The sequence below is a fragment of the Bradyrhizobium sp. LMG 9283 genome (assembly GCF_045571415.1).
Classification (GTDB): domain Bacteria; phylum Pseudomonadota; class Alphaproteobacteria; order Rhizobiales; family Xanthobacteraceae; genus Bradyrhizobium.
The window spans coordinates 5,148,530-5,204,348 of the sequence record NZ_CP120691.1 but is presented as its reverse complement, the minus strand read 5'-3'; the positions used below and the strand labels follow the sequence as shown (position 1 = coordinate 5,204,348).

General features: G+C 64.2%; 52 protein-coding genes and 2 pseudogenes (2 of these 54 cut by a window edge). 31 read left to right on the top strand and 23 right to left on the bottom strand.

Annotated features, from left to right (window positions below):
- The 9 genes from P6U29_RS24680 to P6U29_RS24640 all read left to right on the top strand — a co-directional run.
- Window positions 1-723: the 3' portion of a CoA-acylating methylmalonate-semialdehyde dehydrogenase gene (locus P6U29_RS24680; protein ID WP_407112707.1), read on the top strand. The gene continues 774 nt to the left of window position 1, outside the view; only the last 723 of its 1,497 coding nucleotides appear in the window; its start codon lies off the left edge, out of view; it ends in the stop codon at window positions 721-723.
- A 126-nt stretch (window positions 724-849) separates the two neighbouring features.
- Complete coding sequence (locus P6U29_RS24675) at window positions 850-1,995, top strand: isobutyryl-CoA dehydrogenase (RefSeq protein ID WP_407112706.1); 1,146 nt, start codon at window positions 850-852, stop codon at window positions 1,993-1,995.
- On the top strand, window positions 1,992-3,059 hold the full coding sequence (locus P6U29_RS24670) for an enoyl-CoA hydratase/isomerase family protein (RefSeq protein WP_407112705.1): 1,068 nt from the start codon (window positions 1,992-1,994) through the stop codon (window positions 3,057-3,059). Before P6U29_RS24675 ends, P6U29_RS24670 begins: the two co-directional genes overlap by 4 nt.
- A 25-nt stretch (window positions 3,060-3,084) precedes the next feature.
- A complete protein-coding gene (gene mmsB / locus P6U29_RS24665; protein WP_407112704.1) occupies window positions 3,085-3,972 on the top strand; it encodes a 3-hydroxyisobutyrate dehydrogenase in 888 nt (295 codons plus the stop codon).
- A gap of 128 nt (window positions 3,973-4,100) precedes the next feature.
- Complete coding sequence (locus tag P6U29_RS24660; RefSeq protein ID WP_407112703.1) at window positions 4,101-5,819, top strand: AMP-binding protein; 1,719 nt, start codon at window positions 4,101-4,103, stop codon at window positions 5,817-5,819.
- Window positions 5,820-6,299: a MaoC family dehydratase gene (locus tag P6U29_RS24655; RefSeq protein WP_407112702.1), complete on the top strand. Its 480-nt coding sequence runs from the start codon at window positions 5,820-5,822 to the stop codon at window positions 6,297-6,299.
- Window positions 6,300-6,465: 166 nt separating this feature from the next.
- On the top strand, window positions 6,466-7,653 hold the full coding sequence (locus tag P6U29_RS24650; RefSeq protein WP_407112701.1) for an IS481 family transposase: 1,188 nt from the start codon (window positions 6,466-6,468) through the stop codon (window positions 7,651-7,653).
- 148 nt (window positions 7,654-7,801) lie between these two features.
- Complete coding sequence (locus tag P6U29_RS24645) at window positions 7,802-8,719, top strand: SDR family NAD(P)-dependent oxidoreductase (protein ID WP_407112700.1); 918 nt, start codon at window positions 7,802-7,804, stop codon at window positions 8,717-8,719.
- A 38-nt stretch (window positions 8,720-8,757) separates the two neighbouring features.
- Window positions 8,758-9,933 carry an NAD(P)/FAD-dependent oxidoreductase gene (locus P6U29_RS24640; RefSeq protein WP_407112699.1) on the top strand — a complete coding sequence of 392 codons (1,176 nt, stop codon included), beginning with the start codon at window positions 8,758-8,760 and terminating at the stop codon, window positions 9,931-9,933.
- 108 nt (window positions 9,934-10,041) lie between these two features.
- Here P6U29_RS24640 and P6U29_RS24635 read toward each other — a convergent pair whose 3' ends face one another.
- From P6U29_RS24635 to P6U29_RS24625, 3 genes are read right to left on the bottom strand one after another with little or no spacing between them, the layout of a single operon-like run.
- Entirely contained in the window at window positions 10,042-11,121 is a 1,080-nt protein-coding gene (locus P6U29_RS24635) for a D-TA family PLP-dependent enzyme (protein WP_407112698.1), read from the bottom strand.
- Window positions 11,122-11,124: 3 nt separating this feature from the next.
- The gene (locus P6U29_RS24630; RefSeq protein WP_407112697.1) at window positions 11,125-12,936 is read right to left on the bottom strand and encodes an ABC-F family ATP-binding cassette domain-containing protein; all 1,812 of its coding nucleotides are present in this window, start codon (window positions 12,934-12,936) and stop codon (window positions 11,125-11,127) included.
- 2 nt (window positions 12,937-12,938) lie between these two features.
- Window positions 12,939-13,430, bottom strand: a complete 492-nt coding sequence (locus P6U29_RS24625; RefSeq protein ID WP_407112696.1) for a YaiI/YqxD family protein — start codon at window positions 13,428-13,430, stop codon at window positions 12,939-12,941.
- A 106-nt stretch (window positions 13,431-13,536) separates the two neighbouring features.
- Here P6U29_RS24625 and P6U29_RS24620 point away from each other — a divergent pair, with 106 nt between their 5' ends.
- Window positions 13,537-14,337: a hypothetical protein gene (locus P6U29_RS24620; protein WP_407112695.1), complete on the top strand. Its 801-nt coding sequence runs from the start codon at window positions 13,537-13,539 to the stop codon at window positions 14,335-14,337.
- Window positions 14,338-14,516: 179 nt separating this feature from the next.
- Here P6U29_RS24620 and P6U29_RS24615 read toward each other — a convergent pair whose 3' ends face one another.
- Window positions 14,517-16,889: a xanthine dehydrogenase family protein molybdopterin-binding subunit gene (locus P6U29_RS24615; protein ID WP_407112694.1), complete on the bottom strand. Its 2,373-nt coding sequence runs from the start codon at window positions 16,887-16,889 to the stop codon at window positions 14,517-14,519.
- Window positions 16,890-17,102: 213 nt separating this feature from the next.
- Between P6U29_RS24615 and P6U29_RS24610 the strand changes: the two genes are divergently transcribed.
- Together P6U29_RS24610 and P6U29_RS24605 are read left to right on the top strand one after the other, a co-directional pair.
- Window positions 17,103-18,176 (top strand): Ppx/GppA phosphatase family protein, encoded by a 1,074-nt coding sequence (locus P6U29_RS24610; protein WP_407112693.1) that lies wholly within the window; start codon window positions 17,103-17,105, stop codon window positions 18,174-18,176.
- Between the two features lie 2 nt (window positions 18,177-18,178).
- Window positions 18,179-18,865, top strand: coding sequence for an RlmE family RNA methyltransferase (locus tag P6U29_RS24605; RefSeq protein WP_407112692.1), 687 nt, complete (start codon window positions 18,179-18,181; stop codon window positions 18,863-18,865).
- A gap of 98 nt (window positions 18,866-18,963) precedes the next feature.
- On the opposite strand, the gene P6U29_RS24600 is transcribed toward P6U29_RS24605, so the two are convergent.
- The 3 genes from P6U29_RS24600 to P6U29_RS24590 all read right to left on the bottom strand — a co-directional run bounded on the left by P6U29_RS24600 (window position 18,964) and on the right by P6U29_RS24590 (window position 23,141).
- Window positions 18,964-20,658 carry a peptidoglycan-binding protein gene (locus tag P6U29_RS24600; RefSeq protein ID WP_407112691.1) on the bottom strand — a complete coding sequence of 565 codons (1,695 nt, stop codon included), beginning with the start codon at window positions 20,656-20,658 and terminating at the stop codon, window positions 18,964-18,966.
- A gap of 303 nt (window positions 20,659-20,961) precedes the next feature.
- Window positions 20,962-21,369, bottom strand: coding sequence for a hypothetical protein (locus P6U29_RS24595; protein ID WP_407112690.1), 408 nt, complete (start codon window positions 21,367-21,369; stop codon window positions 20,962-20,964).
- 281 nt (window positions 21,370-21,650) lie between these two features.
- Window positions 21,651-23,141 (bottom strand): MFS transporter, encoded by a 1,491-nt coding sequence (locus P6U29_RS24590; RefSeq protein ID WP_407112689.1) that lies wholly within the window; start codon window positions 23,139-23,141, stop codon window positions 21,651-21,653.
- Window positions 23,142-23,539: 398 nt separating this feature from the next.
- On the opposite strand from P6U29_RS24590, the gene guaB reads away from it, so the two are divergent.
- The 3 genes from guaB (at window position 23,540) to P6U29_RS24575 (ending at window position 26,759) form a co-directional block, all read left to right on the top strand.
- Window positions 23,540-25,033 (top strand): IMP dehydrogenase, encoded by a 1,494-nt coding sequence (guaB, locus tag P6U29_RS24585; RefSeq protein ID WP_407112688.1) that lies wholly within the window; start codon window positions 23,540-23,542, stop codon window positions 25,031-25,033.
- 258 nt (window positions 25,034-25,291) lie between these two features.
- On the top strand, window positions 25,292-26,314 hold the full coding sequence (locus P6U29_RS24580; protein WP_407112687.1) for an NADP-dependent oxidoreductase: 1,023 nt from the start codon (window positions 25,292-25,294) through the stop codon (window positions 26,312-26,314).
- A 151-nt stretch (window positions 26,315-26,465) separates the two neighbouring features.
- Window positions 26,466-26,759: a hypothetical protein gene (locus tag P6U29_RS24575; protein WP_407112686.1), complete on the top strand. Its 294-nt coding sequence runs from the start codon at window positions 26,466-26,468 to the stop codon at window positions 26,757-26,759.
- An 85-nt stretch (window positions 26,760-26,844) separates the two neighbouring features.
- Here the strand turns inward: P6U29_RS24575 and P6U29_RS24570 are convergent, their stop codons facing one another.
- Window positions 26,845-27,441, bottom strand: a complete 597-nt coding sequence (locus P6U29_RS24570) for a phasin family protein (RefSeq protein ID WP_407112685.1) — start codon at window positions 27,439-27,441, stop codon at window positions 26,845-26,847.
- A gap of 236 nt (window positions 27,442-27,677) precedes the next feature.
- Here P6U29_RS24570 and P6U29_RS24565 point away from each other — a divergent pair, with 236 nt between their 5' ends.
- Window positions 27,678-28,619 carry an alpha/beta fold hydrolase gene (locus P6U29_RS24565; RefSeq protein WP_407112684.1) on the top strand — a complete coding sequence of 314 codons (942 nt, stop codon included), beginning with the start codon at window positions 27,678-27,680 and terminating at the stop codon, window positions 28,617-28,619.
- Between the two features lie 146 nt (window positions 28,620-28,765).
- Here P6U29_RS24565 and P6U29_RS24560 read toward each other — a convergent pair whose 3' ends face one another.
- The 3 genes from P6U29_RS24560 to P6U29_RS24550 form a co-directional block, all read right to left on the bottom strand.
- On the bottom strand, window positions 28,766-29,218 hold the full coding sequence (locus tag P6U29_RS24560; protein WP_407119417.1) for a DUF992 domain-containing protein: 453 nt from the start codon (window positions 29,216-29,218) through the stop codon (window positions 28,766-28,768).
- Between the two features lie 269 nt (window positions 29,219-29,487).
- Window positions 29,488-30,333, bottom strand: a complete 846-nt coding sequence (locus P6U29_RS24555) for a metallophosphoesterase family protein (RefSeq protein WP_407112683.1) — start codon at window positions 30,331-30,333, stop codon at window positions 29,488-29,490.
- 85 nt (window positions 30,334-30,418) lie between these two features.
- A complete protein-coding gene (locus P6U29_RS24550; protein ID WP_407112682.1) occupies window positions 30,419-31,033 on the bottom strand; it encodes an acriflavin resistance protein in 615 nt (204 codons plus the stop codon).
- A 154-nt stretch (window positions 31,034-31,187) separates the two neighbouring features.
- Between P6U29_RS24550 and P6U29_RS24545 the strand changes: the two genes are divergently transcribed.
- Together P6U29_RS24545 and P6U29_RS24540 are read left to right on the top strand one after the other, a co-directional pair.
- Window positions 31,188-31,610: an MAPEG family protein gene (locus P6U29_RS24545; protein ID WP_407112681.1), complete on the top strand. Its 423-nt coding sequence runs from the start codon at window positions 31,188-31,190 to the stop codon at window positions 31,608-31,610.
- A 29-nt stretch (window positions 31,611-31,639) separates the two neighbouring features.
- Window positions 31,640-32,938, top strand: a complete 1,299-nt coding sequence (locus P6U29_RS24540; protein ID WP_407112680.1) for an RsmB/NOP family class I SAM-dependent RNA methyltransferase — start codon at window positions 31,640-31,642, stop codon at window positions 32,936-32,938.
- Window positions 32,939-33,247: 309 nt separating this feature from the next.
- Here P6U29_RS24540 and P6U29_RS24535 read toward each other — a convergent pair whose 3' ends face one another.
- The 4 genes and pseudogenes from P6U29_RS24535 to P6U29_RS24520 form a co-directional block, all read right to left on the bottom strand.
- A complete protein-coding gene (locus P6U29_RS24535) occupies window positions 33,248-33,457 on the bottom strand; it encodes a cold-shock protein (protein WP_407112679.1) in 210 nt (69 codons plus the stop codon).
- A gap of 261 nt (window positions 33,458-33,718) precedes the next feature.
- Window positions 33,719-34,051, bottom strand: a complete 333-nt coding sequence (locus P6U29_RS24530; RefSeq protein WP_407112678.1) for a DHCW motif cupin fold protein — start codon at window positions 34,049-34,051, stop codon at window positions 33,719-33,721.
- Between the two features lie 575 nt (window positions 34,052-34,626).
- Window positions 34,627-35,792 (bottom strand): annotated as a pseudogene (locus P6U29_RS24525) (IS110 family transposase).
- 294 nt (window positions 35,793-36,086) lie between these two features.
- The gene (locus tag P6U29_RS24520) at window positions 36,087-36,458 is read right to left on the bottom strand and encodes a nuclear transport factor 2 family protein (protein WP_407112677.1); all 372 of its coding nucleotides are present in this window, start codon (window positions 36,456-36,458) and stop codon (window positions 36,087-36,089) included.
- 147 nt (window positions 36,459-36,605) lie between these two features.
- On the opposite strand from P6U29_RS24520, the gene guaA reads away from it, so the two are divergent.
- From guaA to P6U29_RS24475, 9 genes are all read left to right on the top strand, one after another.
- A complete protein-coding gene (gene guaA, locus P6U29_RS24515) occupies window positions 36,606-38,204 on the top strand; it encodes a glutamine-hydrolyzing GMP synthase (RefSeq protein ID WP_407119416.1) in 1,599 nt (532 codons plus the stop codon).
- Between the two features lie 157 nt (window positions 38,205-38,361).
- The gene (locus P6U29_RS24510) at window positions 38,362-38,685 is read left to right on the top strand and encodes an adenylate/guanylate cyclase domain-containing protein (RefSeq protein ID WP_407112676.1); all 324 of its coding nucleotides are present in this window, start codon (window positions 38,362-38,364) and stop codon (window positions 38,683-38,685) included.
- Complete coding sequence (locus P6U29_RS24505) at window positions 38,676-40,133, top strand: adenylate/guanylate cyclase domain-containing protein (RefSeq protein WP_407112675.1); 1,458 nt, start codon at window positions 38,676-38,678, stop codon at window positions 40,131-40,133. Before P6U29_RS24510 ends, P6U29_RS24505 begins: the two co-directional genes overlap by 10 nt.
- An 88-nt stretch (window positions 40,134-40,221) precedes the next feature.
- Complete coding sequence (locus P6U29_RS24500) at window positions 40,222-41,055, top strand: phosphatase PAP2 family protein (protein WP_407112674.1); 834 nt, start codon at window positions 40,222-40,224, stop codon at window positions 41,053-41,055.
- 11 nt (window positions 41,056-41,066) lie between these two features.
- Window positions 41,067-42,164 (top strand): G1 family glutamic endopeptidase, encoded by a 1,098-nt coding sequence (locus tag P6U29_RS24495; protein ID WP_407112673.1) that lies wholly within the window; start codon window positions 41,067-41,069, stop codon window positions 42,162-42,164.
- A gap of 178 nt (window positions 42,165-42,342) precedes the next feature.
- On the top strand, window positions 42,343-43,602 hold the full coding sequence (locus tag P6U29_RS24490; protein WP_407112672.1) for a serine hydrolase domain-containing protein: 1,260 nt from the start codon (window positions 42,343-42,345) through the stop codon (window positions 43,600-43,602).
- A 200-nt stretch (window positions 43,603-43,802) separates the two neighbouring features.
- A complete protein-coding gene (locus tag P6U29_RS24485) occupies window positions 43,803-44,684 on the top strand; it encodes a GyrI-like domain-containing protein (RefSeq protein WP_407112671.1) in 882 nt (293 codons plus the stop codon).
- A 125-nt stretch (window positions 44,685-44,809) separates the two neighbouring features.
- Complete coding sequence (locus P6U29_RS24480; protein ID WP_407112670.1) at window positions 44,810-45,472, top strand: SRPBCC family protein; 663 nt, start codon at window positions 44,810-44,812, stop codon at window positions 45,470-45,472.
- Window positions 45,472-45,834 carry an ArsR/SmtB family transcription factor gene (locus tag P6U29_RS24475; protein ID WP_407112669.1) on the top strand — a complete coding sequence of 121 codons (363 nt, stop codon included), beginning with the start codon at window positions 45,472-45,474 and terminating at the stop codon, window positions 45,832-45,834. Before P6U29_RS24480 ends, P6U29_RS24475 begins: the two co-directional genes overlap by 1 nt.
- Window positions 45,835-45,892: 58 nt before the next feature.
- Here the strand turns inward: P6U29_RS24475 and P6U29_RS24470 are convergent, their stop codons facing one another.
- Window positions 45,893-46,393, bottom strand: coding sequence for a peptide deformylase (locus tag P6U29_RS24470; RefSeq protein ID WP_407112668.1), 501 nt, complete (start codon window positions 46,391-46,393; stop codon window positions 45,893-45,895).
- Window positions 46,394-46,472: 79 nt separating this feature from the next.
- Here P6U29_RS24470 and P6U29_RS24465 point away from each other — a divergent pair, with 79 nt between their 5' ends.
- Window positions 46,473-47,057 carry a TetR/AcrR family transcriptional regulator gene (locus P6U29_RS24465; protein WP_407112667.1) on the top strand — a complete coding sequence of 195 codons (585 nt, stop codon included), beginning with the start codon at window positions 46,473-46,475 and terminating at the stop codon, window positions 47,055-47,057.
- Window positions 47,058-47,138: 81 nt separating this feature from the next.
- Window positions 47,139-47,717, top strand: a complete 579-nt coding sequence (locus P6U29_RS24460) for a DUF308 domain-containing protein (RefSeq protein ID WP_407112666.1) — start codon at window positions 47,139-47,141, stop codon at window positions 47,715-47,717.
- 9 nt (window positions 47,718-47,726) lie between these two features.
- Here the strand turns inward: P6U29_RS24460 and P6U29_RS24455 are convergent, their stop codons facing one another.
- Together P6U29_RS24455 and P6U29_RS24450 are read right to left on the bottom strand one after the other, a co-directional pair.
- Window positions 47,727-48,185: a cupin domain-containing protein gene (locus P6U29_RS24455; RefSeq protein WP_407119415.1), complete on the bottom strand. Its 459-nt coding sequence runs from the start codon at window positions 48,183-48,185 to the stop codon at window positions 47,727-47,729.
- Window positions 48,186-48,521: 336 nt separating this feature from the next.
- Window positions 48,522-49,955 (bottom strand): annotated as a pseudogene (locus tag P6U29_RS24450) (IS1182 family transposase); the annotation flags it as partial.
- A gap of 287 nt (window positions 49,956-50,242) precedes the next feature.
- Here P6U29_RS24450 and P6U29_RS24445 point away from each other — a divergent pair.
- The gene (locus tag P6U29_RS24445; RefSeq protein WP_407112665.1) at window positions 50,243-51,454 is read left to right on the top strand and encodes an MFS transporter; all 1,212 of its coding nucleotides are present in this window, start codon (window positions 50,243-50,245) and stop codon (window positions 51,452-51,454) included.
- A gap of 65 nt (window positions 51,455-51,519) precedes the next feature.
- On the opposite strand, the gene P6U29_RS24440 is transcribed toward P6U29_RS24445, so the two are convergent.
- Both P6U29_RS24440 and P6U29_RS24435 read right to left on the bottom strand, forming a co-directional pair.
- The gene (locus P6U29_RS24440) at window positions 51,520-51,924 is read right to left on the bottom strand and encodes an ester cyclase (protein WP_407112664.1); all 405 of its coding nucleotides are present in this window, start codon (window positions 51,922-51,924) and stop codon (window positions 51,520-51,522) included.
- A gap of 16 nt (window positions 51,925-51,940) precedes the next feature.
- Window positions 51,941-52,831, bottom strand: a complete 891-nt coding sequence (locus P6U29_RS24435; RefSeq protein ID WP_407112663.1) for a LysR family transcriptional regulator — start codon at window positions 52,829-52,831, stop codon at window positions 51,941-51,943.
- 103 nt (window positions 52,832-52,934) lie between these two features.
- Here P6U29_RS24435 and P6U29_RS24430 point away from each other — a divergent pair, with 103 nt between their 5' ends.
- Entirely contained in the window at window positions 52,935-53,660 is a 726-nt protein-coding gene (locus P6U29_RS24430) for an SDR family oxidoreductase (RefSeq protein WP_407112662.1), read from the top strand.
- 15 nt (window positions 53,661-53,675) lie between these two features.
- Here P6U29_RS24430 and P6U29_RS24425 read toward each other — a convergent pair whose 3' ends face one another.
- The 3 genes in view from P6U29_RS24425 to P6U29_RS24415 are tightly spaced (at most 54 nt apart) and all read right to left on the bottom strand, a layout consistent with a single transcriptional unit that may run on beyond the window.
- Window positions 53,676-54,548, bottom strand: coding sequence for a GNAT family N-acetyltransferase (locus P6U29_RS24425; RefSeq protein WP_407112661.1), 873 nt, complete (start codon window positions 54,546-54,548; stop codon window positions 53,676-53,678).
- A gap of 54 nt (window positions 54,549-54,602) precedes the next feature.
- A complete protein-coding gene (locus P6U29_RS24420) occupies window positions 54,603-55,550 on the bottom strand; it encodes a hypothetical protein (protein ID WP_407112660.1) in 948 nt (315 codons plus the stop codon).
- Between the two features lie 15 nt (window positions 55,551-55,565).
- Window positions 55,566-55,819, bottom strand: partial view of an HlyD family type I secretion periplasmic adaptor subunit gene (locus P6U29_RS24415; RefSeq protein WP_407112659.1) — the 3' end only. Its footprint extends 1,066 nt past the window's final position; only the last 254 of its 1,320 coding nucleotides appear in the window; the start codon falls outside the window, past its right edge — the gene reads right to left on this strand; its stop codon occupies window positions 55,566-55,568.

Sequence of the window (55,819 nt, the reverse complement as noted above, 5' to 3'; positions counted from 1 at the left end):
GACGCCGACATGGACCAGGCCGTCGACGCGCTGATCGGTGCGGGCTACGGCTCCGCCGGCGAGCGCTGCATGGCCGTCTCCGTCGCGGTCCCGGTCGGCAAGTCCACCGCCGACCGTCTCATGGAAAAGCTGATCCCGCGCGTCGAGAGCCTCAAGATCGGCACCTCGATCGACCCGTCGGCCGATTACGGTCCGCTGGTGACGCGCGAGGCGGTCGAGAAGGTCAAGAGCTACATCGACATCGGCATCAAGGAAGGCGCGACGCTCGCCGTCGACGGCCGCGGATTCAAGATGCAGGGCTATGAGAACGGCTTCTATCTCGGCGGTTCGCTGTTCGACAATGTCACCAAGGACATGCGGATCTACAAGGAAGAGATCTTTGGCCCGGTGCTCTCGGTCGTGCGCGCACATGACTACAAGGAAGCGCTGGCGCTGCCGTCGGACCATGATTACGGCAACGGCGTTGCCATCTTCACCCGCGACGGCGATGCCGCGCGCGACTTCGCGGCCAAGGTGAACGTCGGCATGGTCGGCATCAACGTGCCGATCCCGGTGCCGATCGCCTATTACACCTTCGGCGGCTGGAAGAAGTCGGGCTTCGGCGATCTCAACCAGCACGGCCCGGACTCGGTCCGCTTCTACACCAAGACCAAGACGGTGACCTCGCGCTGGCCGTCCGGCGTCAAGGAAGGTGCGGAGTTCTCGATCCCGCTGATGAAGTAAGGCTGTAGCCCAGCCCGTCATTGCGAGGAGCGTAGCGACGAAGCAATCCAGAGTCTTTCCGCGGAGGCAGCCTGGATTGCTTCGCTGCGCTCGCGATGACGATGGAAAAGAGGGTAAGCGGCAACGATGCAGTTCGCTCTGAACGAGGATCAGATCGCGGTTCGCGACATGGCGCTGGCGTTTGCGGCAGAAAAGATCGCGCCGCACGCGCTGCGCTGGGACGAGGAGAAGCATTTTCCCGTCGACGTCATGCGCGAGGCGGCGACCCTCGGCATGGGCGGCATCTACATCCGCGACGATGTCGGCGGCTCCGCCATGACGCGGTTCGACGCGGCGCTGATCTTCGAGGCGCTGGCGACGGGCTGCCCGACCACCTCGGCCTTCATCTCCATTCACAACATGGCGAGCTGGATGATCGATGCCTTCGGCAGCGAGACCCAGCGCCACACCTGGCTGCCAAAACTCTGCACCATGGAGCTGATCGCGAGCTACTGCCTGACCGAGCCGGGCGCAGGCTCGGATGCGGCGGCTTTGCGCACCCGCGCGGTGCGCGACGGCGATCATTACGTCCTCAACGGCCAGAAGCAGTTTACCTCGGGCGCCGGCGGCACAGACCTCTTGGTCGCGATGGTGCGCACCGGCGGCGAGGGTCCCGGCGGCATCTCGACCCTCGTCGTCGACGGCAAGACGCCCGGCGTCTCGTTCGGCGCAAATGAGCGCAAGATGGGCTGGAACGCGCAGCCGACCCGCGCGGTGATGTTCGAGAACGCCCGCGTGCCGGTCGCCAATCGCCTGAGCGAAGAGGGCACAGGGTTCAAGATCGCGATGGCCGGCCTCGACGGCGGCCGCCTCAACATCACCGCATGCTCGCTCGGCGGTGCCCAGGCCGCGCTCGACAAGGCGCGCGCTTACATGAAGGAGCGCAAGGCCTTTGGAAAGCGCCTCGACGAGTTCCAGGCGCTGCAATTTCGTCTCGCCGATATGGCCATCGAGCTGGAGGCCGCCCGCACCTTCCTGTGGCGCGCAGCTGCGGCACTCGATCGGAAAGACCCTGATGCCACCATGCTGTGCGCGATGGCCAAGCGCTTCGGCACCGATATCGGATTCGAGGTCGCCAATCACGCACTGCAGCTCCACGGCGGCTACGGCTATCTCAGCGAATACGGCATCGAGAAGATCGTGCGCGATCTGCGCGTGCACCAGATCCTCGAAGGCACCAATGAAATCATGCGGCTCATCGTGGCGCGCAAACTGATCGAGGACGCGCGATGAGTTCAGCGGAAGAGGGCGATCTGGTCGCCCGCGTCGAGGGGGCAGCCGGCATCATCAGGCTCAACCGTCCGAAGGCGATCAACGCCGTGACGCTGGAGATGTTTCGCGACATCGAGAAGGCGCTCGACCGCTTCGAGGTCGATCCAGCCGTCAGCCTGATCCTGCTCGAAGGCGCCGGCGAGCGCGGCCTGTGCGCCGGCGGCGACATCCGTGCGCTCTGGGAAAGCTCCAAGGTCAATGGCGACCTCGGCAAGATCCTGTGGCGCGAGGAGTACATCCTCAACGCGCGGATCAAGAAGTTTCCAAAGCCCTATGTCGCCTTCATGGACGGCATCGTGATGGGCGGCGGCGTTGGCCTCTCCGCCCATGCCAGCCATCGCGTCGTCACGGACCGCACCAAGCTCGCGATGCCCGAGGTCGGGCTCGGCTTCTTCCCCGATGTCGGCGGTACCTATCTGTTGTCGCGCTCGCCGGGCGAGATCGGCACCTATTTCGGCTTGACCGGCCAGACCATGAACGGGCCGGACGCGATCCACGCGAAGTTTGCCGATTGGGTTGTGCCCGCGGCGAAATTGCCCGAGCTGCGCGACGCGCTGACGAAGGTCCGTTCCGGTGCGACGGCCGCCGAGGTCGGCAGGCTCATCGACGGCTTTGCAACCGGCGAGACGGCAGGGCCGGTCGCGGCGAAGGAGCCTGTTATCGACGCGCTGTTCGGCTTCGACCGTATGGAGGACATCGTCGCGGCGCTCAAGCGCGACGGCTCCGACTTCGCGCAGGCCACGCTGAAGACGCTCAACGAAAAATCGCCGCGCGGCATGGTGGTGACGCTGAAGCTGCTGCGGCTTGCGCGCACCGCGTCGAGTCTGGAAGAGTGTTTGGTGCGCGAATACCGCGCCGCACTGGAGGTCTTCCGCAGCGAGGATTTCCGTGAGGGCGTGCGCGCCGCCGTGATCGACAAGGACCGCAATCCGACCTGGTCGCCGCCGCGGATCGAGGATGTGACGCCGGACATGCTTGCGCCGTATCTCGCCGAGATCGGCGCGGACGAGCTGAAGTTCAACTAACAACGCGACAGCGGAGGAAACGACAATGGCCACGATCGCATTCATCGGTCTCGGCAACATGGGCGGCCCGATGGCGGCCAACCTCGTCAAGGCCGGCCACAAGGTGGTGGCTTTCGACCTCGTCGAAGCCTCGCGTAATCAGGCCAAGGCCGATGGCGCCAGCATTGCCGAGAGCGCAGCCGGCGCGGTGAAGGGCGCCGACGTCGTCGTCACCATGCTCCCCGCAGGCAAGCACGTGCTCGGTGTCTGGAACGAGGTCGTGCCTGCCATGACCAAGGGTGCACTGATCATCGATAGCTCCACCATCGACGTGGAAAGCGCACGGCAGGCCCATGCGCTCGCTGCCAAGCACGGCGTGCTTTCGGTCGACGCGCCGGTCTCAGGCGGCACGGGCGGCGCCAAGGGGGCGACGCTCACCTTCATGTGCGGCGGTGACGACAAGGCATTTGCGGCGGCAAAGCCCGTGCTCGAAAACATGGGCAAGAAGATCGTCCATTGTGGTGGCGCCGGCGCAGGTCAGGCCGCAAAAATCTGCAACAACATGATCCTCGGCATCTCCATGATCGCGGTCAGCGAAGCTTTTGCGCTCGGCGAAAAGCTTGGCCTTTCGCATCAGGCGCTGTTCGACGTTGCCTCGACCTCGTCGGGCCAGTGCTGGTCGCTGACCACCTATTGCCCGGTGCCGGGCCCGGTGCCGACCTCGCCGGCCAACAACGACTACAAGCCGGGCTTTGCCTCGGCGCTGATGGTGAAGGACCTGACCCTGGCGCAGGATGCCGCGAAGGCCGCCGGCGCTGCCACGCCGCTCGGCAAGCATGCGCAGGAGATCTATCAGTCTTTCGACGCAGCCGGCCATGGCGGGGTGGATTTTTCCGGAATTATCAAGCACGTTAGAGGACTGGCTGGAAAATAGCCCTCGCTCTGTAGCCCGGATGGAGCGAAGCGAAATCCGGGACAGCTCTTCCAATTGGCGCGACCGGCCCCGGATTGCGCTCCACTTTATCCGGGCTAGGTTCGCAGGCCAGTCGACGAGCCCGGATCATGACGACATTCCAGGAAGCGCGCGCGTTTTTGCTAAAGCACCGCACGGATTACGAGACAGCGGTCAAAGGTTTCCGCTGGCCCGATCCGGCTCCGTTCAACTGGGCGCTCGACTGGTTCGACGCCGAACTGGCGGCGAACGCGGAAGCTAAGGACCGCCCCGCACTTTGGATCGTCGACGCCGCGCAGGACCGGCACACAAAATTGTCCTTCGCTGCGCTCTCGAAGCGCTCCAACCAGGTCGCCAACTTCCTCCGCGCGCAGGGTCTGAAGCGCGGCGACCACCTCTTGCTGCTGCTCGGAAACGTTGTTCCGCTGTGGGAGACGATGCTTGCCGCGATGAAGCTCGGCGTCGTCGTGATCCCCGCGACCACGCTGCTCACCGCCGACGAGCTGCGCGACCGGCTTGAGCGCGGCAAGGCGACGGCGGTGGTCGCCGCCGAGGATCAGGTCGCAAAGTTTGCGGGCCTTGGTGCCGAGAATATCGTGCGCATCGTGGTCGGCGCAGCCTCAGGCGGTTGGCTTGCGTATGACGAGGCGGCAAAGGCTTCCGAAAGCTTCACGCCGGACGGTCCAACCAATGCCGACGACCCGATGCTGCTCTATTTCACCTCGGGCACGACGGCAAAACCAAAGCTCGTCCGGCACAGTCAGCGCAGCTATCCGGTCGGCCATCTCTCCACCATGTACTGGATCGGACTGAAGCCCGGCGACATTCACCTCAACATCTCCTCGCCCGGCTGGGCCAAGCACGCCTGGAGCTGCTTCTTCGCGCCGTGGAATGCCGGCGCCACCGTGTTCGTGGTCAACCAGCCGCGCTTCGACGCGAAGGCGCTGCTCGCCACCATCGGCCGTTGCGGCGTCACAACGCTGTGCGCGCCGCCGACGGTGTGGCGGCTGTTCATCCAGGAGAACCTTGCCTCGTTCAAGGTGGCCTTGCGCGAGGTCTGCGGCGCGGGCGAGCCGTTGAACCCTGAAGTGATCGACCAGGTGCAGGCCACCTGGGGTCTCACCATCCGCGACGGCTACGGCCAGACGGAAACGGCCGCGCTAGCCGGCAACTCGCCCGGGCAGAAGATCAAGGTCGGCTCGATGGGTCGGCCATTGCCGGGCTATCGCGTGCAGATCAGCGATGCCGACGGCCATCCGGCGAAGGAGGGCGAGGTGACGCTGGTGCTGGGCGCTGATCGCCCCGCGGGCCTGATGCAGGGTTATCAGGGCGATGACGGCAAATTGTCGGGCGCCGAGGGCGCGCTCTATCGCAGTGGCGACGTGGTGTTCGCGGATGAGGACGGCTATCTCACCTTCGTCGGCCGCTCCGACGACGTTTTCAAATCCTCCGACTATCGCATCAGCCCGTTCGAGCTGGAGAGTGTTCTGCTGGAGCATGAGCTGGTCGCGGAAGCCGCGGTGGTGCCGAGCCCCGATCCGATCCGCCTCGCGATCCCCAAGGCTTTCGTGCTGCTGACCTCGGGCGCGGAACGTTCGCCGGAGACCGCGCTGTCCATCTTCAAGCACCTGCACACGCGCCTAGCGCCGTTCAAACGCATCCGCCGCCTCGAAATCGTCACCGAGCTGCCGAAGACGATCTCTGGAAAAATCCGTCGCGTACAGCTACGACGGCTCGAACGCGACGATGATCGCAGCGATCCGCTGCGCGGCCGGGAATTCCGCGAGGAGGATTTTCCGGAGCTGCCGAAAACACGGAGTGAGACCTAAGTGAACGAAGTCTGGAAGAAGCCGCCGATCACGCTCGAGGCCTATCAGGCTATGGTCGGCAAGGAGATCGGCGTGTCCTCGTGGCACCTGATCGATCAGCCCCGTATCGATACCTACGCCGACGTGATCGAGGATCACCAGTTCATCCACGTCGATCCGGAACGTGCGAAGAAAGAGACCGCCTTCGGCACCACGATCGCGCACGGCTTTCTCACGATGTCGCTGCTGTCGATCATGTCCTACGAGGTGATGCCTGTGATTGCGGGCACCACGATGGGCGTGAATTACGGTTTTGACAGGCTGCGCTTCATCTCGCCGGTCCGTTCGGGCAAGCGCGTCCGCGGCCGTTTCGTGCTGGCCGAAGCCAAGCTGCGCAAGCCGAATGAATTGCAGTCCCGCACCAACGTCACCGTGGAGATCGAAGGCGAGGACAAGCCGGCGCTCGTCGCCGACTGGCTTGGGTTGATCTATTTCGCGTAGGCTCGAGGCGTCGTTGCCGGGCTTGACCCGGCAACCCATCGCTGGTCAAAAGCTGACCAAAGCGAGGTGCTACCCTCTCCCCCTGTGTGTTCGGACCGGGGACATAGTGGACGGGTGTTCGGAGACATCGTGGACACTTTCGGCAGCGAATCAAGGAGGCTGTCGGATGCCGTTCCGCGAGGTATCTCGGATGGACGCGAGATTGGAGTTTGTGATGTTGGCCTCGGAGGAAGGAGCCAATGTTCGGCAATTGTGTCGTCGGTTCGGCATCAGCCCGACGACCGGCTACAAGTGGCTGGAGCGATGGCAATCGGCCGGGATCAATGGGCTTCAGGAGCAGTCGCGTCGACCGCAGCGTTCGCCGGCGCGCAGTGTTGCGGCGATCGAGGATGCCGTGCTCTCGGTGCGAGCCGAGCATCCGGCTTGGGGTGGGCGCAAGATCGCCAGGCGACTGAAGGATCTGGGGCGGGACGCCGTTCCGGCGCCTTCGACGGTCACGGCGATCTTGAAGCGACATGGGATGGAACTGGGCAAGTTCGGCGGCGGTTCGCCCGCCTTCACCCGTTTCGAGCGGTCGCGGCCGAACGAGTTGTGGCAGATGGACTTCAAGGGCCACGTGGCCTTGCATGTCGGCCGGCTTCATCCGCTGACCGTGCTCGACGATCACTCGCGCTTTTCGGTGGCACTGGCGGCGTGCGCCGACGAGCAGACCGAGACGGTCAGGCAGCATCTCATCGCGGCTTTCCGCCGTTACGGCCTGCCCGAGAGACTGATCACCGACAACGGCTCGCCCTGGGGCGACGGTCCGGGCAGCCCATTCACCCCGCTCGGGGTTTGGCTGATCGAGCATGGCATCAAGATCAGCCATTCGCGGCCCTATCATCCGCAGACCATGGGCAAGGACGAACGCTTCCACCGTAGCCTCAAGGCCGAAGTGTTGTCGGCTCCTTCCTTCACCGATATTGCCGCCGCCCAGCGTGCTTTCGAGCGATGGCGCACGGTCTACAACACGCAACGGCCGCACGAAGCGCTCGAGCTCGCCGTGCCGGCCAGCCGCTATCAGCCGAGCCCGCGCGACTATGTCGAGACCGTCGCACCCTTCGAATACGCACCAGGCGACGCCGTGCGCCGCGTCCAACAGGGCGGGCACGTCAGCTTCCTCGGCCGCAACCTCAAAGTCCCCAAGGCCTTCCGCGGCAAAGCAGTCGCGTTCCGGCCAACCACACAAGACGGCGTCTTCGACGTCGTCTTCAGAACCCAGCTCATCGCAACCGTCGACATCCGGCCTCTCGACGGAACGACCGAAAGTGTCCACGATGTCTCCGAACACCCGTCCACTATGTCCCCGGTCTGAACACTGTGGGAGAGGGTGCCTCGCGGAACGCGAGGCGGGTGAGGGGTCTCTCTCCGCGAGCGGATCTGCCGAGAGAGACCCTCATCCGGCGCTTCGCGCCACCTTCTCCCACAAGGGGAGAAGGGAAGAAGAATAGAGACCTTAACTCATGGCAATCAGGTTCGACGGACGCGTCGCCATCGTCACCGGCGCAGGCAATGGTCTCGGACGCGCGCATGCGCTGGGTCTCGCCAGCCGCGGTGCAAAGGTCGTCGTCAACGATTTCGGCGGCGCGCGTGACGGCACCGGCGGATCGCTGTCGCCAGCCGAAGCCGTGGTCGAGGAGATCCGCAAAGCCGGCGGCACCGCGATGGCCGACGGCGCCGACGTCTCCAATTTCGAGCAGGTCACCGCCATGGTCGAGCGCGCCACCAAGGAGTGGGGCAGCGTCGATCTCTTGTGCGCCAATGCCGGCATCCTGCGCGATAAGTCGTTCGGCAAGATGGAGACGTCCGATTTCCAGAAGGTGCTCGACGTGCACCTCGTCGGCACCTTCTATTGCTGCAAGGCGGCCTGGGCCGGCATGCGCGACCGCAATTACGGCCGCATCGTGCTGACGACGTCGTCCTCCGGCCTCTACGGCAATTTCGGCCAGGCCAACTACGGCGCGGCGAAATCAGGCATGGTCGGCTTGATGAACGTGCTCGCCGAGGAGGGCCGCAAGAACAACATCCGCGTCAACATCATCTCGCCGACGGCGGCGACCCGCATGACCGAAGAGCTGCTGCCGCCGCAGGCGTTGCAACTGATGAAGCCCAACGCGATCACGCCCGCGGTCGAATACATGCTGAGCGAGGATGCGCCCACCCGTACCATCATGGGTGCCGGCGCCGGCTCCTTCGCCGTGATCAAGATTTTGGAGAGCGAGGGCATCAACTTGCCGGAGAGCGAGTGGACGCCCGATGCGGTCGCCGCACATTTCGCCGAAATCAGCGACATGTCGAAGGCCAAGGCGCTGCAAGGCGCGTTTGAGCAGACGCAGAAGTACGTGGCGCAGGCCGCGGCGCGGGCGGGGATCAAGCTCTGACCGACATCGCCGTCATTGGCGCCGGTCCCGCCGGGCTGATGGCGGCGGAGGTGCTGGCGCAGGGGGGCGCCCGGGTCACCGTCTATGACGCGATGCCGTCCGCCGGCCGCAAATTCCTGATGGCCGGTCGCGGCGGGCTCAATCTCACCCATAGCGAGCCGTTGCCGCAGTTCATGGCGCGCTATCGCCAGGCGGCACTGAGGCTGCAAGCCGCGATCGAAGCGTTTCCGCCGGACGCATTGCGCGCTTGGAGCGAAGCGCTGGGCGAGCCGACCTTTGTCGGTACCAGCGGGCGGGTGTTTCCTAAGGCCTTTAAGGCCTCGCCCTTGCTGCGCGCCTGGCTGCGGCGGCTCGATGCTGCCGATGTCAGGTTCGCGTTTCGTCATCGCTGGAGCGGTTGGGACGGCGAGGGGCAGCTGCGGTTCCAAACGCGCGATGGGATGCTTGCCGTTGCGGCCGACGCCACCGTGCTGGCGCTCGGTGGCGCCAGCTGGCCACGCCTGGGCTCGGATGGTAGCTGGGCGATGATCCTGGCCGACAAAGGTATCTCGGTCTCCCCGCTGCGGCCTGCCAATTGCGGCTTCACCATCGCATGGTCCGATGTTTTTCGCGCGCGTTTCGAGGGCCACCCGCTCAAGGGCATTGCGCTGAGCTTCGGTCCGCTCAGCCTTCGTGGCGAAGCGATCGTCACGCAGGCCGGCATCGAGGGCGGCGCGATCTATGCGCTGTCGGCCGAACTGCAGGAGGCTATCGCGGTGAACGGCGAAGCGCTGCTGCATATTGCTCTGCGCCCCGATGTCGATCAAGCCGAACTCGTCAAGCGTCTGTCGCCATCGCGCGGCAAGCAATCGTTCTCCAACTTCCTGCGCAAGACTGCGCAACTGTCGCCCGTCGCCGTCGGGCTGCTGCAGGAGGCTGTGATCGGTGCGGGGCAGTCGCTGTCGGCAATGTCGCCCGAGCGATTGGCCGAGCTCATCAACGCCGTGCCGATCAAGCTCACCGGCGTGGCGCCAATCGCGCGCGCGATATCGAGCGCCGGCGGCATCTCGTTCGAAGAAGTCGACGCGGATTACATGATCCGCAAGCTGCCAGGCGTATTCGCCGCCGGCGAGATGCTGGACTGGGAGGCACCGACCGGCGGGTATCTGCTCCAGGCGTCGTTTGCGACCGGTGCCGCCGCGGGCAGGGGCGTGCTGGAGTGGCTCAAGCGCTAACCATCGTCATTGCGAGCGCAGCGAAGCAATCTAGAATCCCTCCACGGAGGTAATCTGGATTGCTCCGTCGCTTTACTCCTCGCAATGACGGTCGAGAGCGGAGCGCTCCTACCTCAACTTCCCCCGTGCCGCCACCGGCAGCGTGCCGATGATCTCCTCGCCACGCACCATCAGCACCTCGTCCATCATGTTGACGACGACGCACACGTGGTTCGGCACGATGCGGACGACGTCGCCGACATTCGGGCGGGTGTTGCTACGGGACAAATCGAGGAAGCCGTGCTCTTCGGCGAACTTAGCGATCTTGGCCTCGGGATGCTCCAGGATCAGGCCGTGGCCGTCGAGCCCGCCGGTGTCCGTGGTCAGCGTCTTCGAGCCGGCGTCGAGAATGCCGCGCTCGGGCGCGGCGCGGCTCACCACGGTCGAATAGATGTGCAGCGCGCAGTCGTCCCAGGTGGCCGAGCCGGCCGCGACCTGCATGCGGTCGTTGTAGATGTAGGTGCCGAAGCGATGCTCGGTGCCGCCCTTGAGCTTGCCGATATTGACGAGGTTCGGCGTGCCGCCGGTCGAGACGATCTTTGCGTCCAGCCCGTGCGCGCGCACGCCGGCCAGCGCCTCGTCGTAAAACTTCTGCGCCTCGGCCCAGCCGGTCTCGGTCGGATATAGCATGAAGCCGGCGAACTGCAGGCCCTTGGACGCGGCGATCTCGCGCGCCAGCGCGATCGCCTCGGCCGGCGTCTCGACACCCGCACGCTTGCGGCCCGTATCGCACTCGACCACGACCGAGAGCGGTCGGCCCGACGCTGCGGCCGCCTTGGGTAATCCCGCCACGACCGTGGAATTGTCGGCAGCGACCGTCATGTTCGCCTTCGCCTGCAACGCGCCGAGGCGTGCCATCTTTTCGTCGCCGAGCAGGTTGTAGCTGATCAGGATGTCGTCGATGCCGGCATTGGCCATGATCTCAGCCTCGCCGAGCTTCTGGCAGGTGATACCCTTGGCGCCGGCCGCGACCTGCATCTTGGCAATCGTCGGGTTCTTATGCGTCTTGATGTGGGGGCGGTTGGCGATGCCGGCATCGTCGCAGGCTTTCTGAATGCGCGCGATGTTGCGCTCAACCCTGTCCATGTCGATGACGGCGCAGGGCGTGCCGTATTCGCGGGCGATTTTTGCGGCGAGGGGAGTGGTCATGATTTAAGCCTGCTCTATTTCTTCGCGAAGCATTTCGAGTTCGAGCCAGCGCTCTTCGGCGGCTGACAATTCTTCATGCGCCTTGGCGATCGCGGCCGAAGTATCGTCGAATGTCTTGCGATCCTTGGCGTAGAGGTTGGGATCGTCCAGGACGCGCTGCAGCTTTGCGATATCCGCCTGCAATGTTTCCATCTTCTTCGGCAACGTTTCCAGCGCGTGCTTCTCGTTGAAGCTCAACTTCCGTTTCGGCGTCGACGCTGGAGCAGCAGTGCGCTCTTCCTTCTTCTCCGCGGCCGGTTGCGCCTTGGCCGTCTCGCGCTTGAGGTCCGCACCGCGCTGGCTCAGCATGTCGCTGTAGCCGCCGGCATACTCGATCCATTTGCCGTTGCCCTCAGGCGCGATCACAGAGGTGACGACGCGGTCGAGGAAGTCTCGGTCATGGCTGATCAGGATGACGGTGCCATCGTAGTCGCCGAGCATCTCCTCGAGCACATCGAGGGTATCGAGATCGAGATCGTTGGTCGGCTCGTCCAGCACCAGGAGGTTCGACGGTTTTGCCAGCGCGCGGGCCAGCATCAGCCGGCCGCGCTCACCGCCGGAGAGCACCTCGAGCGGCGTGCCGCGCTGCTCCTGCGCGAACAGGAAGTCCTTCATATAGCCGACGACGTGCTTCGGCTTGCCGCCAACCATGACGTGGTCGCCACGGCCGCCGGTCAGTGCTTCCGCCAGCGTCGATTTGGGATCGAGGCTTTCCCGGTGCTGGTCGAGCGTCGCCATCTCCAGATTGGCGCCAAGTCGCACGGTGCCGGCGTCGGGCTGTACGCCGCCGGTGAGTAGGTTGACCAGCGTGGTCTTGCCGGCGCCGTTCGGCCCGATGATGCCGAGCCGGTCGCCGCGCTGGATACGGGTCGAAAAGCTCTCGACGATCTTCCGCTCGCCATAGGCCTTGCTGATGCCCTTGGCCTCGATCACGAGCTTGCCGGATTGCTCCGCTTCCGCCGCCGCGAGATTGGCGCTGCCGGCGGTGCCACGATAGTTGCGGCGCTGGGCGCGCAGCGCATGCAGATTGGCGAGTCGCTTGACGTTGCGCTTGCGCCGTCCGGAGACGCCGTGGCGCAGCCAGTGCTCCTCGTTGACGATCTTGCGGTCGAGCTTGTGCTGGTCGCGCTCTTCTTCCGCCAGCACCTCGTCGCGCCAGCTCTCGAACGAGGCGAAGCCGCGGTCGATCTGCTTGATCCTGCCGCGGTCCAGCCAGGCGGTCGAGCGCGAGAGATTGGTGAGGAAGCGACGGTCGTGGCTGATCAAGACCAGCGCGCTGCGCCGACTGTCGAGCTCCTGCTCCAGCCATTCGATAGTGGACAGGTCGAGATGGTTGGTGGGCTCGTCCAGCAGCAATATGTCGGGCGAGGGCGCCAGCACGCAGGCGAGCGCGGCGCGACGCGCCTCGCCGCCGGAGAGATTGTGCGGGTTCTCGTCGCCGGAGAGGCCAAGCTGCTCGAGGAGGTAGCGCGCCTGGTGATGGTCGTCGCCCGGTGCAAGGCCGGACTCGACATAGGCAAGCGTGGTCTTGTGCTCGCCGAAGTCAGGCTCCTGCGGCAGGTAGCGGACGGTCGCGCCGGGCTGCACGAAGCGCGTGCCGGAGTCGGGCTCTACGAGGCCGGCTGCGATTCTGAGCAGCGTCGATTTACCCGAGCCGTTACGGCCGATGAGGCAGACGCGTTCGCCTGGCGCGACATTGAGTTCGACGCCCGACAGCAGCGGCGTGCCACCGAAGGTCAGCCTGATGTCCTTGAGTTGGATCAGCGGGGGCGCCATCGTCAGCCCTGACTCGTCGCGGCCTGGTCGGCGCGGCGGCGCTGGATCCGGCGCAGCGTCTGGTCGAGCGCCGAGAGGAAGGCGGAGCGGTCGCGCGGCGAGAACGAGCGTGGTCCGCCGGTGACTTCGCCCGCGGAGCGCAGATCCGTCATCAGGTTGCGCACCGCCAGCGTCATGCCGATCGATTCTTCCGTGAACGGCTTGCCATTCGGCGCGATCACGTCGGCACCCACCTTCACGCAGCGGCTCGCCAGCGGGATGTCTGATGTCACCACGACGTCGCCGGGTTTGGCGCGTTCCGCGATCCAGTCGTCGGCCGCGTCCATGCCGCTACCTGCGGCAATACGCTCGATCAGCGGGTCCTGCGGCACACGAATGAAATTGCCGGCGACCACGCTCACGGGCACGCCGTGCCGGATCGCGACGCGATAAATCTCGTCCTTCACCGGACAGGCGTCGGCGTCGACATAGATGCGGGTGGGAGTGTCGGTCATTCGCCGCGTGGTACCCCATTCGGGCCGCAAAGGCGAGGGGATTGACCGCTGTTCCCCGGGGCCTACGATTGGCCTCGAAACAACAAGAATACAGGGAAGATGCCCCATGCCGAACCGGCTCGAAACCTACCGCGTCGAGGCCTACAACACCGCCAAACAATCCGAAAACAAGATGCATGACGACAATGTGGCGCGCCGCTTCGGCTTCTCCGGCGGGCTGGTCCCGGGCGTCGATGTCTTCGCCTACATGATGCACGTGCCGATCGCGCGCTGGGGGCGCGATTTCCTCAGCCGCGGGCTGGTCGAGGCGCGCTTCATCAAGCCGGTCTATGACGGCGAGACCGCCGATGTCGACGCCACCGAGCACAACGGCCTGCTCACGATCGAGGTGTTCAGCCGCACCGAACTTTGCGCGACGGGGACAGCGTCGCTGCCGGCGGAGGCGCCGGCGGTGTCATTGGGTGACTATGTCGAGGTCCCCGCCGTCGCCGAGCGCAAGCCGGTCAGCCCGGCAACGTTCGAAACCGGCAAATGGCTCGGCACGGCGCCGCGCCGCTGGGCCGGACAAGCGGCGACAGAATATCTCGCGGACATCAGGGAGACCGACCCGATCTTCGCGCGCGAGGACCTCGGCCATCCCGGCCTGATCCAGCGCATCATGAACCGCGTCCTCGTCGACAACACCATTTTGGGCCCGTGGATCCACGTCGGTAGCCGCATGCAGCTTCTGTCCGCCGCGCGCACCGGTGACGAGATCACGGCACGTGCGAAAGTCACGGCCAATTACGAGAAGAAGGGCCACCGCTTCGTCGAGCTCGACGCGCTGGTCATCGCCAACCGGACGACGCCGATTGCGCATTGTGAGCACACCGCAATCTACCAGCCGCGCGAGCAGGCGGCGGCGTAGTGGAGGCAAGCCTGTCACCACAAACGCGATGTCATGCCCCGGCTCGACCGGGGCATCCAGTACGCCGCGGCCCATCCGTGAATCGCGACTGCCTCGGAGTACTGGATCGCCCGATCAAGACCGGGCGATGACGTTTGTGCGTATGGCCGCGGCGAGTAACCGTCTGCGAAAAGAGCCTCTTACGCTGCCTTTGCCTTCGCGTCCTGAATCGCGCGCCACACGCGTTCCGGGGTCAGCGGCATGTCGATGTGCTTGATGCCGTAGTCGGAGAGCGCATCGAGCACGGCGTTCACCACCGTCGACAGGCTGCCGGCGCAGCCGGCTTCGCCGCAGCCCTTGCTGCCGAGCGGATTTGTGGTGGCGGGCACCGGGTGGTCGCCGATCGTCATGTTGGGAACGTCCTCCGCGCGCGGCAGGGCGTAGTCCATCAGCGAGCCCGTGATTGGCTGGCCGCTCTCGTCGTAGCGGATGTGCTCCATCAGCGCCTGACCGATACCCTGGACCACGCCGCCATGGAGCTGGCCTGCGACCAGCAGCGGGTTGATCACCGTGCCGAAATCGTTGACGGCGCTGTAGCGCACGATCTGCACGACGCCGGTCTCGGGGTCGATCTCGACCTCCGCGACGTGACAGCCGTTCGGGAACGCCGAGGCGACCGGTTCGCTGGTGTGATCGACGTCGAGCGAGTCGGGCACGCCCTCCGGTACCTTGCCGTCATGCAGCTTTTTCGCCAGCTCCATGATGTCGATGCTGCGGTCGGTGCCGGCGATCGTAAAGCTGCCATCGGCGAACTCGATGTCGGCTTCGGACGCTTCGAGCATATGCGCTGCTGCGCGCTTACCTTTCTCGATGACGAGCTTTGCCGCCCCTACGATGGCCTGGCCGCTCGCGGTGATCGAGCGCGAGCCGCCGGTGCCGTTGCCGGTGTGGACGATGTCGCTGTCGCCCTGCACGAGCTTGACGCTCTCGAAGGGGACGCCGAGCTGCTCGCATAAAACCTGTGCGAACGGCGTCGCATGGCCCTGGCCGTAGTCCAGCGTGCCGGTGATGAGCTGCACGGTGCCGTCGGGATCGAACACGATCTTCCCGAGTTCGGGGCTCGGCGGCGCGGTGACCTCGAGATAGGAGCCGACGGCGATGCCGCGCAGCTTGCCGGCCTTCTTGCTCTCCTTCTTGCGCTTGGCGAAATTCTCGTGGTCGGAGATTTCGAGCGCCTTGTTGAACACCGCCTGGAAGTCGCCGCTGTCATAGGTGACGCCGGAGGAGGCCGGGAACGGCATCTGGTTCGGCTTAATGAAGTTGCGCTTGCGCAGGGTCAGCCGGTTGATGCCCATCTCGTCGGCAGCGCGGTCGATCAGCCGCTCCATGTAGTAGTTCGCCTCGGGCCGGCCGGCGCCGCGATAGGCGCCCATCAGCGTGGTGTTGGTCAGCACTACCTTGATATCGACCCCCATCAGCGGCGTGCGGTAGACGCTGGAAAAGTTCTTGCCAGTGTTGAGCGAGAGCGGACCCGGCGCGACGCCGGTGATGTAGGCGCCGACATTGCCGTAGCCGGACAGTCTTGCCGCGAGGAAATGCCCCTCGGCATCGAGCGCGAGCTCGGCGTGGATCTTCTGGGCACGACCGTGGCTGTCGGAGAGGAAGCTGGTGGAGCGCTCGTCGAGCCACTTCACCGGCCGTCCCAGTGCCTTCGCCGCGTACAGGATGCACATGTATTCGGGATAGTTGATGTTCTTCATGCCGAAGGAGCCGCCGACATTGGCGGTCAGGATGCGCACCTTTTCGTTCGGCACCTTCAGGTTCTTGGCGAGATTGGCGCGGTTGCCGGCGACGCCCTGCGTCGGCACCTGAAGCGTGTAGCGCTCGGTCTTCTTGTCGTAGGAGGCAAGCCCAACGCGCGGCTCCATCGAGACCACGGCGACGCGGGTGTTCTCGATATCGATCTTGGTGACGTGGGCGGCGCTGGCAAAGGCCGCGTTGACCTTGTCAATGTCGCCATAGTGGTAGTCGAGCGCGACATTGTGCGGGATGTGGTCGTAAAGCTGCGGCGCGCCTGGCTTGGCCGCTTCCTCGGGATCGGTCACCGCGGGCAGCGGCTCGATGTCGAGCTCGACCGCTTCGGCGGCATCGCGCGCCTGCGCCAGCGTCTCCGCCACCACGAAGGCGACGGGATCACCGACGAAGCGGACCTTGTCAGTCGCCAGCGGCTGGCGGTTGGTCTGGAGCAAAGGCGAGCCGTCACGGCTCTTCAGCGGCAGGCCACAGGTGAAGGGGCCGTAGCCGGCTGCATCGAGGTCCTTGCCGGTCCACGCCCCCAGCACGCCCGGCATCACCTTGGCGGCATCAAGGCCAATGCCGCGGATAATGCCATGGGCATGGGTGGATCGGACGATCACGGCATAGGCCTGCCCGGGCAGATTGAAATCGTCGGTGTAGCGGCCCTTGCCGCGCACCAGCGTGTCGTCCTCCTTGCGGCGGACCGGTTGCCCGACGCCATATTTTTGCAGTGCAATAGCGTTCTCGAGCGTGGACGATTTGGTGTGTTCTTGCATGGAATCGACCTGAAAAGCCGGCATTTGCGCGATTTCGCGGGCGCCTGGAGGGGGCCGGAGCCTACTCAGATAACCCACGACCCCGTTCACGACAACGCACGAATGGACATGGTCCCATGTGATGCGTTGTTGCGCAGGCCTGCCGCGCTGCTAATGTTTCAGGCGAAAAAGCAATTCCAGACCGGCCCGACCGGCCGCGGAAAGACAGTTTGTATGAATGACTACACGCGGCTCCGCGACGGCCATGGGCCGCACGGCGAGCTGGAGGGGTCGATGGCGGCCGTGGCGTTGGCCACCGATCCGCGCGTCGGCGCGCAAGCGCCGGGACCCGGCGTCTATGCGGCGCTGGACCTCGGCACCAACAATTGCAGGCTGCTGATCGCCTGTCCGACCCACGATGGCTTTCGCGTGGTCGATTCCTTCTCGCGCATCATCCGGCTCGGCGAGGGGGTTTCGGCGACCGGCTCGATCAGCGAGGCCGCGATCGAGCGCGCCATCGCGGCGCTCAGCATCTGCCGCGACAAGATCAACCTGCGCAAGGCACGCCGGCTCCGGCTGATCGCGACCGAAGCCTGCCGTGCGGCCTCGAACGCGGAAGGGTTCCGCAGCCGCGTCGCGGCCGAGACCGGGATCGAGCTCGAGGTGATCGATCGCGAGACCGAGGCCTCGCTCGCCGTACTCGGCTGCTCGCCGCTGGTCGACCCGAGGGGGCGCGGCGCCATCCTGTTCGATATCGGCGGCGGCTCGACCGAGCTGGTGCGGATCGAGCGCGACCCGGAGAATCCGGAACCGCGCATCAAGGCCTGGATGTCGATCCCATACGGTGTGGTCACGCTCGCCGAGCAGTTCGGCGGGCGCGACGTGACGGCTGAGATCTATGCCGCGATGGAGCAGGAGGTCGCGAACCACGTCGCACCGTTCGCGGAGGAGCACGGCCGCGATCTCACGGACATGCACCTGCTCGGCACGTCGGGCACGGTGACGACGCTCGCCGGCATCCATCTCAACCTGCCGCGCTACGACCGCCGCCGCATCGACAGTATCTGGATGAACGATGCCGACATCACCGCGACCATCAACAAGCTGCTCGGCATGAGCTACGAGGAGCGCGCCAACAACAGCTGCATCAGCGTCGAGCGCGCCGACCTCGTGCTGGCCGGCTGCGCGATCCTCGATGCTATCAGGCGCGCCTTTCCACTGCCGCGCCTGCGCGTGGCCGACCGGGGCCTACGTGAGGGCATGCTGGTCGAGATGATGCGCGAGGACGGCGCGCTCAGGAGCTGGTGAGAATGGCCAAGGACACCACCGGCCGCTTGCACGTCCAGGTCAAGACCGGCGGCAAGCGCAAATTGTCGTCGAAGCTGTGGCTAGAGCGGCAACTCAACGATCCCTATGTCGCCAAGGCCAAGGCGGCGGGCTATCGCTCGCGCGCCGCGTTCAAGCTGCTGGAGATGGATGACAAGTTCCGGCTCTTGAAGCCCGGCATGGCCGTGGTCGATCTCGGCGCGGCGCCCGGCGGCTGGAGTCAGATCGCCGCCAAGCGCGTCGGCTCCGCGGAAGGCAAGGGCAAGGTCGTCGCGATCGATCTGTTGGAAATGCCGGAGATTCCCGGCGTCGATTTCGCGCAGCTCGACTTCATGGAGAACGACGCGCCCGACAAGCTCACCGCGATGCTCGGCGGCGGCGCCGACGTCGTCATGTCCGACATGGCCGCCAACACTACCGGCCACCGCAAAACCGACCAGCTCCGCATCGTCGGTCTGGTCGAGACCGCGGCCGCGTTTGCCTGCGACGTGCTCAAGCCCGGCGGGACGTTCCTGGCAAAAACCTTCCAGAGCGGCGCCGACGCCGAGTTGCTCGCCCAGCTCAAGCGCGATTTTGCGACGGTGCGCCACGTCAAGCCGGCCGCGAGCCGGCAGGATTCCTCGGAGCGTTATGTGCTCGCGACGGGATTCCGCGGTGAGGCGAAAGCATAACCACAAGCTCTGTCATTCCGGGTTCGCTCCGAATCTCCTTATGGCGCCGTGCAGGCCGCAAAAAAGAGCCCCGCCAGAGGCGGGGCTTTGGGGGCATCTTACCGGCTGGGTTGATTCTGAGCCGGCTGACCCGACGGCGAAGGCGGCGGGGCATTGTTCTGGTTGGTCTGTCCAGACTGCGTGCTCTGTGTGGCGCCAGGCTGGTTGGTGGACTGACCGTTGCTTTGGGCCGGCGCCTGTCCAGTGGTCTGACCGGCAGGCGGTTGTGTGCCGGCCTGACCCGATGTCGCCGGTTGGTTCTGCTGAGCCTGGCCCGTTGTGGATGGCTGGTTCTGTCCAGCCTGGCCGGTGGTCTGGTTCTGCTGTGCCGGCGCATTGGTCTGGTTCTGCTGCGCCGGCGCGTTGGTCTGACCGGTGCTTTGTCCGGTCGTGTTCTGCTGCGTCGACTGGCCAGCTGCTCCCTGACCAATGCTCGTCGATTGGCCCTGCGTGGCGCGGATCTGGTTGGAGACGCCTAGTGCAGCGACCGTCCTGGTATCGATCGAGCCGGTGGTCTGGAAACCTTCCTGCCGCTGGAAGGTGATCAGCGCTTCGCGCGTAGCGGGCCCGAGGATGCCGTCTGCTTCGCCAGACATCAGGCCGCGTTCAATCAGCACCCGTTGAACAATGCGGATCTCGTCGGGGCTGAGATCCAGCGCGGCGATGTTGCCACCGCCACCGCTCACGCTGCCGCGCCGGGCGAAGTGGGTCCTTGGGCCGGCGGGAATGGCGTCGACGATCCTGCGGCTTCGGTCGACGACGATGATCTCGTCATCCACGACGAAGAAGCTGTCGTCCCGATAGGCCGGATAGATGTCGATCAGCGCCGGGAATGTCGAGATGGCGACCACGGAGATGTTCCGTGGCACTACCACGCCGGCATTGATCGCGAAGTTGATGGAATTGACGTTGATCCGCACGCGATCCACATTGCGCGAGCTCAACACCGACTGCTGCAGCGTTGTCTGCTGCTGCGCGCTCACCTGCACGCGGCCGGACAAGCTCTGGGTGGTCCCACCCTGGGCTTGCGTCTGGGTGTTGACCTGTCCCTGAGTGTTGGCGCCGGTCGTCGCGCCCTGGCCCTGCTGGGCACCCGGGGCTTGCGCGTTGTTGGTGTTCGCGCCAGTTGCTGTGCTCTGACCCTGCACGTTCTTACCCTGGGCATTGTCCTTGGTGTTCGCGCCGCTCGTTGTCGTGCTTTGACCCTGCGCTTTCTTGCCTTGGACATTGTCCTTGGTGTTAGCGCCTGTGGTCGCGCTCTTACCCTGTTCTGCGCCTTGCGACTGACGCGTAGCGTCGCGGTCGCTGCGGCTCCGACCGACGGTCTGGTCCTTCATTCCGCTCTTGTCGCGCTCGGACCTGGACTGACGTGCTTGGTCGGGTTCGCCTCGGCTCTGACCGACGGTTTGGTCCTTGCCACGCTTCTCGCCTTCAGATTGGGACTGACGCGCGTTGTCGCGGGCGCCGCGGCCCTGATCGACGGACTGACGCTCGCCCCTGTCGACCTTGCCACTATCACGCATTCCTTCACTTCGCTCAGAACGCGATGGTGCCGCAGCGGGGCTCTCGGCTCGACCACCTGCGCGGCCCTGGGTCATTCCTTCGCCGTGAGAGGCTCCGCCTGCACCTTGCGACAGTCCGCCGCTCGATCGGCCGGATTCCGCCGCGCCGGCGCCCGCGCCTCCGCTCATCCCGCTGCCGGCGCCTTCACGCATGCCTTGGGCCGATGCCAGGCTGACGCCGGCGAGCAGCATTGCTGTGGTCAATAGGAACCTGTTCTTCCTCGTGTTCACCTGAACCTCCTCCATTTGCTTTGCAGCATCCGTTGATGGGGAACCTTCGAAGCTGGGCTCGAGACAAACCAGCCCTCATTCGAGTTTTCCGATGTCTGTGAACGATGCGCCGATGCCATCGTTCCTATCAGGCGGGAGAGTCGCGCAGTTCCGTCTCGGTGTTACCACGCACGGGACTCTCTCGATCGAAGCGATAAAGAATCGACCAAAAATCCACTTTGCAGGCTCAGCGCCTCGCGCCAGCCCTTCTCTTGCCGCGTCGCTTCACCAGTAGGGGTGCCAGCGATGGTGGTAGAAGTGCCGCCGCGGGAACGGTCCGCCGTAATAGGCGAAGGCCGGCCGCACGACACGGTGATAGCGGTAGCCGTAGTAGGCCGGGGCGTAACTGGTGGTGTAGTAGGTCCGGGTGTAGCCACCCCACGGATAGTAACCGCCGTAGTACGCCGGTGCGTAGTAGTCGTCATAATAGCGCGGATACCCGTAGTAGCCGTAGCCCGGGCCGTAGGCGTAAGCGGACGAGGCGAGGCCGCCGATCAGGGCACCTGCGAACAATCCGCCTGCCAGCGCCGGCCCAAAACCACCGCGCCAGCGAGCCTCCGCCGGCGTCGGTGCCGCCACCGCGCTCACGCCGAGCGCGCCGACGGTTGCCAGGACAAGTGCGGTCTTTTTCATGCGCGTCCCTCCTTCGTTGGTGTTTCGACGTCGTGCCAACATTGCCGAAGGGCAAAAGTTGCAAGCGCGTGCCGGCGAGGAACAGGAGTCATGAACATAAGCGAGCATTCATCTCGATGAACGCGCGCCCGCTTTCGGCGACATCGCCTCGGACTCTCCCTTTCGCGCGGTCCACGAGGGTCAGGTCAAAGCTGATTTCGGAAAAGATGCAAATGGTCGACTGCTGTACATGGGCCTGTTTTGGACCCTTGTCCGGAGGAGAGCCGGCATCCTGCTTTCCGCTACCCCAGCCTCTGATCCCGCACGTCCTGCGTATCCTCCGTCGCCGCCTTGACCGCCGCCTTGGCTGCGCCTTTGCCGGCGCCCTTGCGGCTCGCGATCTCCACCGCCTTGCGGCCGGAGATCTCGTGGCCGGCGTCAGCCGGCATTTGCCAGAAGAACCAGCTCGATGCCGCCGACGTCAGCGCCACCACGACGAAAGCGGGCGCGAACACGGTGGCGTTGAGCTCGCTGACATGGCTGAACCACATCGTCGTTTCCACGCACGCCGCGCCGACGGCGACACCCGCTGACACCGCGAGCTGCTGGTTGACACTGACGAGGGTGGTGGCACGGCTCATCTGCGCGGTCTCGACGTCGGCATAGGCGACCGTATTGATCGCGGTGAATTGGAGCGAGCGGAAGAAGCCGCCGACCACCAGGATCACCATGATGATGAGCAGCGGCGTCGTCACCGTGAACAGCGCGCAAACGCCGAGGAAGAACGCGCTCACGATCGCGTTCACCGTCATCAGATTGCGGAAGCCGAAGGCGCGGATGATCCGCGCCGCCAGCGTCTTCATCCCCATGGCCCCGAGCGAGGAGGCGAAGGTGACGAGACCGGAATGGAACGGCGACAGGCCGAAGCCGATCTGCATCAAGAGCGGCAGCAGGAACGGCAGCGCGCCGATGCCGAGGCGGAACATGAAGCCGCCGACCACGGCTGCGCGCAGCGTCGGCAGGTTCAGGAGCGAGAAATCCAGCACCGGCGACCCCGTGCGCCTCGCATGGATGACATAAAGCGTCATCGAGATCGCACCGCCCGCGATCAGTGCTGCAACAGTGCTCCACGGCAGCAGATTGAGCCCGGCAACCGACAGGCCGAAGGCGATGCCGGCGAGACCCAACCCAGCGAGCACCATGCCGTACAGATCGAACGGCTCCTGCACCTCGCTCTTGATCGGATCGATGAAGCGCAATGCCATGAAGATGCCGAGCAGGCCGATCGGGATGTTGATCAGGAAGATCCAGTGCCAGGACGCGTAAGTCGTGATGAAGCCGCCGAGCGGCGGTCCGATCACGGGACCGATCAGGGCAGGGACCGTCACCCAGGCCATGGCGTTGACCAGCGCGCTCTTGTCGACGGAGCGCAGCAGCACGAGGCGTCCGACCGGCGTCATCATCGCGCCGCCCATGCCTTGCAGGATGCGCGCGAATACGAAATCGGTGACCGAGGTCGAGAGCGCGCAGCCGACCGAGCCGACCATGAACACGCCGACCGCGATCGCAAACACCATGCGTGCGCCGAAGCGGTCGGCGGTCCAGCCGCTCGCCGGGATGAACACCGCGAGCGAGAGCAGGTACGACGTGATTGCGAGCTTCAGCGTCAGCGGGCTGGTTCCGATGTCGGCCGCGATCGCCGGCAGCGAGGTGGCGATCACCGTGGAATCCATGTTCTCCATGAAGAGCGCAGTGGCCACGATCAGCGGAATGACGCGTTGCTTGTCGACCATGACGGATTGGCAATGAAATCGGAGGGAAGCGGAGTTGCGGCTTATCACCGCCGTCCGCCGCGGACCATCGCGGATCGACGCATGGCACCTAAATCCTGCGTGACGACGGTGTGGCCGCAAATGCGGTTGCATTGCTGGATCGGCAGCACCCTGAGGTCGTGGAGGCGATCCGCCTAGGCACGGCCCGGCGAGGGGCTGTCCTCGCCTGAATTGACCTAAAAAAGCCTGTGCATGGCTGGCCGACGGCCCGAATTGCTTTGATTCGTCACGCGGCCGTGCTATCGACCCGCGTCAACCCCACCGATGGGCTCCGATTCTTAAGGCGTTGCCGCAAGGTACGCCGAGGGCGGCGCTCATCCATTAGCATTTGCGGCAGGGCCGCAGGAAGGAGTTGGCAGATGGCCACGGTGCAACTTCAAGGCATCCGCGAAGCCTTTACGTTCGACGACGTGCTGTTGAAGCCGGGCCTGTCCGACGTCATGCCGGGCGAGGTCGACATCCGTTCCCGCGTCACCCGCGCCATTCCGCTCAACATTCCGATCATGGCCTCCGCCATGGACACAGTGACCGAGGCCCGCATGGCGATCGCCATGGCGCAGGCCGGCGGCCTCGGCGTCATCCACCGCAATTTCGATCCTGAAGGGCAGGCTGCCCAGGTGCGGCAGGTCAAGCGCTACGAGTCCGGCATGGTGGTGAACCCGCTCACCATCAGCCCCGAGGCCACGCTCGACGACGCGCTGAAGCTGATGAGCGATCACGGCATCTCCGGCATTCCCGTGGTCACCGGCGCCAGCAAGTCGACGCCCGGCAAGCTGGTCGGCATCCTCACCAACCGTGACGTGCGCTTTGCGACCAATCGCCAGCAAAAGATCTCCGAGCTGATGACGCACGAAAACCTCGTCACGGTCCGCGAGAATGTCAGCCAGGACGAGGCGCGGCGAATGCTGCATCAGCATCGCATCGAGAAGCTGCTCGTGGTCGACGAGCAATATCGCTGCGTCGGTCTCATTACCGTCAAGGACATGGAGAAGGCGGTCGCCCATCCGCTCGCCTGCAAGGACGCGCAAGGGCGCCTGCGCGTCGCCGCCGCCACCACTGTCGGCGATAACGGCTTCGAGCGCACCGAGCGGCTGATCGATGCCGGCGTCGACCTCGTCGTCGTCGACACCGCGCACGGCCACTCCCGCCACGTGCTGCACGCGGTGAACCGCATCAAGCGTCTGTCCAACTCGGTGCAGGTCGTCGCCGGCAACGTTGCCACCACGGAAGGCGCGCAGGCGCTGATCGACGCCGGCGCGGATTGCATCAAGGTCGGCATCGGCCCGGGCTCGATCTGCACCACGCGCATCGTCGCCGGCGTTGGCGTTCCCCAGCTCACCGCGATCATGGATGCGGTGGAAGCGGCGAAGAAGTCCGACATCCCCGTCATCGCCGACGGCGGCATCAAGTACTCCGGCGACCTCGCCAAGGCGCTCGCTGCCGGCGCCGACATCGCGATGGTCGGCTCGCTGCTCGCCGGCACCGACGAGACGCCCGGTGAAGTGTTTTTGTGGCAGGGCCGTTCCTACAAGGCCTATCGCGGCATGGGCTCGGTCGGCGCGATGGCGCGGGGATCTGCCGATCGCTACTTCCAGCAGGACATCAAGGACACGCTCAAGCTGGTGCCCGAAGGCATCGAGGGGCAGGTGCCCTACAAGGGCCCGGTCGGCAACGTCATGCACCAGCTCGCCGGCGGCTTGCGCGCCGCGATGGGCTATGTCGGCGCGCGCGACATGAAGGAGCTGCACGACAAGGCCCAGTTCGTCCGCATCACCGGCGCGGGCCTGCGCGAAAGCCACGTCCACGATGTCACGATCACGCGCGAGAGCCCGAACTATCCGGGCGCCGGTTAGGATTCTCGTGTCGCGTGCCCCGGACGCAGCGCAGCACCTCTTCGGTGATGCGCTGCAGAGCCGGGGCCCATCGCTCCATATCTTGCCATGTAGTCTGGGTCCCGGCTCTGCGCAGCAACGCTGCGCGCTGCAGCGCGTCCGGGACACGAGTGTGGTGGCCGCCTCTGCGACCATCTACTCCAATCCTTTTGTATTGTGTATTGACGCGCATCGCTCCCTCCGCTTCCGTTTGCGCCGAAGCACAATCGGAGGAAGCCAATGTCCCAAGGCAAACGCATCGTTCTCGCCGCGCGTCCCGTCGGCGAACCCAAGCCATCTGATTTTCGCCTGGAGGAATTCGCTGTTCCGACACCAGGGCCCGGCGAAGTCCTGCTGCGCACGATCTGGCTGTCGCTCGATCCCTATATGCGCGGCCGCATGAGCGAGGGGCCGTCCTACGCAGCTCCGGTGCCGATCGGCGGGGTGATGGAAGGCGAGGCGGTCAGCGAGGTCGCGGCCTCCAACAATCCTGATTTTGCCAAAGGCGACATCGTGCGCATCCGTTCTGGCTGGCAGACGCACGCGATCTCGAACGGCAAGGGGCTGATCAAGGTCGATCCCAAGCTCGGTCCGATCTCGACCTCGATCGGCGTGCTCGGCATGCCCGGCATGACCGCCTATACGGGCCTGCTCGACATCGGTAAGCCGCAACCCGGCGAGACTGTCGTCGTTGCCGGTGCTTCCGGCGCAGTCGGCTCGGCCGTGGGCCAGATCGCCAAGATCAAGGGCGCCCGCGCGGTCGGCATCGCCGGCGGCAAGGACAAGTGCGACTATGTGGTGAAGGAGCTCGGCTTCGACGCCTGCATCGATCACCGCGATGCCGAACTCGCCACCAAGCTGAAGGACGCCTGCCCGAAGGGCATCGACGTCTATTTCGAGAATGTCGGCGGCGCCGTGTTCGAGGCGGTGTTCCCGCTGCTCAATCCGTTCGCGCGGGTGCCAGTCTGCGGCCTGATCGCCCATTACAACGACACCGAGGCCAAGCCGCCGAAATGGGCCGCCAACCTGATGCGCGCGACGCTGACCAAGCGGCTGACCTTCCGCGGCTTCATCGTCTCTGATTTCGCCGCCCGCCATGGCGACTTCCTGCGCGACATGTCCGCCTGGGTCCGCGATGGCAAGGTCAAGTACAAGGAGTTCGTCACCGAAGGCCTGGAAAGCGCCCCCGGCGCCTTCATGGGCCTGCTGAAGGGTGACAATTTCGGCAAGCAACTGGTTCGGGTTGGTCCCGACAAGGCCTGATCTGCCGCCTCCAGCCCCCATCGGGGCGGTGGATGGTTAAGAAAGAGTCACTAATCGGTCACACCTGGCCGCAAAAGCCGCAGGTGTGCTCGCCCGTTCATTGACGGCCCGACGAAGGCATTGAATCATCGCGCATATTTTAGGTGCTGCGATGTTAGAGATCGGTATTTTCTGCGTAATCCTGCTGGCCGCCGGCTATTGGGTGGCGATGTTCGTCATGGGCCGCCGCGACGACGTCATTCATGGCAACTTCGTTCACACCGAGGACCAGGGCGATTTTGCCCGCCCCTCGATGCCGACGCCTCCGCCGCCATTCCCGAAACGTCCGGTCAAGGCTCCGCAGCCTGCCAGTCAACCGCCTGTCCCTGACTCAAAGCCGGTGAGCAGCGAGGCATTGCAATCGCTGCTAGCCGCGATCCAGCAGGATCTCAAAAGCGTGGCTTAAGTCTCCTGCGAGGCCGCAACTGAAACAGCAGCACATGAGCGGCTGCGGTTCAGCCGCGCATGTGCGCCATGGTTATGGCAGCGCGCTAGGCTGCGTGCCGCATGCGTTCGATACTCTGAGTAATGTGGTTTCCTGCATCGTCAGCCACCTTCAAAGACATGTCCGCCATCCGGCGGCTGGTATCCAGGGCGCTTCTGATCGAATCGCGCATCAGATCAGTCTGCACAGCCGCCAAATCGTGCGGAGTTCGGCAGCGCCAGAGTTCATTCATACGGTCCATGGTCCTCTCGATCTGCTGTCGAACGAAGTCGAAGTACTCCCGTGAGACGCCGTTCATTCCTTTGGCGACCGCGGTTGTAGAGTACATGATTGCTTCTGCGTTGCGGACCGAGCGTTCTGTTGCCTGCTGCGCTTCATTGCCCGTCAAACCGAACGTGCGACCAAGCTGATCAGCAGAGCGGCCCATCATAGCCGTGGCCATGTCGACGCCGAAGCGCCAACTGTTTTGCAACATCTCGGCATTTTGTTGCAGCAGATGGCTGCTGGCTTGGGCCACCTCCTCGCTGGCCTCAGCGGTAGCTAAGCCGATCCGTCTGGTCTGCTCAGCAGTCCTTTCGGCGGCGCGGCGGATTGTGTCCTCAGGGCTTTGGGTAGACTTTTCCTCCTGGCGTGGATTGGCCATTTGTTGCTCCATCGTTGTTGTTGGTGAGGTCGGATCCTTTGCTCTCCGTCACAGGTGCGATCCTACGCGAGCAAACGTGGGCATTTTTCGACCGTTCCGGGGCACGCGATTTTTAATCAACCCTCCGCGATTGCGCGCAGGAACGAGCGCTTCAACTTCCAATTATTTCATGGATTGATTCATCTGCTTGGCACCGCGGGTTTCGTGTTCTTACCCTCGATCATCAAGGCTCAGTAATGACCACCGCTGAAACCGTATTGCTCATTGCTGTCTTGTTATTAGCACTTCTCGTCGTCGGCAACGTCGGCTTCTCCAAACTGGCCGAGTGGAGGAATCCACCAATCGGCAAGTTCCTCGAGTGCGACGGCGTAGTACTCCACTATGTCGATCGGGGTGATCCGGCAGCTCCTTGCGTCGTGCTGCTCCATGGCAACGGATCCATGATCCAGGACTTCACGATCAGCGGCCTGGTCGATCTTCTTGCCCGCAGCAATCGCGTGGTGTGCTTCGACCGCCCAGGCTTTGGCTATAGTCAGCGGCCGCGGCTCCGAATATGGACCGCAGCAGCTCAAGCCGCTTTGTTGATGAAGGCGCTCAATCAACTCGAAATCCGGAATCCCGTTGTCCTGGGCCATTCTTGGGGCGCCTTCGTCGCTATCGCGCTCGCCGTGCGAAAGGATTATCCGACCCAGGGTCTCGTGCTTGCGTCCGGGTACTATTTCCCAACCGGCCGATTGGACGTGTGGCTGATGTCAGGTCCAGCCATACCGGTTCTGGGCGACTTGGTCAGTTACACTGTCGCGCCAATCATTTCGTGGGCCGTCCTGCCAGGAGTTCTCCGTAAGATCTTTGCGCCTCGTTCTGTCCCGCAGACGTTCAAGAATGAATTTCCAACGTCTCTGGTGCTCAGGCCCACACAGTTGAGGGCGGCTGCGGAGGAAAGTGCACTGCTCATTCCAACTGCAGCACAATTCCAAGCTTATTATTCGACCATGGGCGACCACGTGCAAATATTCCACGGAACAGAGGACCAGGTGATCGAATTCAAACAAGCGCGAGATTTACATCAAGCACTGCCTCGGTCCGATCTTCACCTTGTTCCGAATGCCGGGCATATGGTCACGTACGCAGACCCCGCCGCCATCGTGGAGGCAGTCAGTTCAATGGCAAATTCTTAAGGCTGGCAGCTTGTCCGTATCGGCTCGAACTCGCCAGAAGAAGAGCACTCTTGAGCCAGAAGTGACGTCTGGGGCCACTGGTTGGCGCCCCGGCGGAACCCGGAGTCACTCAAAAGCGCTCTTCTTCAATTCGCCGGCGAGGGCCGTCACTGCACCTTGCGGCGTGCAGGCGCAGCGACTGGCCGCAATTCCATTCTCGATATGCCCGCTGCGACGTTCACACCTGTCTGAGCCTGGACGGACACCGGCTGCAAGGCGATCGTTCGATCCGAGCCGCCCACCAGGAGGTTGGCACCAACTCCGGCGCCGACAGTACCGCCGGCGGTCGCGCCCGCATAGGTTCCGGCCAAGGCTGCCTGGCGAAGCGTGGTTGGCGCAAACACGGTCCAAACGAGCTGACCGCCGGACGTGGCTCCTATGTCGAGACCAAGCGTGCTGACGGTGCCTTCGTAAGCCTCGCGCGCCCTGCCTCGCGCCGATGCATAGATGCAGCTCAACTGCCGTTGCCCCGCAACAATCATGCCGACTCCGGGCGATATGTTGCACGTGAGTGTGCCGACTCTTGAGCGCCCAGCCTCCTGCGCCGTTGCCGGAACCATCGCGAGGACGAGTGCCAAGGCCGCGCAAGCTGTTGCCAAATTGGTCAGCCTAGCTTCATTCAGCGTTGTCCTAATCATGGGGCCTCCATCGATTATTCTGATCGTCCTTCAATGCGTGCTGAGCTAGCGATGTTCCTGTTGGTCGGAAGGCGAAGCTCCAGAAGCACAAGACAAACCTCGCTTTACGGGCTCGGGATGTGGAGCACGCGGGTCCGGCTCTGCGCCGGTGTTGAGTGACAGGCGGACATCAAATGCACTCGCAGCCGATTTTATGAGTGCTCGCCGCCCATCTGGGCGAGCAGTTCCTCAATGTCGACATCGCGCTGGCCCGCCGCCCTGATGTGGCGGACCTCAAGGCTGTCTGGCCGGAAGCGATATTCAACCAGCCCGACTTCCTTGATCGCGATCCGGTCCTGGCGCGAATCGTTGATGACGAAGCCGGCCGACGGCGCCCAGACGTGGCGGGTGTGGCGATAGGTGAAGTCGCGACGCTGGTGCACGTGACCGCTGGCGATGAGACGCAGGTCGACGTTACCGAACATCTCGATCAGCCGCGCCCGCGCCGGCTGCGGCACGTAGCGGATCGAGGTCTCCGGCGTCTCAGTGTCATCGGGCAGGTTGAGAAACAGCGGCTTGTGCAGGAACAGGGCGACCGGCCTGCCGTTCGTGCGCGCGATCTCCGAGGCGAGCCAGTCGAATTGCTCGGCCTCGAAGGCGAGCCCTGAATTCATGACCAGCGAGTTGAGACCGATGAAGCACCAACCGGCCGCCTCGAACGACCAATGGTCTTCGCCAATGATGTCGCAGAACCGCCTGCGGTGCGCCTCACTGACCGGCGGCTTCGGCGCCGACCCGATCGCGGTCGGATTGTCGCCGATGTCGTGATTGCCGGGGAGGTAGCGGCAGGTGACGGGCAGGGCGTCGTGCAGGCCTTTCGCGAATTCGACGTCGTCGCGGCTGGTCGGCCCGTCGAACGAAACGTCGCCAGTGTTGACGACGAGATCGGGCCTGCCGGCGTCGATGTGCTCGCTGATGCGGTGAAAGTTGGCGATCAGACCGGGAAAGCGCCGGCCGAGATGGGTGTCGGAAATCTGGGTCAGGCGAAATTCGGGCATGCGATCATCCTACCCGTTGTCGCGCGTCGGAACGATGACGGCGCGGGCATGGATCGCAACGAACAAAGTTTAAAGCACGCCTCGGTCACAGCACACGGTAGCGGATCGTGTAGGCATCCTGCGGGGCGACCGGGCCGGCGAGGGGCGAGGCGATGCGGTCGGCGAGGTGCCACGGGCCGAACTGCTCGGAGCGATGCGGCTCGGCCGGCAAGCGGAGGCGGAACTCGAAGGTGCCCTTGCCGGGCAGGTTCACGGCCAGCACGCGGTCCGCGGTGCGGTGGTTGAGCACCACGGCGCCGCGTAGCACCGCCCGCCCGTCTGAGAGGTCGCGTACCCCATCGACTAGCGCCAGCGTCTGGTTGCGATCGGTATGCAGCTCGATCTGGCTGTCGGTCACCGCCGTCAGCATCTCCCGGGGCATCCGGATCTCGAACGCGACGGCGGGCTTGGACGGATTGAGGCCGAGATAGGCAAGCGCCGCGTGGCGCATGTCGTAGGCGGCAAACGCGAACAGGCCGAGCGCGGCGAACGCAGCCAGGCTCTGCCGGGCGACGTCGCGCCAGGTCCGGTAGCTCAGGCGAAAATAGACCGTCATCGCCAGCGCGACCGCGAGCGCCGCCGCGATACCTGACAGCGCCGACATCAGGATGCCGAGCCGGCCGTCGGCGGATTCGGTGAAGAAGCTGGACAAGGTGTTCATGGCGCTATCTCGCCTCGGGCTCAAGGGCCGAAATTGCTTTAACAATCGATGCTTGGTCGCCGAAGCGGGAACGCCGGTTCAAGTCGTTCATTGTCAGCGCCAAAAGTCGCGGCTAATGACGGTCGGCGGCATTTCGCCTCCCGGGAAAGTTCCGATGTCCGTTCAAATGGTTTTGCTGCCGGTCTTCGCGCAGGTCGCTCTCACCTTCGCGCTTCTGATCGGCATGGTCTTGGCGCGGCGCAAGACCCTGGTCTCGGGCGAGACCAAAATCCGCGACATTGCGCTGGGCGAGCCGAACTGGCCGAAGGGCGTCACACAAATCGCCAATTGCTACCGCAACCAGTTCGAGCTGCCGGTGCTGTTCTACGTCCTGATCGCGCTGGCGTTGCCTTTGCGCCGCGCCGATCTCTTCATCGTGCTGATGTCCTGGGTGTTCGTGGTGACACGCTTTGCCCATGCCGGCGTGTTCGTCTCCTCCAACGATCTCGGCCGCCGCTCCACGATCTGGCTCGCCGGCGTGCTCGTGCTGCTCGCGATGTGGATCTACTTCGCGCTGAAGCTTTTGCTGCTGATCTAGGCGCTTGCGCGCCACTTGAAAGAATTCAAATGACCCCCGCTGCCCGGCTGTCCGCAGCCATCGAACTGATCGACACCATCGAGAAGGACCGCGTGCCCGCGGCCAAGGCGCTGAAGGAGTGGGGCACGGCGCACCGCTTCGCCGGTTCCGGCGACCGCGCCGCCATTGCCGGCTTGGTCTGGGACGTGCTGCGCCGCTACGCCTCGAGCGCCTACCTGATGGATTCCGATACCGCGCGGGCGCGGCTGATCGGCATGCTCCGGCTCGAGCGCAGTATGGACACGGCCACCATGGCCGCGCTGTTCGACGGCAGCCGGTTTGCGCCGGCGCCGCTGACCGCGGCCGAGCAGGCCGCGCTCGCCTCGCGTTCCCTCAATGACGCACCTGCTGCGGTTGCCGGGGACTACCCCGAATGGCTCGATCCGCATCTTGCAAAAGTGTTCGGCGAGACCCGTGCCGCGGAGGCCGCCGCAATGGCCAGCCGGGCCCCGCTCGATCTGCGCGTCAACACGCTAAAATCCAATCGCGACAAGGCGCTGCGCGCGCTTGCTCATCTTCATGCGAAACCGACGCCGTGGTCGGCAACGGGCCTGCGCATCGAGCTTTCGGCCGATGCGCGTAACCCGGGCATCCAGGCGGAAGAGGATTTCATCAAGGGCGCCATTGAAGTGCAGGATGAGGGATCGCAGCTTGCGGCCCAGTTCACGGCGGCAAAACCCGGCGAGCAGGTGATCGATCTTTGCGCCGGCGCGGGCGGCAAGACGCTGGCGCTCGCCGCCCTGATGCAAGGCAAGGGCCGGCTGATCGCGACCGACCGCGACAAGCGCCAGCTTGCCCCCATCCACGAGCGCCTGTCGCGCGCCGGCGTCCACAATGCCGATGTGCGCACGCCGAAAGGCGAAGCCGATCCGCTCCAAGACATCCGCGCCTCGGCCGATCTCGTCGTGATCGACGCGCCCTGTACGGGAACCGGAACCTGGCGCCGCAACCCCGATGCCAAATGGCGCATGCGCCCGGGCGCGCTGGAGATCCGCCTGCGCGACCAGGCCGAGGTGCTCGCGCGTGCGGTTCCGCTGGTCAAGCCCGGTGGCCGCATCGCCTACATCACCTGCTCGGTGCTGGCGGAAGAGAACGGCGAGCAGGTGAGGGCGTTCGTCGCGCGCCATCCCGATTTCGCGGTCATCCCGCCCGAACAGACCGCGAGCGTGCTCTGGGACAAGGCAGAAGCTTTTGGCGAGGCCGCGCTGCAGTCGGCGGAAGGCTGGCTGATGACGCCGCGGCGAACGGGAACGGACGGTTTCTTCGTGTCGGTGCTGCGGAAAGCATAGCACTGGCAGGGTGGGCAAAGCTTCCGTCGTCGCTCGGGGAGCGATGACGGAGGCGTGCCCACCATCGCAGCGCGCCTTTGCCCACCCTACCGCACCGCTGATCTCATCCCGCCGCCATTCCGGGGCTCGCGAACCCGCAATCCATCGGGCCGCAGGAACGCCCGCGCGATGGATACCGGGTTCGGCCTTCGGACGCCCCGGAATGATAGGAGCAAGACAAAAGCCCCGCCGACCGGATCCGGTCGCGGGGCTTTCGAGTTCTAGCGTTCTGCCGGTACGTCCGTGGTCAGAACGCCCTGGCGCGGGCCATTAGCCGACGCGGAGATTGTCAGCCGAGGACTTGCCGCTGCGACGGTCGGCGACGATGTCGAACGAGACCTTCTGGCCCTCGTTGAGGGTGGAGAGGCCGGCGCGCTCGACCGCGCTGATGTGCACGAACACGTCCTTGTTGCCGTCGTCCGGCTGGATGAAACCATAACCCTTTTGGGTGTTGAACCACTTCACGGTGCCCATAGCCATGGGAATTTCCTTTGTTAGAGAGGGTACGCACGCGGACCGGTACGCGTCGCTGCGCCCATGATCCTATTCAGTCGATGTTTGGAGAAGTCATCTGAAGCGTGCGCGCCCGTCTGTAACGAAGCGAAGCGGCCCAGTCGTTCGGCCAAGTATCGATGATCACAATATAGCGAGGATTTGGGGCTACTTCAAGGCACCACCCGTGGTTCGGGATGTCGCGCGCCGCTGCTATTCTGCGGTGCAAGTGAAACCGCGAGGGGCGCATCAGTCCACGATGAAGAGCGTGGCACCGGTCCTCGTCGAGGACCGGTGCGCGGCGTCGCCGAAGTCCGACACCTGGTAACTCATCCCCGCCGTGAGCTTGAATTTGCGCCCGTCGCGCAGCTCAGAATCGAGCTCGCCCTTCAGCACGTAGAGCACGTGGCCCCGATCGCACCAATGATCGGCGAGATAGCCCGGCGAATACTCCACCATCCGCACCCGGAGATCGCCGATGTTGAGCGTGCGCCACTTGGCCTCGCCGCTCTCGCCGGGATGCGTGGTCGCTTCGATCTTGCTCCAATCGGTGACGGTAAAGGGGGAGGTGGGGAGTTTCATGCGAATGATCCTGTTTCGGAACCGGCGGTGTTTTGTTAGCGCACGCTGTCGCCGCAGTCTCCGTCATTGCGAGCGTAGCGAAGCAATCCAGAATCTCTCCGCGGAAAGACCCTGGATTGCTCACATGGGGATTTGATGTGTCAAGATTTATGGTCAGCTCTTTGTTCGATTGCAGGCCAGCTCTTCGTCCCGACCGCGGAACCTTTCGGATGGCGCGCGCAGATCAGGTCAAGACCGGCCCGTGAGGGCCGCCGCGAAGCGGCTTGGTCTTGACCTGAGCGAGCACGCCTTCAGGCTCGTTAGGTCGGGAAGTGCGGCGTGAACTACTCCTATGGTTGGCGATCCAAGGGTCGAGCCGGTTTTGGCAATCTGGTTTGCATGCCAGATCAAACTCACATTCGGTCGTTGCGCGGTGGCGACTGCACCAACATTCCGCTTGCGGCGGGCAGGCTCGAGAGGACGAGACCCTTCTTCGTTACGGCGTTTGAAGCCATGCAATCCATCGGTTCGTCCACCCGGATCGGCCGAGGCTGATCAACCTCGGCGGATTGGTTTTGAGGCTGAGAGGCGTGGTGTCAGGCGCCGGGCTTCACCACGGCTCCCTCGATCACGACGCCGGCGGTCACGTATTTCCACAGGGCCACGAGCAGCTTGCGCGCCAGCGCCACGATTGTGCGCTTGCGGCCGCGCTGGCTGTTGGCCTTGAACCACTGGGTCAGAGCCGATTGAGGCTGGTGACGTATCCACAACCAGGCGAGCTGGATCATCGTGGTTCTCAGGCGCGGATTGCCGGCCTTCGACACGCCCTGCTCACGCTCAATGCCGCCACTGCGCCATGGCGTGGCCGCAAGACCGGCATAGGACGCAACCTGGCGGCGGTTGGTGAACTGACGGTGGAAGGCCTCCGACCAGAGAATGGCAGCAAAGTTCGGGCCCAGGCCCTTCAAGTCGAGCAGCATCGCGACCGGGTTCGATGCAGCCTTCTCGCCTGCTGGTCGGCTTGCAGCCAGCAATGCATCCTGCTCGCGCTCTACCGCCGCGATCTGGTCGAGCAGAAGTTCGAGCCGGTCGAGCTCGCGGCTGATCTGCGCCTTCAAATGCGCCGGCAGCAGCCGCCCGTCCCCGTGCGCAAGGCCTCGAGCCGCGTCCGTCGATCGCGCCGCAGCGGCACGTAGTCGAATATCCCTTGCGCAAACAGAACACCCTTGATCCGGTTCACATGCACGATCCGCTCCGCGATCAAGGTCCGCCGCTCCCGACAAAGCCTGCGGCGGTCCTCTTCTTCCGGAGAGGGGGCAACGACCATCGCGCAGACCCGTGGCTCGCCGCGCTTGTAGGCCAGAAGCGACCGCAACAGCGTCTCGCCGTCCAACCGGTCCGTCTTGGCCCGCCGGCGCCGGCGCGGCGTCGCGATCGAGGCCGGATCGACCACGTAGCTCTCGACGCCCTCCGACTGCAGAGTGCGGTGAAGCCAGAACCCATCCAGCCCCGCCTCCTGGATGGTGATGATCGGATAACTCTCGCCCGTTCGCGCCTGGGCCTTACGCTTCAGCGCTGCAAAGAGCTTCAAAAGCTCCGCAATAGCGCCGGCCTTCACGCTGTGTTTGGACATCTTCTCGCCCTTGCCGGGCGACAGCGATGTAACCAGCCATGTCGAACGGCTCAGTTCCAATGACACAAAAATTGCGCCAATCTGCGTCCGGATAGCGGCCAGTCCGTCGGAAAGATGATCGAGCAACATCGCTGTCTCCAGGTTGAGTGCTTCAGCAACCTCAGTCTGGCCTCAGACCCGGTCGCTATCCACTCCCCATGGAATCTTCGCTGCGCTCGCAATGACGCTTGGGGCAAGCAGTCTCCCCACTCTCACTGTCATCGCCGGGCCTCGACCGGGCGATCCAGTAGTCCGAGACGTTCGTGGTTTATCGAGAGGTCGCGGCGTACTGGATTCCCGCTTTCGCGGGGAATGACAGCGGCGGGTGGGCGGCACCGTCCGCACACGACAAGCGCGCTGCTGCGACAGCAACGCGCGTCAGCGTCACTCCACCAGATGGTTCGCCGAGCCCTGCACGATCAGCCCCGCCTCATTCACCCGCAGATATTCGCAGATCTTCTTGCCCCGCTCGTTCGCGTAGAACACCACGACGCTGTCGGGGCTCACGAACAGGTCGATCAGCGAGAAATGCAGGTTCGGCAACAGCCCGAGCGCCTTGCCCCAATAGGCGCGTAAGCTCTCCTTGCCGTGCAATGTTCCGCTGGCGTCGAACCCCAGCGCCGGAATGCGGTCCGAGGTCATCACGACCGCCTCGTCATAGAGCGTGAGCACGCGCTCGAGATCGCGCGCATTCCAGGCCTCGACCCAGGTCCGGCCGAGCGCGGCAAGCGTTGATGGCTGCTGATGCTGTGACATGGCATTCTCGCTGATCGGCCCTTTTCTGAGAGTGGGCACAATAGGTCAATATTACTTACCTATATTCATTTGTCCATGCCCAAAGAAGCATGTGGGCGCACCGCGACCGCGGTTGCGGCGCGCGCGCTGCCAGCGTATCTGCTGGCCATGACAGCAGCACAGAACGACCGCTCCGCGTCGACGCCCTCGGTGGCCTCGGCGCACGACAAGATTCTCATCGTCGACTTCGGCAGCCAGGTGACGCAGCTGATCGCGCGTCGCGTCCGCGAGGACGGGGTCTATTGCGAGATCGTCCCGTTCAACAAGGCAGAAGCTGCCTTCGAGGAGATGAAGCCGAAGGCGGTGATCCTCTCCGGCGGACCGGAATCGGTGCACGAGGCCGGCTCGCCCCGCGCTCCGCAATTGATCTTCGATTCCGGCGTGCCCGTGATGGGCATCTGCTACGGCCAGATGACCATGGCAGCCCAGCTGGGCGGCGAGGTCGAGGGCGGCCATCATCGCGAATTCGGCCGCGCCGATGTCGAGGTGAAGGCTGAGAGCAAGCTGTTCGAGGATATCTGGTCATCAGGCAGCAAGAATCAGGTCTGGATGAGCCATGGCGACCGCATCACCAAGATGCCGCCGGGATTCTCCGTCGCCGGCACCTCGCCGAACGCGCCGTTCGCGATCATCCAGGACGAGAAGCGCAAATATTACGGCCTGATGTTCCACCCCGAAGTGGTGCACACGCCCGACGGCGCAAAGCTGATCCGCAACTTCGTGCGCAAGATCGCCGGCCTCACCGGCGACTGGACCATGCGCGCCTTCCGCGAGGAGGAGATCCAGAAGATCCGCCAGCAGGTCGGCAAGGGCAGGGTGATCTGCGGCCTCTCCGGCGGCGTCGATTCGGCGGTCGCGGCCGTGCTGATCCACGAGGCCATCGGCGACCAGCTCACCTGCGTCTTCGTCGATCACGGCCTGATGCGCCTCAACGAGGCCGAGCAGGTGGTCGATCTGTTCCGCCACCACTACAACATCCCGCTCGTGCACGTGGATGCGTCCAAGCAATTCCTCGGGGAGCTCGAAGGCGTCACCGATCCCGAAGTGAAGCGAAAGACCATCGGCCGCCTCTTCATCGAGGTGTTCGAAGCTGAGGCCAAGAAGATCGGCGGCGCCGACTTCCTCGCGCAAGGCACGCTCTACCCCGACGTGATCGAGAGCGTCTCCTTCACCGGTGGCCCCTCGGTGACGATCAAGTCGCACCACAATGTCGGCGGCCTCCCAGAGCGCATGAACATGAAGCTCGTCGAGCCCTTGCGCGAGCTCTTCAAGGACGAGGTGCGCAAGCTCGGGCGCGAGCTCGGCCTCCCCGAAATCTTCGTCGGCCGCCACCCGTTCCCGGGCCCGGGCCTCGCGATCCGCTGCCCCGGCGAGATCACCAAGGACAAGCTCGACATCCTGCGCAAAGCGGACGCCGTCTACATCGACCAGATCCGCAAGCACGGCCTGTATGACGAGATCTGGCAGGCGTTTGCGGTGCTGCTCCCGGTGAAGACGGTTGGCGTCATGGGTGACGGCCGCACATACGATTATGTGGTCGGCCTGCGCGCCGTCACCTCCACCGACGGCATGACCGCCGACTTTTACCAGTTCGACATGAAGTTCCTGGGCGAGACCGCCACGCGCATCATCAACGAGGTGAAGGGCGTGAACCGGGTGGTGTACGACGTGACCAGCAAGCCGCCTGGGACGATTGAGTGGGAGTGAGGTGACGAACCACCTCCGGTGCAACTGCGACCCGCGTTGATTCTTGCCGGATTTCCCGCTGCGGTTGTCTTGTTTGCGACAAACTCAGCGAATTGACGCGGCGAACCAGAGGGCTAACCTGCTGGGATCCGAGGCGGCAAGCGCTGGTGTCCCAGAAATGATGGCGGATCCGGGCGACGTTCCCCTTCTTCATCATCGGCTCGCGTCGGTGCTGATGGTCGATGTTGTTGGCTACACGCGCCTGATGGAGCTCGACGAGAGGGGCACCCACGGCCGCCTCATGAACTTCAGGTTTTCGATCCTTCATCCCATCATTGAGGGCCGGCGCGGGAAGATCGTCAAGAACACCGGTGACGGCTTCCTGGCTATGTTCGACAGTGCTCGGGATGCGCTGGAAGCGGCAATCGCGATGCAAAGCGAGGTGACGAAACGGGAGGCAGATCAGCCCCCTGACCGCCGTATCGCTTTCGCATGGGTCTGAACATCGCCGATGTCATTGTCGAGGACCACGACATCTACGGCGACGGGGTCAACATCGCCGCTCGCCTTCAAAGCTATGCCGAGCCGGCCGGCATCGTGGTTTCGGGCGCATTCCGCGACGCCGTCGGCGGAACGCTTGGTCTGGATGCCGTCGATCTTGGCCTTTTGCATTTGCGCAACCTGTCGCATCCGGTTCAGGTGATCAGCCTTACGCTTCCCGGCACGGTGACGGCTCCTCTCGGAGAAATGGTCGGCGGCTACGAAGGACGCGCGTCGATCGCGGTACTTCCGTTTCGCAGTCTCACCAGCGCAGATGAAGCGTATTTCGCCCACGGCATGGTCGATCGCATTATCTACGCTTTGGCTTCGCTGAAGGAGCTCTTTGTTATATCGCGTGGCTCCACGACTGGTCTCAGCGAGGCGATCGATTTGCGGGCAGTCGGCAAGGACCTTGGCGTTCGCTATGTGCTCTCCGGGAGCGTGCTGCGGTCGGGACAGTGTTTGAGAATTGGCACCGAACTTGGCGATGCGAACACGGGCGAAATCATTCGTGCCGATCAGCACGAAGGTGACCTCAATGATCTGTTCCATGTTCAGGATCGCATCGCCCAGGAAGTCGTCAAGACGATTGCGCCCCACGTGCGTGACCGAGAGTTGAGGAAATCGCTTCGCAAGCATCCGCAGAACACGACGGCCTACGATCTGGTGCTGCAAGCGATGGACCCGCTTTACCAACTTGATTATGCGACCTTTTCGCGCGCAAGGGGACTGCTCCAGCGGGCGATCGCGCTTGATCCCGGCTACGCGCCGGCGTTCTCCTACGCCGCCTACTGGCACATGTTCCGCCAAGGCCAAGGATGGTCGCCGGATGTTGCCGCCGATCTCAATACGGCCGCGCGGCTGGCGCGGGCCGCTATCGCAAACGACAGCCACGACGCAATGGCTCTGGCGCTCTTCGGTCATGCGCAATCTCACTTGACGAAGGATTTCGAGCAGTCGGTCAGTATTTTCGATAGTGCAATTGCCGTATGTCCGAACTCGGCAATCGCCTGGATCTTCAAAGGTGCAACCCTGTGCTTTACCGGTGATGGCCCAAATGCTGTGCGCTGCGCCGAGACTGGCGTGCGCCTGTCGCCGCTCGATCGGCATGTCTTTTTCGCGGAGCATATTCTCGCGCAGGCTCACTACGTGAATCGCAATTTCGATCAGGCTATCTCCTGGGGGCGCCGGGCTGACATGCACAATGCGCGAAATACGTCCAATCTTCGCACTCTCATTTCCAGCCTGATCGCAATGAACAGAGTCGAGGAAGCCCGCGAGATCGCAAACCGGCACGCCGGAATTGTTCCGGATTTTTGCGTATCGGCGTGGGCCGCTCGCACGCCGATGCAGGGCGACATCAAGAGGCAACGGATCCAGCGGCTGCTGGCGGCGGGGATGCCCGAGTAATTCGAACAAATATGGGCTATTTCACACTTCGTGGTCACCGTTTGGCGTATTCATAGGGTGCGTTCACTCTGATTAGGGAGGAGGCGACATGACCGGCAATACGGGCGATACAGGCGACACCGGCGACACGGGCGACGTCGGCGACGTAGGGTTCGGAAGCGATGTGGTGCGTTTCCCCGATCGAGTCGATCTGCCGTTCATCACCGAGCCGGGGGTTGCAAGCGTGTCGGTCGAGCGCACGCGTTTTGGTGCTAACAACTGGGCTCCAATCTGGCAGGCGTGGCGAATATTGAGCGACTTTGGCGCGACAGGGTGGCAGGCAAGCATCACTGTGGCGCCGCCGCAACCGCCAACCTCCACGGAGATTGAAACGCTGAGAACCATGGTCCTTGACGAGAGGCCGGCTGCACTGGGCGAGATTTTGGGACAGGACCGGGAATTCATGCGCTATTTCCTATCGGTCATGGGAGCCAGCCCGATCTCCCATCCGGCGACCTTTACTGTCCTGAATGCGGCAAACCTGGTCGCCACGATGGCGGCAATGCACTTCAAGAGCAAGTTTGACCGGCCGCGTCCGTCTCAGCTCATTCCGGCGCTGTTGCCTCCGATTCCAGTCCCTGGCCACGCGTCGTATCCCAGCGGTCACTCCACCCAGGCGCACCTCTTTGCACGATGCGCGACTGCAATTCTGCAAGGCACGCCTGACCAGGGGATCGGCCTTGTTCTGACCAAGCTTGCCGATCGCATTGCACGCAATCGAGAGCTCGCCGGTCTTCATTTTCGAACTGACAGCGCAGCTGGCGCAACTCTCGCCTCCAGTCTGTTCACGATCTTGACGGATGAGGCGGTCATGCCGCACCCCACCGGTAAGCCCTCGTCGTTTGCGGCCGCCATGACGCAAGCTCGGTCCGAGTGGATCTGAGGGCGGCACCGATGGGCGAGATGGCCAAAGCATTTGAGTTGTCTCTCGACCTCTTCATCAAAGAGATCGACCGACGTGCTCATGCCTTTGAAGCGCCGCCAGAGGATTTTAATCCCCTGATGGCGAGCCGAGCTCAGCTTGAGTTTTTTGGGCTGCCACCTCGCCCTGATGAAGACAAAGAGCCCGAACTTTTTCGCCTTTGGGCTCGACTGCTGGACAAACCGCTCAAGATTGTAGCGACAGAGTTCCCAAAGGTCGTGAACGGGCAACCTCCGCCTGTCCCCGCAAATCGTGTCGGTCGTATCGTAAGACCAAGCTTTCAACGCTTCCAACGCAGCCGAAATTGGTCTGGCGGCTGCCTCACTGCGGAATACCCGAATAGATTGGTGCACGTCAGCGGAACATGGCAGGTGCCAGACGTGTCGCTGCCGCCGGTGCTGCCACATAGCGCAAAGCAAGGCGACGAATTTCAATCTTCGGTATGGGTTGGTATCGATGGTCGGCGCCGCTATCCGACGTCGTCCATGCCTCAAGTCGGTACCAGCCAATGCTTGCAGATTGTGGACGGCATCGAGAAGAAAAAGGCATATGCCTGGTGGCAATGGTGGTCATTGGACGAGAACTATCCGCCGGATAACCGCAACAACCCTCCCGTGCCGATCCCAAACATCGACGTCTCCGTGAACGATGAGATCATCGCTGGCTTGACGTTGCGCCATCACGATGAGGTGCAGTTCTTCATCAAGAACCAGACGACCGGCCTGTTCACGACATTTCTTGTCGTTGCACCAGGTCCAATTTTGCCGCTTGGCTCGACCGCCGAGTGGATTGTGGAACGGCCGACCGTCATCGGCAGTCATCGTCTGTATCCGTTGCCAAGCTACACGGACGTCGTCTTTCGCGATTGCCTCGCCCAGTCGGCTGCGTCAATCGGGGCGCCAGCAACGGCGCAGCAACTTGATCGACTCCAATTCATCAGAATGACCGACATCTTTCCGGATCCCCACCGCACGTCCTTCGTGTCTGTTGCGCGGAAGGAGGGCGACCGCAGCATTCGCGTCCGCTATCGCGACGCATCGGCGCCGGGCAGCGGTGGTCTATTGAGTTGATATCCGGTGCCGCCAGTGGCGAGCAACGGCGCGCACGTCCGTGCCGCGATTCTGCGTATAACGAGATGGGTGGCGTCGAAGGTGCAGTACGATTCGTGCAGGTCTCCACGCTCCAAACGCGGATGTTCGCCGAGCGCTGCCGTGCTACGACGCGGTATTCCGTCCGGAGCCCGCCTTCATGTCCGTCGCCACCGCCTCCAGCCAAACATTCGTGCCCGCCACCTCCACCGACCCCGAATCCCTCGGCTGGATGCGCGGCTTCCCGCCGTCTCCCGACCGCCTCATCACCTTCCAGGACGGCTCGTTCCGCAATTTTCCTGAACTCCGCTGGGCCTGGAGCAACATCCGCCAGCTGGTGCCGACGGTGAACGTCTGGCGCGGAGCGGGGCCGGCGTCGTCTCTGCCGCGCCAGGACCATGCCATCGGCGCGGTCGCTTCGACCACGATGGACGGCCGGCCGATGACGTTTGAAAAGATGCTGGAGGAGACGTACACCGACGGCATCGCGGTGCTGCATCGGGGCAGGCTGATCTATGAGCGCTATTTCGGCGCGTTGAAGCCGCACAAGCCGCATATCGCGATGTCGGTGACGAAGTCGTTCACCGGCGTGCTCGCGGGCATGCTGGTCAGCGAAGGCAAGATCGATCCGCAGGCGCCCGTCACGGATTATGTGCCGGAGCTGAAGAGCAGCGCGTTTGGCGATGCGCGTGTGCACGAGGTCATGGATATGACCACGGGGCTCGCCTACACTGAGGTCTACACCGACAAGAATTCGGACGTGTGGGGCCTGCGGCGCGCCAACGGCATGGCGCCGATGCCGCCGGGTTACGAAGGCCCGACCACCATCTTCGATTTCCTGATCGCGCAGAAGAAGCAGGGCGAGCACGGCAAGGCCTTTGCCTACAAGACCGTCAACACCGACGTGCTGGCCTGGATCGTCAGGCGCGCTAGCGGCATGACGCTGTCCGATCTTTTGTCCGAGCGCATCTGGCAGCCGATGGGTGCGGAGGAGGACGCGCATTATCACGTCGACCGCATCGGCACCGAGAGCGGCGGTGGCGGTCTCTCCACCAGCTTGCGCGATCTCGCGCGATTCGGCGAGACCATGCGCAATCACGGCCGCTTCAACGGCCGCCAGATCGTGCCGTCAACCGTCGTCGAAGACATTGCGCGCGGCGGCGACCCCGAAAAGTTCAAGCCGGCCGGCTACACCACGCTGCCGGGCGCCTCCTACCGCAATCAATGGTGGGTCACCCACAATGCTCACGGCGCCTACATGGCGCGCGGCGTCCACGGCCAGGGCATCTACATCGATCCCAAGGCCGAGATGGTGATCGCGCGCTACGCCTCGCACCCCATGGCGGGCAATGCCGCCAACGATCCCGTGACGCTGCCGGCCTATATGGCCTTGGCGAAGGAGCTGATGGCGGGCGGGTAGGGCGCGCGACCTCTTTGTAGCCCGGATGAAGCGCAGCGTAATCCGGGACAGACCAACCGCATCGCGCAAGTGCCCGTGAGGAACGAACCCCGGATTGCGCTGCGCTCCATCCGGGCTACGGACCTTTGCCAAAACCGCAAGATCGGTCGAGCACGCCACGGCCATCAGCTGCTAACTGGAGCCGCCACGGAGGAGGGACGATGAAGGCGGCGCTGCAAAACTATCAAGACCGCATGCGGCGGGTGCTGGAGCATATCGACCGGCATCTCGACGATGATCTGGACCTGGAAACCTTGAGCGGCGTTGCGGCCTTCTCGAAATTCCATTTCCACCGGCAGTTCACGGCGAGCTTCGGTCTGTCCGTGCATCGCTATGTCCAGCTGGCCCGTCTGAAGCGCGCGTCGCACCAGCTCGCCTACACCGACGCGCAAAGCGTCACCGACATCGCGATGGATGCCGGTTACGAAGCACCGGATGCCTTTGCCCGCGCCTTTCGGCAACGGTTCGGGCAATCGCCGTCGTCGTTTCGGAATTCTCCCGACTGGGAGCCGTGGCTTGCGGCCTTCGGGCCTCTCGATATCGCAAGGAGCAAGCTCATGCAGAGAACTTTCACCACTGACGACGTGACCATCCGCGATGTACCCACCACGAAGGTGGCGATCATGGAGCATCGGGGCGACCCGGCAACGCTTCCCGCCACCATCCAGCGCTTCATCGCCTGGCGCAAGGCGGCGGGCTTGCACCCCAGCACAAGCCCGACCTTCAATGTCTGGCGCTCCGAGCGGCGTCCTGCGCGCGCCGCCGATTACAGCGTGGACCTGTGCGTCGGCACCGACCAGCCGATCACGGGATGCGGCGAAGCGATCAAGGCCGGCGAGATTCCCGGCGGACGCTGCGCCGTGCTGCGCGTCGTCGGCTACACCGACAATCTGGAGTCCGCCGCGCTCTACCTCTATCGCGACTGGCTTCCCGCCAGCGGCGAGGAGGCGCGCGACTTTCCGATCTATTGCCAGCGGCTGAGCTTCTTCCCGGAGGTGCCGGAGCATGAGACGGTTGCGGAACTGTTTCTGCCGCTGAAATAGTGTGCCCTGGTGGTGGCACGTCCGAAGAAACGGACGGGCCGCTGCCGTCTCGCGAGAATATAAGGGTTGACTTATATTAGCATGGATTGATATTCATCGCGCGCCAAACGAGAGGGAGGAACGCAATGCAGATCGATGTCGCCAGGGTCTTAGGGCTAGTGACGCGCTCGGTGAGGAATTTCGAGAAGGACGGAAAACCTACGAGTGCGGTGACACTGACGCGGCTCTACGACACCAGCGTCGACGATCTCTGGGACGCCGTGACCAGCAGGGAGCGCATTCAGCGCTGGTTTCTTCCGGTCGAGGGAGAGCTCCAACTCGGCGGAATGTATCAGCTCAAAGGTAATGCGGGCGGGACCATCACCGCATGTACGCCGCCGACCCATTTCGCCGCGACCTGGGAATTTGGCGGCGCGACGAGCTGGATCGACGTCAGCCTGACGGCCGAGCGAAGCCAGGCGCGCCTGACGCTTGAGCACACCGCGATCATCGAGGATCATTGGAATCAGTTCGGCCCGGGTGCCGTGGGGATCGGCTGGGACCTCGCGCTTGCGGGACTTGAGCAATATCTTGCGACCGGTGCATCGGTCGATCATGAGACGGCCGAGGCCTGGATGGGCTCGCCGGAGGGCAAGGAATTCATGACGACAAGCGGCGAGTATTGGTGCGCGGCGCATGTCGCGAGTGGGGTCGATCCTGCCGCGGCGAAAGAGCGCTCGGACCGCACCATCGCATTCTATCGCGGCGAGATGCCGCCCGACATCGCACATCCGGGCACCGGAAGCTAATGCACGCCTTTGAGGTCCTCGCCGATCCCGTGCGCCGTCGCATCCTCGAGCTATTGGGCCTCAAGGAAATGGCGTCCGGTGAGGTCGTCGAAATCATCGGGGCCGAGTTCGGCATCACCCAGGCGGCCGTCTCGCAGCACCTCAAGGTGCTGCGAGAGAGCGGCTTTGCGAGCGTTCGAGCGGAGGCGCAGAGGCGCCTCTATTCGGTCGACATTGCCGGGCTGCGCGCGGTGGATGCATGGATCGGCCAGTTCAGGAATTTTTGGGAGCCCAAGCTGGACGCGCTGGCCACCGAGATCGCGCGCGGGAAACGAGAGCGTCGCAATGCGCCGATCACCAGGCGCGGCGGGAAGAGGGCGTGAGCGGGCTCCATCCGGGCTACAGCGTTCACATTGGTGGATGACGCTGTCGCTAATCCCCCTACGCGTTCCGCGACATCTTCTCGAACTTCTTGATCAGCCGCTCCCGCTTCAGCCGCGACAATCGCTGGATCCAGAACATCCCGTCGAGCTGGTCGATCTCGTGCTGATGGCAGACGGCGCGCAGGCCGTCCGATTCCTCGCTCTGCATGTTGCCGTCGAGATCCCAATAGCTGATCCGCACCCGCGCATGGCGCTGCACCTGGTCGTTGACCCCAGGCATCGAGACGCTGCCTTCGCGATGCATGATCATCTCGGGCGAAGCCCATGTGATCTCCGGGTTGACGTAAGTCCGCGCGCCATCTTTGGCGTCGAGCTCCAGCACCACGACGCGCAAGGGCACGCCGATATGCGGCGCGGTGATGCCGATGCCGGGCGCGGCGCGCATGGTCTCCAGCAGGTCGTTCGCGAGATCGCGCAAGGACTCGTCGAACGCGGTGACGGGGCGGGCCGGCAGCGCGAGCCGGCGGTCGGGATAGCGCACGATCGGGCGAATGGTCATGCAGGCTCCTACCACTCACTCACGGATCGTTGAAGCATCCCCGCTTGACCACCTACCGACTGGAAGGTAGCTAGGCGCCATGAACGCCGTTTCCTCGACCGCCGACGACATTCTTGCCTGTGCCCGCACGCTGATTATCGCCGGCGGCTACAACGGATTCAGTTACGCCGACATCGCCGATGTCGTCGGCATCCGCAAGCCGAGCATCCACCACCATTTCGCCAGCAAGGTCGACCTGGTGCGTACCCTCGTGGCGCGCTATCGCGAGGAGGCCCAGGCGGGCCTGTCGGCCCTCGAACGCAATGTCGCTGATCCAGCCGAGCAGCTCAAAAGCTACGTCGCGTATTGGGAGGCGTGCATCAAGGACGCGACGACTCCCTTCTGCGTCTGCGCGCTCCTTGCCAGCGAGCTTCCGATTCTGCCTGACGAGGTGGCGCTCGAGGTCCGCGCTCATTTCCGTTACCTGGCGTCCTGGCTGGCTTCGCTGATGGAGCGCGGCAAGCGGCAAGGGCGGCTCCACCTCGCCAGCACGGCGCGGGTCGAGGCGGAGGGATTCATGGCGACCGTTCACGGCGCGATGCTGTCAGCGCGCGCTTATGGCGATCCAAAAATGTTCGGGACCGTCACCCGGCCGCTGCTGGACCGGCTTTCCACCAGGCACTGACGAGGTCGACACGGCCGGGCAGGGCGGCGCGGCGCTTCCGCTTCGCGCGTAAGCTACCAACTAGTAGGTAAGGAGTAGGGAATGACAAATCGTGAGATGGCTGCGAACACGGCCGACCAAGCGCAATGGCTGAAGCAGTACTATTTGCTGCGTGCCGCGTTTTCCTTCGCTTGGGTCGTTACGGCCTTCGCGATCGCGCCGTCGTCCGCGGCGATCGCAGCAACGTTGCTCGTCGCCTATCCGGCCTGGGATGCCGCGGCCAATTATCTCGACGCGCTCAGTAGCGGTGGCTTGAACCAGAACCGCACGCAGGGCCTGAACGTGCTGGTCAGCGTGGCGACCGCCATCGCGGTCGTCCTGGCCTTGCGGGTGAGCATGAATTGGGTGCTCGGAATTTTCGGGGCCTGGGCCATCCTGTCGGGATTGCTCCAACTCGGCACGGCCGTGCGGCGCTGGCAGCGTTTCGGTGCGCAGTGGGCCATGGTGCTCAGTGGTGGCCAGTCGGCCCTGGCGGGCGGCTACTTCATCTTTCAGGCCTCGATGCCTGCGGTGCCGTCGATTGCGAATGTCGCGGGCTATGCTGCGGTCGGCGCGCTCTACTTCCTCGTCTCGGCGGTCTGGCTCACGGTCGGCAGCTGGCGCCGCAGCGCGGCCCTGTGAGCCGCTACGTCACTTCGGATACGGCGTGCCGTCCTTGTGCAGGAAGCGGCCGTCCGATGCCGGGCTCATCATGTCGATGTCGGAGCAGGTGATGAGGTCGGCTCGCGAGCGCGAGCCGATCTCGAGATAAACCGCTGTCACGCTCGACCTGTTGATCATGTGATGGCCGTTGCCGCTTGCCTTGGGGAAGGCCGCGCAATCGCCTGCGCGCAGCACGGTTTCGCCGCCATCCTCGATCAGCGTCACCTCGCCTGCGAGTATGTAGACGAACTCGTCCTCGTCCGAATGCCAGTGCCGCTGGCTCGACCAGCCGCCCGGCGGCAGGCGCATCAGGTTGACCCCGAAATCCGACAAGCCTCCGGCATCGCCGAGCCGCTGCCGGATGCGCTCGGCGCAGGGCGCATTGAAGGGCGCCGGGTAGCCTGAGCCCTTGCGGGCCGGCACGGCAGCGGTGTCGATCTTTGGCATGGAGTGATTCCTGCAATTCACGGCACAGACGGCGGAGCCCAGCCGCGGGGCCCGATCGCGGCGACGCGAAGGATCATCGTAGACGAGATCAGGATCTCTGGGATGATGCCATTGTGCAGAGTGTTTTGCCCGTCGAGACTGAGCAAGAATACTCGTTTTGGCGGAGTCAGGCCGGTGTGGGCGACCGATTGCGATCGGAGGCGGGTGATTGATCCAGAAGGCCTCTGGAGCAAGCTGGATGCCCTGCAGGAGGGCTGCGAGGGTGCCTCGGCCAGGAGCGAGCGTCTTTGCGAGGGCGGCCAGAAACACGTCTAAGCCAAGAATGTTGAGCACGCGGGTAAAGTTGTAGCAGAGCGCCATCAGGTTCCACTCACCGCGGACCTTATCGAAGCCGCGGACCAGGAAATGACGATAGCCGGCGCGGCATTTGAGCGTGCCAAACGGATGCTCGACGATGGCAAAACGACGGCGCATCAGCTCGCCTGCACCCTGCATCCGCGCGCGATGACGTTCAAGAACGCCTTCATGCTCCCAGCGACCGATCGTCCGGTAGGCCGCGTTCGACGAGAGACACTGGACCTTGAGCGGGCAGGTCCTGCAGATCGCTCCGCGCGCCGCATAGCGGATCTCGATGCGGCCGCTGGTGTTCTTTTGCCTGCTCTTCATCGGATGTAGCGGTTGGCCGGCAGGACAACGGTAGGTGTCGGTTGCGCCATCATAGTTGAAGTCCTTGAGGGCAAAGCGGCCTTGCTTCTCGAGCCGGGCGTTGCCCTCCGGCACCGGCACATAGGGCGTGATGCCATCGTCTTCACAGGCCTTCAGTTCGCGACTGCTGTAATAGCCCTCATCTGCCAGCGCCTGCAGGGCCCCGACCTCGAGAGCCTCTTTTGCCGCCATGGCCATCGCATGTAGCTGGCCGACATCGCTGCTGTCGTTCACCACCTCGCTGGCGACAATGAGCTTGTGCTTGTCATCGACGGCGGTCTGCACATTGTAGCCTGCGACGCCCTGGCCGCTCTTGACCAGAAGCCGGGCATCCGGATCAGTCAGGGATAGCTGCGTCTCGCCATTCTCTTCCAGCCGAGCAAGGTCGCCTTGTGCGCGCAAGCGCTTCGCCAGCAGCGCCGCGATCTTCGCACCGATGTCGCCGCCACCTCCGCCGCCGCCATCGGGGCCATCCTTGCCCGGCTTCTTGGCTTCCGCGGCATCATTGTCCTCAAGGCACTTGCCGTAAGCCTCGATCTCTTGGTCCAGCTTGATGATCTGATCGGCAAGCCGTTTGCGCGTAAAGATGCTGGCCTTGCTGGCGTCGCCATGGAAGAACGAGCCGTCAATTGCAACAACGCTGCCGCCGACAAGACCAAGCTCGCGCATCAGCAGCACGAAGCTGCGGTTGGCTGCCTTCAGCGCCGCCCAGTTCTCTTTGCGGAAATTGCCGATCGTCCGATAACCCGGCTTCAGATTCCTCAGCAGCCAGATCAGTTCCAGATTGCGGCCGGCCTCCCGCTCCAACCGACGCGACGACCTGATTTGGTTGATGTAGCCGTAAAGGTAGAGCTTCAGCAGATCGGCTGGATCGTATGGCGGCTGGCCGACCTCTTCAGCCTTGCGATCCGCATGGCGAAAGCCGAGCTTGGCAAGGTCGAGGACACGAACGAAGCTCTCAATCGCCCGGACGGGGTTGTCCGGTCCGACATAGTCCTCAATCCGAGCAGGAAGCAGGCTGGCCTGGTCGCGGCTCTCGCCGGTCTTGAATGTGCGATTCGTCATGAACAGAATCGTACATCAACTCACCAAAATGCCGAGTTCTTGCTCAGTCTCGACGTGTCAAACCGGTCCGTGATCATGTCCGCCGTCGCCAAGGCGCAAGCCGCTGAGCGGGCAGTTCCTCGGTCGGTAAGTCATTGATCCTGCAGGGGCCGGCTACTGTGCATGGGGTTGTTTTTTCATTTTTTGCTTCAGGTCACAAAAGCGTGCGGCAAAAACGACATCAGCCTTGTCGGCCGGCGCCGTTCCCATTCGTCTTCCACGTGAGACAGACCTGACGGGAGACCGAAATGACCTCTTCCAACTATCGCTGGGTGATCGTCGTCGCCGGCGGCGTGCTTGGCTGCGTCGCGATCGGCGGCATGTTTTCGCTGCCGGTGTTCCTGCAGCCGATCGCAAAGGACACCGGCTGGTCGGTGACCGGCATCTCCAGCGCGATGACGATCGGCTTTCTGGCCATGGCTTTCACCAGCATGGCCTGGGGCACGTTGTCGGACCGGTTCGGGCCGCGTCCGGTGGTGCTGACGGGATCGACCGTGCTGGCGCTCAGCCTGTTCGCGGCGAGCCATGCGACCTCGCTGATCGTGTTCCAGGTCGTGTTCGGCCTGCTGGTCGGGGCGGCGTGTGCGGCGATTTTCGCGCCCATGATGGCGACCGTCACCGGCTGGTTCGAAACAAATCGCAGCCTCGCCGTGTCGCTGGTCTCGGCCGGCATGGGCATGGCGCCGATGACGATGTCGCCGCTGGCGGCCTGGCTCGTCTCCGGCCACGACTGGCGCACCTCGATGCAGATCGTCGCGCTCGTGGTCGGCGCCATCATGATCCCGGTCTCGTTGCTGGTGCGCCGCCCGCCCGCGCTCGCGCAGGCAGCGGCCTCACCGGGCGCTGCGCAAGGCGAGATGTCGATGGGCGAGGCGCTGCGCTCGCCGCAATTCCTCATCTTGCTTGCCACCAACTTCTTCTGCTGCGCGACCCATTCCGGGCCGATCATCCACACCGTCAGCTATGCCGTGAGCTGCGGCATTCCGCTGGTCGCGGCGGTGACGATCTACAGCATCGAGGGATTTGCCGGCCTCGGCGGGCGCATCGCCTTCGGCCTGATGGGCGACCGCTTCGGCGCCAAGCGCGTGCTGGTCTCCGGCCTCCTGCTGCAGGCGTTCGGCGCGCTCGCCTATGTCTTCGCGCATCAGCTCACGACGTTCTACGCGGTCGGCGCGATCTTCGGCTTCCTCTACGCCGGCACCATGCCGCTCTATGCCGTTCTCATCCGCGAGAACTTTCCGCTCAAGATGATGGGCACGGTGATCGGCGGCACCGCGATGGCCGGCAGCCTCGGCATGGCAACCGGCCCGCTCGCCGGCGGCCTGATCTACGACGCCTTCTCCAGCTACGCTTGGCTCTACATCGCCTCCTGGGCGATGGGGTTGGGTGCGTTCCTGATGGCGATGACGTTCCGCCCCTTCGCAAAGCCGCAAGGCGAGATGGCGCCGGCGGCGGCGTGAATCACCTCGTCGCCCGCATGGGCGCAGCGACATGCGGGATCGCGACGTCCCGGGTGTCGCTTCGCTCACCCGGGCAACGTCACCTTCAACTGCGCCTCGATCGCGGCCTTGTCGATCACCGACCAGACCTGCCGGATCTTGCCTTCGCGAAATTCGTAGAACACGTTTTCGTGGAAGGACACGCGCTTCCCATTGACCGGAAGACCGAGGAATGTCCCGACTGGTGCGCAACCAAACTTCAATCGGGCGGCGATGCGCGGAGGATCGGAGATCAGCATCTCGATTCGGAATTGCAGATCGGGTATCTCCCGAACATCCCGTTCCAGCATCGCGCGATAGCCCGCAAGCCCAAGGGGCCGCGCGTTGTGGGCGACCTCATCATGCACGAATTGTCCGAGGGCCGGCCAGTCGCGCCGGTTCAGGCAAGCGATGTAGTCGCGGTAGATGTCTGCAAGATCGTCCCTGGCCATGGCAGATTCCTTCGGCTCATGCGCGCCGCTGCACGTGATCGATGAGCGCGCGCAGTTTTGGCGCGACGTTGCGGCGGCTCGGATAATAGAGATAGAAGCCGGCGAAGAACGGGCAATAGTCTTCCAGGATCGGCACCAGCTCGCCGCGCGCGATCGCGGGCCGGAAGCTTGCCTCCATTCCAAAGGTGATGCCGGCGCCGGCCACCGCGAGCTTGATCATCAGTGCCATGTCGTTGGTCGTGACGACAGGAGCGACCGCGACGCTGAACTCCTTGCCGCCTTCGGCAAATTCCCAGCGATAGGGCATAAGGTTCGGCGCCGGACGCCAGCCGATGCAGCGAAACGAAGTGAGTTCGGACGGATGCGAGGGCATGCCGAAGCGATCGCGAAACGACGGCGCGCAGACCGCGAGCTGGCGTTCCTCGGCGGCGATCGGGAGCGCGATCATGTCCTGCTCGATCACCTCGCCGAGCCGCACCCCGGCATCGTAGCCGGCGGCGACGATGTCGAACTCCTCGTCGGTCACGGTGACGTCGAGCTGCACCTCCGGATTGGTTTCGGCAAAGGCGGCAAGAAACGGACCGGACAGGAAGTGCTCCGCGATCGAGGAGACCGCCAGCCGCAGCCGTCCGCGCGGCCGCCCGCGTAGCGCTTCTGTGGTGCCGAGCGCGGCGCGCATGTCCGCGATGGCAGGCGCGACCTCCGCGTAAAGCTGCTCGCCGGCTTCCGTCAAGCTGACGCTGCGCGTGGTGCGCTGGATCAGCGCGATGCCCAGCGTTTCCTCCAGTCGTCGGATGGTCTGGTTCACCGCCGGCCGGGTCACGCCGAGACGGCTTGCAGCGACGCGAAAATTCCGTTCTTCGGCTACCAGCGCAAAGACGGCGAGAGCGTTGAAATCTGTTTCCATCGGTTAGCGCAGCTTACGAGCGTGGTTAGAAGTCATCGTCTTATCACAGCGATGCCGCCGGTCCATCTTCGCGTAATCATCAGAAAGCGACAGGAAGACCCTCATGCCAATCGACAAAGTCGTTCTCATCACCGGCGCCTCCAGCGGCATCGGCGCAGGCATCGCGCGCGAGCTGGCTGCGGCCGGCGCCAAGGTACTGCTGGGCGCGCGACGTATCGACCGCCTGAGCGCGCTCGCGGCCGAGCTGAACGCGGCGGGCGGAACAGCGCTCGCGCATCCGCTCGACGTCACCGACCGCGCCAGCGTCGCCGCCTTTGCTGACGCCGCGCGCGGTGTCTGGGGCCGTGTCGACGTCATCGTCAATAATGCCGGCGTGATGCCGCTGTCGCTGATGTCATCGCTCAAGGTCGAGGAGTGGGACTGGACGGTGGACGTCAACATCAAGGGCGTGCTCTACGGCATCGCGGCGGTGCTGCCGGAGATGGTGGCGCGCGGATCGGGCCAAATCATCAATATCGCATCGATTGGCGCCTTGAGCGTGTCTCCAACGGCTGCCGTCTACTGCGCCACCAAATATGCGGTGCGGGCGATTTCGGACGGCCTTCGCCAGGAGCACGACGACATCCGCGTCACCTGCATCCATCCCGGCGTGGTCGAAAGCGAGCTCGCCGGGAGCATTACCGATCCGGTAGCAGCCGAGGCGATGAAGACCTATCGCGCCATCGCGCTTCAGCCTGACGCGATTGCGCGGGCCGTGCGCTTCGCCATCGAGCAGCCCGAAGATGTTGACGTCAACGAGATCGTCGTGCGTCCGACGCGGACGAGATGACGATATCCCGCCGCATCAGAGGCGCTTCTCGAAGAAGAGGTCCGGATAGGGATCATCGTTGAAGCGCGGGATCTCGCGCCAGCCCATGCTGCGATAGAGCTGACCGGCTTCGGGCAGCGCGCTGTTGGTGTCGAGCCGCAGCAGCGTGATGCCGAGCTCGCGCGCGGTGCTCTCGGCCGCACCCATCAGCCGCCGGCCGAGCCGCAGTCCGCGTGCCGCGGGCGCGACCCAGAGTCGCTTGATCTCGGCGTGGCCGTGGTCGGTCCCCTTCAAGCCGACGCAGCCGATCGGCAGCGCGTCCGACATCGCGACGATGAAGCTACCGCGCGGGCGACGCATGTCCTTGGCGTCGGGATCGCGCGACAGCGAGACGTCAAAGCCTTGGCTGAAGCGGCGGCCGAGCTCGGCATAGTACTCGCCGAGACAGTAGCGGGCCTGCTCGCTTCGCGGATCCATCTCATCGAGCGCGACACGCTCGCGCGTCAGCGCGGAAGCGACCAGGTCCATCGCCGCCAGCAGCGCCTCGGCTTGCGAATGTTGCGCCAGGATGCCGTCGGCCTGCGCGTTCGACAGCGCCTCGTAGGCCGCGAACTCGCGCCGGCCCGCGCGCGTGAGCTTTGCCATGCGCCGACGCGCATCGTCTTCACGTGCGGCGGTCTCGATCAGCCCTTCGTCCTCTAGGCTGCGGAGCAGCCGGCTCATCAATCCGGAATCGAGACCGAGATAGTCGCGGATCTCAGCCACATCCGAGCGCCCGTGCCCGATCGCATTGAGCACGCGCGCCGCGCCGAGCGGCCGGCCGCGGCCGAGGAACGAGGTATCGAGCGCACCGACGGCAGAGGTGACGGCGCGGTTGAAACGGCGGACACGGGCGACGGGGTCGAGCATGATATCTGACTTTAGTCAGAGATCGTGGACTGTCAATCGCGGCTTGAGCCCGCGCTAGAAATGATGCACGCCGAGCGCCGAGAAGGCGCCGTCGTGAAGGTCGTGGCCGTCGCTGGGCTGGCCGAGGAAGCCGAGATGCATCGTCAGCGGCGGCAGCGCCGCCATCGGCACTGCGCCGGCGGTGTCGAGGCCAGCGATACCGACATCGTGCGTAGCTGCGCTGTCGTGCTGCGAGGCCAGCGGCGTGCTCACGATATCGGTAACCAGCGCGTTGAACAGGTCGGGGGCGGACCCGTCGTGAGCTTCGCCGCCGACGGAATGTAGGAGGCCGCCGACCAGGCCGGTAACGCTGTCTGTGAGCTGGCCGATCGTTCCGGTTACCGTGGACGTCAGCTGACTGACCGTCGTGCTCAAGCTGTCGAGCGTGTGCGAGATCGCCGACAGCGAGGCACCGACCAGGTTCGTGATGGCGCTGCCGAGATCGAGCAGTGGCGACGCCGGATCGGTGAATGTGGACGTCGCAACATCGGCGTGAACCGAGCTGGCGCCGTTTCCCGAGGGATGGTCAGACACGACGGGCGCAGCCGGCGTCAGGGCATGGCTGTCAACCGAGACAGACGCGCTGACCGGACTGTGCGTCATGCTGACGACATCGACGTTTCCGTCGGCATGCAAAGCGCTGGCGGTCGTCGCATCTGCATGAAGGGCTGTCGAGGCTTCGTGCGCGACCGGCACGCTCGCATCGGCGTGCTGATCGCCGGAGACGGCCTTGTGGTCCGCCGGCGACAACTCCATGAGCGCGGGATCGACGGCGTGCGCGGGCGCGGACGGCAAATCTGCCGGCAAGGATCGCGCATCGTTGCCGCCATGATGCCCGGCGGCCTCGGCTTCCTTCAGGAAGGCGACCAGCGCGGTCATGAAGGCGACCGTCTCTTCCGTCGTGATGTGGCGCGCAGTCTCGGCCTTTTCGGCGCGGCGGTTGTTCTGCTCGGATGCAGCCATCGGCCCTGCTCCTCGTCAGCGTTCGCGGAAAGCACGGGTCAGCTCGTCGCGGAGCGGACCAAACAGATATTCGAACAGCGTGCGCGGCCGCGTCGGCACGATCACCTCGGCCGGCATGCCAGATTGCAACTCGATGCGTGACTTCTTGACGTCCTCCGGCTCCAGCGAGACCTCGACCGCGTAATAGCCGGGGCCGCCGGCCTTGTCGTTGGTAACGCGGTCGGCCGACACGGTCCGCACGGTACCGTAGAGGCGGGGGCGCTCGACAT

Bases quoted from the DNA above. Each gene is read 5' to 3' on its own strand.
- P6U29_RS24625 (WP_407112696.1), bottom strand. From the start codon at position 13,430: ATGACCGACACTCCCACCCGCATCTATGTCGACGCCGACGCCTGTCCG.
- P6U29_RS24600 (WP_407112691.1), bottom strand. From the start codon at position 20,658: ATGCTGCTCGCCGGCGTCAGCCTGGCATCGGCCCAAGGCATGCGTGAA.
- P6U29_RS24495 (WP_407112673.1), top strand. From the start codon at position 41,067: ATGGGCGAGATGGCCAAAGCATTTGAGTTGTCTCTCGACCTCTTCATC.
- P6U29_RS24430 (WP_407112662.1), top strand. From the start codon at position 52,935: ATGCCAATCGACAAAGTCGTTCTCATCACCGGCGCCTCCAGCGGCATC.
- P6U29_RS24555 (WP_407112683.1), bottom strand. From the start codon at position 30,333: ATGCCCGAATTTCGCCTGACCCAGATTTCCGACACCCATCTCGGCCGG.
- mmsB (WP_407112704.1), top strand. From the start codon at position 3,085: ATGGCCACGATCGCATTCATCGGTCTCGGCAACATGGGCGGCCCGATG.
- P6U29_RS24480 (WP_407112670.1), top strand. From the start codon at position 44,810: ATGCAGATCGATGTCGCCAGGGTCTTAGGGCTAGTGACGCGCTCGGTG.
- P6U29_RS24580 (WP_407112687.1), top strand. From the start codon at position 25,292: ATGTCCCAAGGCAAACGCATCGTTCTCGCCGCGCGTCCCGTCGGCGAA.
- P6U29_RS24670 (WP_407112705.1), top strand. From the start codon at position 1,992: ATGAGTTCAGCGGAAGAGGGCGATCTGGTCGCCCGCGTCGAGGGGGCA.
- P6U29_RS24510 (WP_407112676.1), top strand. From the start codon at position 38,362: ATGATGGCGGATCCGGGCGACGTTCCCCTTCTTCATCATCGGCTCGCG.
- P6U29_RS24540 (WP_407112680.1), top strand. From the start codon at position 31,640: ATGACCCCCGCTGCCCGGCTGTCCGCAGCCATCGAACTGATCGACACC.
- P6U29_RS24535 (WP_407112679.1), bottom strand. From the start codon at position 33,457: ATGGCTATGGGCACCGTGAAGTGGTTCAACACCCAAAAGGGTTATGGT.
- P6U29_RS24490 (WP_407112672.1), top strand. From the start codon at position 42,343: ATGTCCGTCGCCACCGCCTCCAGCCAAACATTCGTGCCCGCCACCTCC.
- guaB (WP_407112688.1), top strand. From the start codon at position 23,540: ATGGCCACGGTGCAACTTCAAGGCATCCGCGAAGCCTTTACGTTCGAC.
- P6U29_RS24485 (WP_407112671.1), top strand. From the start codon at position 43,803: ATGAAGGCGGCGCTGCAAAACTATCAAGACCGCATGCGGCGGGTGCTG.
- P6U29_RS24630 (WP_407112697.1), bottom strand. From the start codon at position 12,936: ATGGCGCCCCCGCTGATCCAACTCAAGGACATCAGGCTGACCTTCGGT.
- P6U29_RS24505 (WP_407112675.1), top strand. From the start codon at position 38,676: ATGGGTCTGAACATCGCCGATGTCATTGTCGAGGACCACGACATCTAC.
- P6U29_RS24465 (WP_407112667.1), top strand. From the start codon at position 46,473: ATGAACGCCGTTTCCTCGACCGCCGACGACATTCTTGCCTGTGCCCGC.
- P6U29_RS24575 (WP_407112686.1), top strand. From the start codon at position 26,466: ATGTTAGAGATCGGTATTTTCTGCGTAATCCTGCTGGCCGCCGGCTAT.
- P6U29_RS24610 (WP_407112693.1), top strand. From the start codon at position 17,103: ATGAATGACTACACGCGGCTCCGCGACGGCCATGGGCCGCACGGCGAG.
- P6U29_RS24445 (WP_407112665.1), top strand. From the start codon at position 50,243: ATGACCTCTTCCAACTATCGCTGGGTGATCGTCGTCGCCGGCGGCGTG.
- P6U29_RS24635 (WP_407112698.1), bottom strand. From the start codon at position 11,121: ATGACCACTCCCCTCGCCGCAAAAATCGCCCGCGAATACGGCACGCCC.
- P6U29_RS24595 (WP_407112690.1), bottom strand. From the start codon at position 21,369: ATGAAAAAGACCGCACTTGTCCTGGCAACCGTCGGCGCGCTCGGCGTG.
- P6U29_RS24660 (WP_407112703.1), top strand. From the start codon at position 4,101: ATGACGACATTCCAGGAAGCGCGCGCGTTTTTGCTAAAGCACCGCACG.
- P6U29_RS24550 (WP_407112682.1), bottom strand. From the start codon at position 31,033: ATGAACACCTTGTCCAGCTTCTTCACCGAATCCGCCGACGGCCGGCTC.
- guaA (WP_407119416.1), top strand. From the start codon at position 36,606: ATGACAGCAGCACAGAACGACCGCTCCGCGTCGACGCCCTCGGTGGCC.
- P6U29_RS24615 (WP_407112694.1), bottom strand. From the start codon at position 16,889: ATGCAAGAACACACCAAATCGTCCACGCTCGAGAACGCTATTGCACTG.
- P6U29_RS24435 (WP_407112663.1), bottom strand. From the start codon at position 52,831: ATGGAAACAGATTTCAACGCTCTCGCCGTCTTTGCGCTGGTAGCCGAA.
- P6U29_RS24475 (WP_407112669.1), top strand. From the start codon at position 45,472: ATGCACGCCTTTGAGGTCCTCGCCGATCCCGTGCGCCGTCGCATCCTC.
- P6U29_RS24570 (WP_407112685.1), bottom strand. From the start codon at position 27,441: ATGGCCAATCCACGCCAGGAGGAAAAGTCTACCCAAAGCCCTGAGGAC.
- P6U29_RS24545 (WP_407112681.1), top strand. From the start codon at position 31,188: ATGTCCGTTCAAATGGTTTTGCTGCCGGTCTTCGCGCAGGTCGCTCTC.
- P6U29_RS24650 (WP_407112701.1), top strand. From the start codon at position 6,466: ATGCCGTTCCGCGAGGTATCTCGGATGGACGCGAGATTGGAGTTTGTG.
- P6U29_RS24500 (WP_407112674.1), top strand. From the start codon at position 40,222: ATGACCGGCAATACGGGCGATACAGGCGACACCGGCGACACGGGCGAC.
- P6U29_RS24460 (WP_407112666.1), top strand. From the start codon at position 47,139: ATGACAAATCGTGAGATGGCTGCGAACACGGCCGACCAAGCGCAATGG.
- P6U29_RS24565 (WP_407112684.1), top strand. From the start codon at position 27,678: ATGACCACCGCTGAAACCGTATTGCTCATTGCTGTCTTGTTATTAGCA.
- P6U29_RS24440 (WP_407112664.1), bottom strand. From the start codon at position 51,924: ATGGCCAGGGACGATCTTGCAGACATCTACCGCGACTACATCGCTTGC.
- P6U29_RS24590 (WP_407112689.1), bottom strand. From the start codon at position 23,141: ATGGTCGACAAGCAACGCGTCATTCCGCTGATCGTGGCCACTGCGCTC.
- P6U29_RS24470 (WP_407112668.1), bottom strand. From the start codon at position 46,393: ATGACCATTCGCCCGATCGTGCGCTATCCCGACCGCCGGCTCGCGCTG.
- P6U29_RS24520 (WP_407112677.1), bottom strand. From the start codon at position 36,458: ATGTCACAGCATCAGCAGCCATCAACGCTTGCCGCGCTCGGCCGGACC.
- P6U29_RS24640 (WP_407112699.1), top strand. From the start codon at position 8,758: ATGGCGGCGGAGGTGCTGGCGCAGGGGGGCGCCCGGGTCACCGTCTAT.
- P6U29_RS24645 (WP_407112700.1), top strand. From the start codon at position 7,802: ATGGCAATCAGGTTCGACGGACGCGTCGCCATCGTCACCGGCGCAGGC.
- P6U29_RS24530 (WP_407112678.1), bottom strand. From the start codon at position 34,051: ATGAAACTCCCCACCTCCCCCTTTACCGTCACCGATTGGAGCAAGATC.
- P6U29_RS24620 (WP_407112695.1), top strand. From the start codon at position 13,537: ATGCCGAACCGGCTCGAAACCTACCGCGTCGAGGCCTACAACACCGCC.
- P6U29_RS24455 (WP_407119415.1), bottom strand. From the start codon at position 48,185: ATGCCAAAGATCGACACCGCTGCCGTGCCGGCCCGCAAGGGCTCAGGC.
- P6U29_RS24605 (WP_407112692.1), top strand. From the start codon at position 18,179: ATGGCCAAGGACACCACCGGCCGCTTGCACGTCCAGGTCAAGACCGGC.
- P6U29_RS24560 (WP_407119417.1), bottom strand. From the start codon at position 29,218: ATGGTTCCGGCAACGGCGCAGGAGGCTGGGCGCTCAAGAGTCGGCACA.
- P6U29_RS24675 (WP_407112706.1), top strand. From the start codon at position 850: ATGCAGTTCGCTCTGAACGAGGATCAGATCGCGGTTCGCGACATGGCG.
- P6U29_RS24425 (WP_407112661.1), bottom strand. From the start codon at position 54,548: ATGCTCGACCCCGTCGCCCGTGTCCGCCGTTTCAACCGCGCCGTCACC.
- P6U29_RS24420 (WP_407112660.1), bottom strand. From the start codon at position 55,550: ATGGCTGCATCCGAGCAGAACAACCGCCGCGCCGAAAAGGCCGAGACT.